This window comes from Amycolatopsis azurea DSM 43854 (assembly GCF_001995215.1).
GTDB classification, from domain to species: domain Bacteria; phylum Actinomycetota; class Actinomycetes; order Mycobacteriales; family Pseudonocardiaceae; genus Amycolatopsis; species Amycolatopsis azurea.
Window position 1 is genome coordinate 371,048 of sequence record NZ_MUXN01000016.1, and the last position, 57,671, is coordinate 428,718.

Sequence of the window (57,671 nt, forward strand, 5' to 3'; positions counted from 1 at the left end):
CGAACTCGCCGACAGGCTGCCCTTCCACGACGAGGCCCGCGTGACCCCGCAGGAGTGGGCGGCCCGGATCTCGGCCCGCCAGGCGGCTGTCGCGGGGAGGATGCTGGGATGACGGATCTCTTGCGGGACAAGGTGATCGTCGTCTCCGGTGTCGGACCGGGACTCGGCCGGTCCATCGCCGTGCGCGGTGCCGCGGCGGGCGCGGACGTCGTTCTCGCCGCGCGCACCGAATCCCGGCTCGCCGAGGTCGCCAAGGAGGTCGACGCGCTCGGGCGCCGCGCGGTCACCGTGCCCACCGACATCACCGACGACGCTTCGGCCGCGAACCTCGCCGAGGCCGCGCTGAAGGCGTTCGGCCGGGTGGACGCCTTGGTGAACAACGCTTTCGCGATCCCGCCGATCATGGACCTCGCCGACGTCGACCTCGCCGACGTCCGGTCGGGCTTCGAGACCAACGTCCTCGCGGCGCTCCGGCTCACACGGCTGTTCACGCCTTCGCTCGAAGAGAGCGGCGGCTCGGTGGTGATGATCAATTCGGCCGTACTCCGGCATTCCAGGCGGACGTTCGGCGCGTACAAGATGGCGAAGGCGAGTCTGCTCGCGCTCGCCCAGAGCCTCGCCTCGGAACTCGGGCCGCGCGGGATCCGGGTCAACTCCGTGGCGCCCGGCTACATCTGGGCGGACTCGCTGAAGTGGTACTTCGCTTACCTGGCCAAGGAACGCGGTGTGCCGCCGGAACAGGTGTACGCCGAGACGGCGGAGACGATCGACCTGCGCCGCCTGCCCGAACCGGACGAGATCGCCGACACCGTCGTGTTCCTGACCTCGTCGCTCGCCCGGTGCGTCACCGGGCAGTGTCTCGACGTCAACGCCGGCGAGTACCACCACTGAAGGGGAGAACATGCTGCCAGGGCGGGAAAACGTCGGCACCGTGGAGGATCTGCACGCGTCGGCGGCAAAACTCACCGGGCTGGACGACTTCGGTGGAGACGACCACCTCGAAGGGCTGCGGGTCCTACTGGATTCCTACGCCGGTGAGGCGGGTTTGACGCCGTACGGCAACAAGATCCATCGCGCTTTCCTGCGCGGTGCCCTCGTGGCGAGGTCGTTGAGCGAGGCGTCCTGGAAGCAGAACCCGCAGTATGCCGAGGTTCCCGTCGAGCGGCCCATCTTCGTCACCGGTCTGCCGCGCACCGGGACCACGGCGCTGCACCGGCTGCTCACCGAGGACCCGGCGCACCAAGGGCTGGAAGTGTGGCTGACCGAGGTGCCGCAGCCGCGGCCGCCACGCGAGACCTGGGCGGAAAATCCGGTCTTCCAAGGGATCCAGGCGGGTTACGAGAAGCACCACGTCGAACATCCCGAGTTCATGGGCCTGCACCACATGTCCGCCGACCAGGTCGAGGAATGCTGGCAGCTCCTGCGGCAGTCCCTGAAATCGGTGTCCTACGAATGCCTCGCGCACGTGCCGTCGTACTCGCGCTGGCTGGACGGGCAGAGCTGGGCCGACGCCTATCGCAGGCACCGGCGGAATCTCCAGCTGATCGGCCTGCCAGACGCCGGGCGCCGCTGGGTGCTCAAGAACCCGAGCCACATCTTCGCCCTCGACGCGCTGCTGGAGGTGTACCCGGACGCGCTGATCGTCCAGACCCACCGCGCGCCGAGCACGATCATCGCGTCGGTGTGCAGCCTGAACGAACAGGCTTCGGAAGGCTGGTCCGACGTCTTCCGCGGTGACGTGATCGGCCGTGGCCAGCTGGATCTGTGGGCGCGAGGCGCGGAAAGGTCGCTGGAGGCGAGGAAGCGGCACGATCCGGCGCAGTTCTGCGACGTCCGGTACGAGGATTTCGTCGCCGACCCGATCGCGACCGTCGAGGGTGTCTACAAGCACTTCGGGCTGTCGCTGAGCGATGAGGCACGGGACGCGATGACCGCCGTCCACGCCGAAAGCCGTTCCGGCGAGAGGAAACCCGTGCACCGATACGACCTCGCCGACTTCGGGCTCACCGCGGGCGAGGTCGACGAACGCTTCTCCGCCTACCGCGCTGCCCACTCGCTCTGAAACGCGGGGGTCAGAAGCCGACGGCGGCGCGTTGCGCGGGCAGGCCGCGGGTCGTGATGCCGCGCAGGACCTCGACCCGGTCCGAGCCCGGACGGCCGAGCACCCAGCTCGACCCGGGAACCTCCTTGGCCTGCTTCTTCAGCGGTGCCAGGAGCCGGGAAGCGTCCTTGTAGGACCGGATCGCGCCGTTCCCGCACACCAGGGTCGCCAGTGAGACCGTCACCGGCAGCCCGTCGGCCGACCACGGCGTGTCCAGCAGCGCGGCGGCGACCGTGCCGATCTCGTCGACGTCGCAGGCGATCAGGAAGTCGTCCCCGCCGACGTGGCTGACCCGCATCCGGCGCAGCCTGCCCTCCAGATCGGTGAGCGTCCGGCCGAGCGTGCGGATGAGATCGTCGCCCGCGGCGAATCCGGCGGTGTCGTTGACCGTCTTGAACGCGTCGACGTCCAGCCAGGCCGCGACGAACGGCTCCCGCGCGTTGATCCGGCGGTCGACGTCCCTGGCGACGGCGTCGCTGCCGGGCAGGCGGGTCAGCGGGCTCAGCGAGACGGCTTCCTCGACCTTCGCCTCGGCGACCCCGCGGAGCACCTCGTTCACCAGCACCACACCCACGCACCGGCCGCGGTCGTCGACCACCACGACGTCGTCGCCGGTGCGGCTCCAGTCCGCGTCGGTGACCAGTTCCAGGAATTCGAGCGCGCTCGCGTCGGTGTGGATCGTGTGCGGCCGGTCGGCGAGCCGCGACGCGGGCCGCTTGGCGTGCAACGCGTGGCCGTACAACCCGGTGACCGCGACCAGGAACCGGGTCCGGTCGATCGACCACTGTGGACGGTGCCGGTCGTCGATGCCGACGATGCCGCTCGGCCCGTCGGAGGCGGCCAGCACCTCGCGCACGTCGTCACAGGTCGCGTCTTCGGGCAGGGTGGTCGCGGGGCGCAGGAAATCGCCGACCCGGCGGGCCCGCGCGGTGCCGGGGACGAACGGGCCGGGCGCGTCCGGCGCGGGTAGCGGCGCGTGGTCGCCGTCCGGTGGGGCGAGCAGGTTGCCCTGCGCGATCCGCACCCCGAGCCGCCGCGCGGATTCGAGCTGTTCGGTGGTTTCGAGTCCGGTCGCGACCAGCCGGTTGTCGGTGCGGGACGCGAAGTGCAGCACCGCCTCGACGACCGCGACGGCGGCCGGATCGTGTGGCAGGCCGCGCAGCACGGTGCGGTCCAGTTTCACCAGGTCGATCGGCGCGGAGGCGAGCAGCGTGAGCGGCAGGTCACCGCGGCCGAGGCCGTCGAGCGCGAGCCGGAACCCGAGTTCGGTGAGCCGTCGCATGCCGGTGAGCAGCAGATCGGCGGGGATCTGCGTGAACGGCGGCCCGATCTCCAGCACGACGTCCCTGGTCCGGCGGCCGGACAGGCCGAGCGCCTCGGTCAGCGGTTCGAACCGGGCCGGTGGTGCCGCCACCGTCCGCGCGGACAGGTTCAAATGGAGGGGGAGGGCCGCCTGCGCCTCGTTCTGCTGCCGTACCGCTTCGGCGGCCAGTCCGATGTCGACCTCGGTCAGGTTGCCGCCGCGACGGGCGTCGGCGAGAAGTTCGCGGGCGGTGCCGCGGCCTGGCCGTGCCAGGGCTTCGAACGCGACGACGCCACCGGTGTGCAGGCTGTACAACGGTTGATAAGCGAAGCGGATCGCGATCTGCAACGTCACAACCGCATGGTCGTCGGTGCCGGTGCGAAACGAAACACGTGTCAACTGATGTTCATCGTGAGGGCACCTGGGTTACCTAGAACGGCGTAACCCAGGCCACCCGATCAGGTGTTTTCTCACTTTCCACGGCGCCAATCGGAAAAGTGCCGACATCGCCTCGGTGGTACCCGAAACGTCTTCGCGACCCGAAGTGAAGGCCCGCTGGAGAGGGACCGGCAGCGTGAAGAAGTGGTCGAAGAACACCGGCACCAGCTCGGGCGGCATTCCGCACAGAGCTCGCAGCCCGTGGCGCCGCAACCCGTGCACGGTCCGGGCCGAAGACGGCCACAGCGCACCGTGAGCAGCCGACGCGGCCGCGGCCGGCCCCCGGTCCCAGGCCAGGGCGATCGAGTCGGCGACAGGCTCGGCGAGCCGCACCGACGTCGCGAGGCTGTACCCGGTCGCCGGATGCACCAGACCGGCGGCGGCCCCGAACGGCACCGTCCGGCCACGCCGGGGGACCGGCACGTCGAGCACGATCCGCACGCGTTCCTCGCGCCCGCGTGACGCCAGCCCGGCCGCCTTCAGCCGGGCGCGCAGCCGCGCCGCCAGCAGCTCCAGCGGCAGACCGGGCTTGCGGGCCAGCGACGTCTCCTCGACCAGGACGGTGCCGTCGCCGAGGGGCAGTACGTACAGGAACCCGGATTCGGTCCCGCGCCAGTCCATGAACACCGCGGTGTCCGGTTCGTCCACCAGCCGGAGCGCGTCCTCGGCGGGGAGGACGGCGCCGAAGGCCGTCTGTTCGTAGCGGTCCCCTCGTGGCCGGGCACCGGAGGCGTCGACGTACAGGCCGGCCGCGAGGACCCGCCCGTCTTCGAGGCGTACCGACGTGCCCTGCCCGCCGTGGTCCACGGCGGACACCGTCCCGGCGACGACGTCGTGACCGCCGTCCAGCCACGTGCGCAGGCCGGCGTTGTCCACCACCAGGTACTGCCGGTCGAGGACGTGCGGCGCGGTGCCGAACGCGAGTGCCGACGAGGGCGCGCAGGCGACGGCGCTTTCGGGCAGCGACGGGAGTTCGTCGGCCCACAGCCCGTAGGTCGCCCGCCAGCGCCTGCCCGGCGCGGGGTCGATCAGGACGGTCGCCAGTCCGCGCCGGGCGCAGGCACGCGCGAGCGCCCGCCCGGCCGGGCCACCGCCCGCGATCACCACGTCCGCCACCTGGGCAGTGTCTCAAAGCGCCCCGACGGATACGGTGTGACGCATGGGACAGACGGATCCAAGGGCGTGGCGGCGCGATCCGGAGAGCGAGAGCGCCGGGTTCACCGACCTCGCCACGAGCCCGTTCCGCATCGACCGGGACCGGATCGCCGCGTCGCCGTTCTTCGCCCGCCTCGGCGGGGTGACCCAGGTGGTCAGCGCCGGTGGTTCGGGGCTGCTGCACAACCGGCTCACACACAGCCTGAAGGTCGCGCAGGTCGCGCGCGCCATCGCGGAGCGGATCAACTCGACGAGCGATTCCGCCGAACTCGCCGCGAAACTGGGCGGCTGCGACCCGGACGTCGCCGAGGCCGCCTCGCTCGCGCACGACCTCGGGCATCCGCCGTTCGGGCATCTGGGGGAGCAGACCCTCGACCGGATCGCCCGGCACCGGTTCGGCCTCGCCGACGGTTTCGAGGGCAACGCGCAGTCGTTCCGGATCATCACCACGACCGACGTCCGCGGGCCGTCCGCGTCCGGGCTCGACCTCACCACGGCGGTGCGCGCCGCGGTGCTGAAATACCCGTGGGCGCGGCTGCACGTGCCCGATCCGCATCCGACGTCGATGGACGTCCAGCCGCGCGGCGCGGCCGAACCGGCCGACGCCCCCGGTACCGGCGCGAGCAAGTTCTCCGCCTACAGCACCGAACTCGACGACTTCGCCCAGGCGCGGGCACCCTTCACCGGCCGGATCGAACCCTGGCAGCAGACAGTCGAAGCGTCCGTGATGGACACCGCCGACGACATCGCCTACGCCATCCACGACCTCCAGGACTTCCACCGGATCGGCGTCCTGCAGCACGCGCCGGTCGCCGCCGAGTTCACCGGCTGGGTGGACCACGCGGTGGAACTGGCCGGGCTGGACGACGCGACCTTGACCGCCGAACGGCGGCTGCCGGGCCGTTCGCTGGAACGGCTGCGCCGCCGGATGCACGTCAAGGACGGCTGGATCGTCGACGACGACGCGTTCACCAGCGCTGTCGCCCGTGTCCGCGCCGAACTCGTCGACGGCCTGCTCGCCACCGGATTCGACGGTTCGATCGAGGCCGAGCAGGCGACCGCCGCCTTCTCCGCGAAATGGACCGCGCGGCTCGTCGACGGCGTGCAAGTGGTGTCTTCGCCGTCGACCCGAACGGGGCATCTCACGCTGCGTCCCGCGCAGTGGCACGAGGTGCAGGTCCTGAAGTTCGTGCACCGGCGGTTCGTGTTGCTGCGCCCGGAACTCGCGCTGCACCAACGTGGACAGGCGAGCCTGGTGACCACGCTCGTCGACGCGCTCGACGCGTGGCTGCTCGACCGTGACGAGTTCTACCGGCTCCCGCGCCGGCTGCACGACCTGGTCGAACTGGCACAGGCGGAATTCACCGGACTCGCGCGGACGTCGCCGGAACTGCTCATCGGAGCGACCGGGGAACCGGTCACCGGTGCCGACGCGGTGCGTGGTCTGGCCCGGGGGCGGGCCGTGGTCGACTTCGTGGCGTCCTTGACCGACAAGCAGGCGGTGACCCTTTTGGACGGCTTGTCGGGTCGCGCTTCGCAACCCTGGTCGGACTCGTTCGTCCTTTGAGGCCGGTCGTCATCACGCCGTGACCATACGATTACGCTGAACAGACTACGACGTGCCGCCGGAACCGGAAAATTCCCATCCGATGTCACTCGAACGGCGCCTGCCGCCGACGCACGCCCGGTACTTAGCTTGATCCAGCCGGTGATCGCCGGCGTCGGTCTGCGTGAGTCGGGGCACGCGCCTAGGAATCGGAGGCGCACGTGCGTCCAACCCGTTCTGGTAAAAGAAGAAGATCGATCCTGACCGCGGGAACCGCCGCCCTCGTCGCGGCGCTCGGTTTGGTCAGCCCGCCCGTCTCGGCCGCGGAAACCGCCCAGTCCCCGGACGCGTTCTCGGAGAACACCGTCCGGCAGATCGAGGCCCTGCAGTCGATCAAGAAGAGCCAGAGCCCCGCTGAGTCCAAAGTGGACAGCAGGCTGCTCGTCGAACAGAAACTCCGTGCTCAACGCATGTCGGCCTCTGCGGTTCCCGCACTGGGGTCTGGGGCGAATGTCTCCGCGGCCGGCACCGTACTCGTGGATATCCGGGGCCAGGTCTCGGAAGAACTCCTGAAAAGCCTGCGTGAATCCGGTGCGGGGATTCGCGCGGTCTCGCAGCGGTATGGCAGCGTCCGCGCCGAAGTGCCGCTGAACGCGGTCCCGGCGATCGCCGGCCGCGAAGACGTCAAACGGGTCGAGACCGCCAATGAGGCGTTCACCGCCCGGCAATTGGCCGAGCCCGCCTCCGCCGGCAAGGCGAAGACGGAGAGCAAGGAGGAGAAGGCCGCCCGGATCGCGGACGAGCTGAAGAAGGCCGTCGAGGCCAAGGGGCAGGTCGGCATCGCCGCCGGGCCGGTCAACAGTGAAGGCGACCGCGCGCACAACGCCGACACCGCGCGCCAGCAGTTCGGTGTCACCGGTGTGGGCACCAAGATCTGCGCGCTGTCCGACGGCGTCGATTCGCTCGCGACCTCGCAGGCGCGCGGCGAACTCCCGCCGGGCGTCGACGTGATCCCCGGCCAGGAGGGCAGCGGCGACGAGGGCACCGCGATGCTCGAGATCATCCACGATCTCGCGCCGAACGCGTCGCTCGGTTTCGCCAGCGCGTTCAACTCCGACGCCAGCTTCGCCGACAACATCCGCAAGCTGCGCTTCGACGCGCACTGCGACGTCATCGTGGACGACGTCCTGTACTTCAAGGAATCGCCGTTCCAGGACTGGATCATCGCCCAGGCCGTGAACGACGTGACCGCCAACGGCGCGCTGTACTTCTCCTCGGCCGGTAACGAGGGCAACGTCGCCGACGGCACCTCGGGCCACTGGGAAGGCGACTTCGTCGACTCCGGCAAGAGCGTCGGCAAGTTCGCGGGCGCCGCGCACAACTTCGCCGGAGCCGCGGGCAACCAGATCTTCCAGCCGATCTCGACCGCGTCCTCGGCGGGCGTGCCGGTCACGTTGTTCTGGTCGGACCCGCTGGGCCGGGCGACCAACGACTACGACCTGTACCTGCTGAACGCGGCGGGCAACGTCGTCGACCTGAGCCAGGACGTCCAGACCGGAACCCAGGACGCCTACGAGCGGGTCGACACTCCCGCTGCCGGTGGTGCCGGGCTGCGGCTGGCCATCGTCAAGTTCTCCGGTGAGGGCCGCTACCTGTCGCTGTCCGCGCTGCGCGGCCGGTTCGCCGACTCGGCGGACGGCCTCAAGGCCTACACCAAACCCGGTGTGACCGTGGGCCACTCGGCCGCGCGGGACGCGTTCAGCGTCGCGGCGGCCCCGGCGGCCAAGGCGTTCCCCCGTGCCCTCGAACCGGGCGACCCGGCCAACCCGGCCGGCCCGTTCCCGGCCGCCTTCGGCGCGACCACGAAGGTCGAACGGTTCACTTCGGACGGTCCGCGGCGCGTGTTCTACCAGGCCGACGGCACGCCGATCACCCCGGGCAACGTGTCCGGCACCGGTGGTGAGGTCCGCGCCAAGCCGGACATCACCGCGGCCGACGGCGTCTCCACCAGCGTCACCGGGTTCACCACGTTCTACGGCACTTCGGCCGCCGCGCCGCACGCCGCCGCGATCGCGGGCCTGGTGCTCTCGGGCAACCCGGGGCTGCCCCCGGCCGAGGTGCGCGCGGCACTGATCAACACCGCCGTCGACATCCTGACCCCGGGCCGCGACAACTCCAGCGGCGCGGGCGTCATCCTCGCCGACAAGGTGCTCGCGTACACCGGTGCCAGCCCGCAGCCGCTCGTGACCGCGGGCCAGCCGACGGTCACCCCGGCCGACGGCGGTCCCGCGCTCGACCCGGGCGACACCGCCAAGGTGACCTTGCCGGTGACCAACCGCGGTGACGGCACCGCGTCGTCGACCAGCGTCGTGCTCTCCAGCCCGACCCCCGGTGTCACGGTGGCGCCGCGGTCGAAGTCGTACGGCACGATCAGCCCCGGGCAGACCGGCGTGAACGACTTCACCATCACCGTTCCCACCACGCAGGAACTCGGTGTGCCGGTGGTGCTCAACGCCAGGGTGACGTTCGCGGGTTCGTACTCGCCGACCACGTCGACGTTCTCACTGCCGGTCGGCACCCCGTCGCCGGTGACGCAGAACTTCGCCTACGCCGGTGCCCCGGTGGCGATCCCGGACAGCGACCCGACCGGCGTGACCGTGCCGATCACGGTCAGCGGTGTCGGGCGCGCGTCGAAGCTGACGTTCTCGGTGGACGGGGCGACCTGCAACACCGACCAGACCTCGACGACCGTGGGCATCAACCACTCGTACGTCGGTGACCTGATCGGCACGCTGACCTCGCCCTCGGGCGCCAAGGCGACCGTGTTCCAGCGCAACGGCGGCTCGGGCAACAACCTGTGCCAGGTCGTCTTCGCCGACAACGCGGCCACCCCGTTCAGCTCGGTCACCGCGGCGAACAACCCGTTCACCGGGACCTACCGGCCGGCGCAGGTGATCGGCGGCCTGACCACCGGTACGGCGGCCGACGGCACCTGGAAGTTCACCGCGGTGGATGTCGCCGGTGGCGACACCGGATCGATCCGCGCGATCTCCTTGCACCTCAACGGTTTCGTGCAGCCTGGTGCGGCTGAGCGGCCGGCGAGTGTCGGGAAGTCGGTCGGGACCGGGCCGGTGAAGCCGGTCTAGTCCTTTCGTCTGTCCGTGAAGGCCTCCTTGAGGGACTCTGGGTCCCTCAAGGAGGCCTTCACGGACTTCAGGTCGGGTCGTGAGCGGCGGAGGCTCGGAGGTGTTGCGAAAGCCACTTTCGCAACCTTCAACGTCTCGAAAGTGGCTTTCGCGACACGCTCGCTGGAGGTGCGAGAGACAGTCCCCGAGAGTTGTGGTCGTCGCGGATCCGCAAGTACGTGAAGGCCCCCTTCCTTGCGCCTAGGTACATGAAGGGGGCCTTCACGTACCTTGGGACCATGGCGAGGGAGCGGCAGGTGGCGGGCGGAGGACGCGCCGTCGAGGTCGCCCCGGACCGTCTCGAAGGCTGGTACGCCCGCTTCGCCGTCCGCAACGAAGGCGTCCGCGAGACACACTTCGAGCCGGACGCCGTCACGGTCACCGCGGAAAACGGCGTCGTCGCCGTCGCGACCGTCCCTTTCGGACCGTTGATCACCGAAGGAACCGTGACCGGACTCGCCGTCGGTCCCCTCGTCGACCACGCGCTGATCTCACGGAGGATCGCGCTCATTCTGGTCCGTCGCGGCGGGCACAGCGTCGGGATCGCGCGCGGGGGAGTGATCGTCCAGTCCAGGACGGACCGACACCTCGTCCAGGGCCGGTCCGCGGCGGGCGGCTGGTCGCAACAGCGGTTCGCGCGGCGGCGGGAAGGGCAAGCGCGCGTGGCGCTTCGTTCCGCCGCCGAAGACGCGTTCGAAGTCCTCCTGCCGCAACTGTCCGAAGTGGACGCCGTCGTGCTCGGCGGCGACCGCCGGGCACTGGAATCACTGCGCGAGGACAGGCGGCTGACGCCGTTGTTCGAGCGGGCCGAACCCCGGATCCTCGACATCGCCGAACCGCGTCGCACGGTGCTGGACGACGCGGCCGAGCGGGCGGTCGCGGTCGAAATCACCCTGTCCGGGCCGTGACGTCGGGCACGGTCGGATAAAACCGCTCGACAGCGGCCCGTACACTGATCGCGTGGACATCCTCTTGGAGTAGCTCCTCGCCGGCCTCGTCCGGCGAGTCGAAGCTGTCCGCTCATCCACCCCTTGTACCGGGAGTTCCCGTGATCACGGCCTCTGGCCTTCAGCTGCGCGCCGGCTCGCGCATTCTGCTCGACGACACCAACGTCCGCATCCAGCAGGGCGACCGCATCGGCCTGGTCGGCCGCAACGGCGCGGGCAAGACCACCTCGCTCAAGGTGCTGGCGGGGGAGGGTGAGCCGTACGCGGGCGAGGTCCGCCGCAGCGGTGAACTCGGGTACCTGCCGCAGGACCCGCGCGAGGGCGATCTGTCCGTCACCGCGAAGGACCGCGTGCTCTCCGCGCGCGGCCTCGACTCCTTGCTGCGCAACATGGAAAAAGCGCAGAACGCGATGTCGGAGCTGGTGGACGAGAAGGAGCGCGACAAGGCGGTCAACCGCTACAGCCGTCTCGAGGAGCGTTTCGCCTCTCTCGGTGGGTACGCCGCCGAAAGCGAGGCCGCGCGGATCTGCTCCAACCTCGGTCTCGCCGACAGGGTGCTCGCGCAGACGTTGCAGACGCTCTCGGGTGGTCAGCGCCGCCGCGTGGAGCTGGCCCGGATCCTGTTCGCCGCCGCCGAAGCGGGCGCGGGCGGCAAGTCCGAGACGATCCTGCTCCTCGACGAGCCCACCAACCACCTCGACGCCGACTCCATCAACTGGCTCCGCGGGTTCCTGAAGCAGCACGACGGCGGTCTCGTGGTCATCAGCCACGACGTCGAACTGCTCGCCGACGTGGTCAACAAGGTGTGGTTCCTCGACGCGACCCGCGGCGAGCTCGACCTGTACAACATGGGCTGGCAGCGCTACCTCGACGCGCGCGCCACCGACGAGAAGCGCCGCCGCCGCGAGCGCGCGAACGCCGAGAAGAAGGCGTCCGCGCTGCAGCAGCAGGCCGCGAAACTCGGTGCCAAGGCGACGAAGGCGGTGGCCGCCAAGAACATGGCCCGCCGCGCCGAGCAGATGCTCTCCGCGCTCGACGAGACCCGCCAGGCCGACAAGGTCGCCCGGATCAAGTTCCCCGAGCCCGCCCCGTGCGGCCGGACCCCGCTCACCGCGGAGGGGCTCTCGAAGTCCTACGGTTCGCTCGAGATCTTCACCGGGGTCGACCTCGCCATCGACCGCGGTTCGAAAGTTGTCGTACTCGGATTGAACGGTGCCGGAAAGACGACTTTGCTCCGCCTGCTCGGCGGAATGGAAACTCCGGATACCGGCGAGACCATTCCAGGTCACGGATTGCGTCTGGGCTATTACGCACAGGAACATGAAACGCTCGACCACGACGCGTCCGTGTGGGAAAATATCCGTCACCTCGCGCCGGACACCGGCGCACAGGAGCTCCGGAACCTTCTCGGGTCGTTCCTCTTCACCGGCGAGCAGCTCGATCAGCCCGCCGGCACGCTCTCCGGCGGCGAGAAGACGCGGCTCGCGCTCGCCGGTCTGGTGTCCAGCGCTGCCAACGTTTTGCTGCTCGACGAGCCCACGAACAACCTGGATCCGGCCAGCCGTGCGCAGGTCCTGGACGCTTTGCGGAGCTTCTCCGGAGCCGTCGTACTGGTGACGCACGACCCGGGCGCCGTCGAGGCCCTGGAGCCGGAACGCGTCATCCTGTTGCCGGACGGAACCGAAGACCATTGGTCTGCGGATTATCTGGAACTTGTCCAACTTGCGTGAGGCCTGCGTCCGTTCGGGTGCTTGATCGATGCCATCCGGCCACTGAAATGGCCCAATGTGATCGCGGTTTCAGCAGTTTTGCGCTCGTCGTCTGGCATTCCGGCGCTCAGTGTTCGATCATTGCGGCGACAGGGGCCGTTATGTGGCCCAGAACACTCTCGGCGGGAAGGCGATCGACGTGGCTGATCTCAAGAAAGGCGCGCGGATCACCGGCAACACGCGTGACAAGCTGGCCGCTGACCTGAAGAAGAAATACGAGAAGGGCTCGAGCATCCGCGCTCTCGCGGAGTCCACGGGTCGCTCGTACGGATTCGTGCACCGGGTCCTCTCGGAGTCCGGCGTCCAGCTCCGTGGGCGTGGCGGTGCCACCAGGGTCAAGAAGAAGTAGTCACGAAGAAGTAGCGGACTGCTGCGCGGGGGGCGCAGTTCCCTTTCCGGGGACCGCTGTTTCACGGCTTTCAGCAGACAGGAAGACCAGTCTGGCGCCGAGCAGGACCAGCGGGTACACCAGGTATCCGTACCTCGTCGCCGGAGTGAGCAGGATCAGCGCGACGAGCCCGACAGCCATGCGCGTCAGCGCGTCCGATCCGGTCGCGGGAGGGCGGCGCACCAGCCAGACGAGGATGACCACGGCCGCGATGCCGAGCAGGGCGAAGGAAACCGCCGTGCCCACCGGGCCGAGCGAAGCGATGAGGCGACCCGGCAACGGGCTCGCCGCCGGTGACTTGATCACGCCGATTCCCATCGGGAACCGGAAGACGTGCTCGACGAACGCCTTCGGGTCCACGAGGTAGACGGGTACGTGCAGGACGAGGGTCGTCACCACGAGTGCCGCGGCGAATCCGCCCAGTGCGCGAGGACCACGTCGCGTGATCAACAGGACACCCAGTACCGCCACCGCGGGCGCGACGATGAGTTTCGCGCTGATCACCAGGGCCAGCACCAGCCCCGACAGCACGGCGCGGCCCGTCGTGGCCAGTGCGAACGACAGCACCAGCAGGCCGACGATGGCCAGATCCGGGCCCGCCACCGCCCAGGTCAGCGCGGTCAGCGGGCAGGCGAGGGCGAGCTGGGCCGCGCTGACCGGGATTTTCGGCCACTTCAGCAGCCGCAGCGTCAGCAGTACACATGCGACGGCCGCCAGGGCGAACATCCAGCGCGCGTCGGTGAGGGCGTTCGCGACCGGTCCACCGCCGAAGAGGGCCCGCGGCAGGCCGAAGACGGTCATGACCGGACCGTATGGGGTGTAATCGTTTACTTCCGCCGCGCGACCGAGCGCGGTGACGTCGACGTACGGGGTTCCGTTCTCCAGCAGGAGTTTCGCCGACCGTTCGATCACCCAGACCTCGGGCTGGGCGGCCCACGAGTTCGGCGTGACGAGCCAGTCCACTCCGGTCAGTCGGCGAATGACGAGCATTCCCAACGGAAGGATCATGGCGAACAGGCCGATGGCGCCGATACCGACCCACCGCGAGCCGAGCGCGCCGGACGGCCGCTTGCCGCGCCGGGCGGCGATCGTCAGCCACCCGGTATGGACCACGGCGAGGCCGTAACCCGCTACGGCGAAGTTCGCCCACACGCGATAGCCGTAGAACTCCGCGACGGCGGTGTTCGCGACGGCGAAGATCAGGCAGCCCGTGTAGAAGACCAGGTCGATGGTCAGTCGTCGCCGGTCCGGGTCCTTGGTCACCGGCTCAGGCTACCGACGCCGTCACTGCCACCATGAAGAGGACGCGGAAACCGGGAAGCATCTGGTGTGCTCCGGTGTTGGTCATGCTTATATCCGGGAAAAATCTCGACTAATATCGAGGTTTTTGGGGGCGAGGAGAGGTTCTCATGGACAACACGTGGTCGCTGATGAACTCGGCGATGAAGTCGGCCGACGTTCCGAAGGGGCTGCACAAGGGCACCCTCCGCCGCGTCGCGCAGTTCGCCAGACCGCACTGGCGAAGGTTGCTGATATTCCTGGTGCTCACCGTCGTGTCGGCGGTGCTGGCGGTGAGCACGCCGGTGCTGGCCGGGAAGGTGGTCGACGCGATCGTCGGCGGGCACGACGTCTCGCTGGTGGTGTGGCTGGCCGTGGTGATCGGGGCGCTGGCGCTGATCGACGCCGGGCTCGGGCTGGCCGAACGGGCCCAATCGTCGAGGATCGGGGAGGGGATCATCCTCGACCTGCGGCTCGCGGTGTACCGGCACGTGCAGCGGATGCCGGTCGCGTTCTTCACCCGCACCCGCACCGGCGCGCTGGTGAGCAGGCTCAACAACGACGTCATCGGCGCGCAGCGCACCTTCACCGCGACACTGTCCGGTTTGGTCACCAACGTGATCCAGCTGGCGCTGTCGCTCGTGGTCATGGTGACCCTGTCCTGGCAGGTCACCCTGCTCGCGCTGGTGCTGCTGCCGGTGTTCGTCCTGCCGACGCGGCGGCTCGGGCGGCGGATGGCCGGGTTGCAGCGGGAGGCGGGACAGCTCAACGCGGCGATGACCACGCAGATGACCGAACGGTTCTCCGCGCCGGGCGCCACCCTGGTGAAGCTCTTCGGCGACCCTGATCGGGAAACCGGCGAATTCGGCGCACGGGCCGGGCGGGTGCGCGACATCGGGGTGCGGACGGCGATGCTGACGCGCTGGTTCATGACCAGCCTGACCACGGTCTCCGCACTCGCGCAGGCCCTGGTCTACGGCCTCGGCGGGTACCTCGCGCTGACCGGGGCGCTCGCGCCGGGCACCGTCGTGGCGCTGGCGTTGCTGCTGACCAGGCTGTACTCGCCGCTGACCGCGCTGGCCAACGTCCGGGTGGACGTGATGACCGCACTGGTGTCGTTCGAGCGGGTCTTCGAGGTGCTCGACCTCAAGCCGATGATCGAAGAGAAGCCGGATCCGGGCCGCGTTCCCGAAGGCCCGGTTTCGGTGGAGTTCTCCGACGTCCGCTTCGGCTACCCCGCGGCGGACCGGTACTCGCTGGCATCGCTGGAGGATGTGTCCACTTTGGATCACCGAGGTGGGGAAGAGGTGTTGCACGGCATCAGTTTCCGGGCCGAACCCGGGCAGATGGTCGCCCTCGTCGGGTCTTCCGGCGCGGGCAAGTCGACGATCGCCTCGCTGCTGCCGCGCCTCTACGACGTCGACGCCGGGTCGGTCAAGCTGTCCGATGTGGACGTCCGCGAGCTGGGTTTCGCCTCGCTGAGGGAAACCGTCGGCGTCGTCACCCAGGACGGGCACCTCTTCCACGACACGATCCGGGCGAACCTCGAGTACGCGCGGCCCGGTGTCACCGACGACGAGATCTGGTCGGCACTGGAAAAGGCGCGGCTGGCCGAGCTGATCCAGGACCTGCCGGACGGGCTGGAGACCGTCGTGGGGGAGCGGGGCTACCGGCTCTCCGGCGGGGAGCGGCAGCGGCTCACCATCGCCCGGCTCCTGCTCGCGCAGCCGCGGGTGGTCGTCCTCGACGAGGCGACCGCGCATCTGGACTCGCAGTCCGAGGCGGCCGTGGGCGAGGCGCTGACCGACGCGCTGGACGGGCGGACCGCGCTGGTCATCGCGCACCGGTTGTCGACGGTCCGGGCGGCGGATCAGATCCTGGTGATCGAGCACGGGGAGATCGTCGAGCGAGGGACGCACGATGAGCTTCTCGCACGGGAAGGGCGCTACGCGACGCTGTACCTGACGCAGTTCTCGGAGGAGCCCGCGGCCGCGTGACCCTCAGGTGGGTCGTGAGTGGCGCCCGAGGTCGGCGCGCGGGTGAGCGACTGGACACGCCACCTTTGCCTTACCCCGATAACCCGAATCGCCACTCACGACCGGAGGGCGGGGGCGGCGAAGGTCGCGTTCACCAGCGCCATCTTCCGCGGATCGTCCCGCAGCAGAGAACCCATCCGGTTCATCGTGTAGCCGAAAGCGATCCCGCTTTCGGGATCGGCGCCGCCGGACGAGCCGCCGAACCCGTCGTGCCCGAACGCCCGCGGGTTCGGCCCGAAACCGTGTTCCTCACCGCCGAGGTAGAACCCCAGCGCCCATTCGGTGCCCAGCCCGCCGACGACGTCGACCGCGCGGCCCTGTCCTTCGCGGGCGGTCGCGAGCGCGGCGTCCGACAGCAGCCGTCCCGAGGCGAGCGCGCCGTAGATCGTCGCGATGGCCCGGGCGGTGCCGTGCCCGTTGAGGGCGGGCAGGATCGCGCGCCGCCACGCGGGATCGTTGGAGTCCCGGCCTTGGACGCGGGGGTTCCCCAGTGCCGCGAGGGCGGGCGGGCCGGCACTGGCGAACGCCTGTGCCAGCGCGCTCGCCGTCTCGGCGCTGAGCACCGGTTCGACGAGGGTGGAGCAGCGCGCCAGGTCGACGTCGGTGTCCAGGCCGATCCGGAAGTCGGCGTCCAGCGGCCCGGCGACGTGCTTCGCGAAGTACGCGCGGACATCGAGCCCGCCGGCCCGGCGGATCACCTCGCCGACGAGGAAGCCGAACGACAGCGCGTGGTAGCCGCTGACCGTGCCGGGTTCGAAGAGCGGCGCCTGCGCGGCGAGCAGGCCGGTTATGTGGTCCCAGTCGTAGAGTTCCTCGACCGTCACCGGCCGCTCCGGGCCGATCCCGGTCACCCCGGAGCGGTGCGAGAGCAGCCAGCGCACCGGGATGTCCTGTTTGCCCGCCGCCGCGAACTCCGGCCAGTACCGGGCGACAGGCGCTTCGAGGTCGAGCAGACCGGCGTCGGCGAGGTGGTGCGCGCAGATCGCGGTCATGCCCTTGGTGGTCGACCAGACGTTGGTGAGCGTGTCCGCCCGCCACGGGGTCGTCCGGTCCGGATCCGCCCACCCCGCCCAGAGATCGACCACGGTCTCGCCGTGCCGGGTCACCGAGAACGCGGCGCCGATCTCGTCGCGCTCGGCGAAGTTCTCCTCGAAGGCGGCGCGCACGGGTTCGAAGCCCGTCGCGCATTCGCCGTGGATCTCGGTCATGGGCACGGACCTCCCGCGAGACACCGACCAGTCGGTATGTGACCGTAGGAGTGCCGCGCGGACGAGTCAAGAGGCTCGTCCGCGCGGCGACGGCTACCGGAGAGCGGGAACCCGCGCGCCGTACTTGGCCAGCAGCGCGGCGTTGGCCTCGTCGCCACCGTCCACGTTGGAACTGCGCCACAGCGGGATGTCGACACCCTGCGCCGCACCGAGGTCCACGACCTCGGCGAGCACGAGGTTCCACAGGAACGCGTTGATCACCGTGGACAGTGGCGCGGTCCGCGGCGCGTCCGGCGGGTAGCTCGAATCGCCGGGACGGACGTGGGAGTCGAGCACGATGCTCGCTTCCTCGATCAACGTCGTCGCCGCGCGTTTCGGCGCCGCGGCGACGGACGCGGCCGAACTCACCGCGATGACCGACGCCCCGCGCGCCCGCGCCCCGGCGGCCAGTTCGACCGGATACGGGTTGACGCCCGAGGTCGAGAACACCACCAGCAGGTCGTCCGGCCCCGGCGCGCGTTCGGCCAGGACCTCTTCGGCGAGCCCGGAGCGTCGCTCGGTCTTGGTGCTGTGCTGCGCGCCGTGCAGGGGCAGCAGTTCGGGGTGGTACACCGGGTACACGCAAGCGAGGCCGCCCGCGCGGTAGAAGGTCTCGGCGACCGCGGCCAGCGAGTGCCCCGCCCCGGCGGTGAACACCAGGGCGTCGGCCCGGATGACCCCCAGGATCAGCTCGGCCGACTTCCGGATCTGCTCCGCGTTACCCCGTTCGGCCTCCGCGAGCCGTTCGGCGACGTCTGCATAACGTTCGGTGGTGCTCACCACATCCGCCCTTCCGTCTGGAGATCAGCGACGAATGTATCGCGTGGACCAATGGCAGAAGTGGAATACATCGGGTCATGATCGAGGTTGACCCGATCGCTGCGACCGGGGTGGCGGAGACTGGAGGACCCAGGGTGAGCGGAGCTGATCCCGCGGTGCGGACCTGGCGAGTGCGCGGCCAGGTGAAAGCCGTGGTGCTGGTGCTGCACGGCGGCGCCGAGCACAGTCATGCCCGCGTGGCGCCGTGGCGGCTGGCGTACCAGCGGATGGTGCCGCTGGCGAAAGAGGTCCACCGGGCGGGCCGGGCGCACGGCGTCGAGGTGCGGCTCCTGCGCAACCGGATCTACGGCTGGAACGACCACGGTACCGACGCGCTCGCCGACGCGCGCTGGGCCCTGGAACGCATCCGTGAGGACCACCCTGGAGTCCCGGTCATCCTCGTCGGTCATTCGATGGGCGGCCGGGTCGCCTTGCGCGTCGCCGACGATCCGGCTGTCATCGGGGTCTGCGCCCTGGCACCGTGGACACCACCGGGTGAACCCATCGGTGCCGTCGACGGCCGCGTCGTGCTCATCGCGCACGGGACCAAGGACCGGATGACCGATCCGGTGGCGTCACACGCTTTCGCGGAACGCGCCGAAAAGGTGACAGCGCGGTCCGCGCGGTTTGAAATCGGCGGCGAAGGGCACGCGATGCTACGAAGGTCTCGCGTCTGGAACCGTCTCGTACGGGCTTTCACCCTCGAGCTGATCGAAGCCGGGGGTACTGACGAAACGGTGAGCGCGGCCTGGGACCGGCCGAGCTCCGAGCGGCTGCGGATCCCGGTCTAGACCGGGTGGGAGGGAGCACCTATGTCCACGTCGAGCGTTGATCGGACGGCAGGTCCGGCCGACCTGCCCGCCCCTGACGAAACCCGGTGGCCGGGACTGGCCACCCCGCCGCATTCCCCGTTCCGGGCGCGGATCGCCGAGCAGTTGTTCCGGCAGGCGGTGCGCCCGCTGAACGTCCGTGTGCGCATGCCCGACGGTTCACACCTGGGCGCCGGCGGCCCGGACGCGCCCGAAATGCGGCTCAACCGGCCCGCCGCCTTCTTCCACCGCCTCGGCGTGGACGCGAAGATCGGGTTCGGCGAGGCCTACATGGTCGGCGACTGGACGAGCGACGCGCTCGCCGAGGTGCTGACCCCGTTCGCGGAGCGGATGGCGACGCTCATTCCGCCGCTGCTGCAACGGTTCCGCCGGTTCGTCGACCGCGGCCACCCCGCGGACGAGGAGAACACCATCGAGGGGTCGCGGGCGAACATCCACCGCCACTACGACCTGTCCAACGATCTGTTCGGCGCCTTCCTCGACCCGTCGATGATGTACTCGTCGGCGTTGTTCGGCCCGGACGACGATCTCACCACCGCCCAGCACCGCAAGATCGACAGCGTCCTCGACTACGCCGGGGTGCGCGAAGGCAGCACGGTGCTCGAGATCGGCACCGGCTGGGGCGAACTCGCGATCCGCGCCGCCGCGCGCGGGGCCACGGTCACGTCACTGACCATCTCCGGGGAACAGGCGAAGCTGGCGACCGAGCGCATCGCGGCGGCGGGCTTCGCCGACCGGGTCGACGTCCGGCTGTGCGACTACCGCGACTCCACCGGCCAGTACGACGCCGTGGTCAGCGTCGAGATGATCGAGGCCGTCGGCGAGTCCTACTGGCCCACGTTCTACGAGACCATCGGGAAACGGCTGAAGCCGGGCGGCAGGCTCGGGCTCCAGGCCATCACCATGGACCACGAACGCATGCTCGCCGCGGCCCGGTCGTACACCTGGGTGCACAAGTACATCTTCCCCGGCGGGCTCATCCCGTCGACCACGTCGGTGGAGCAGGGGCTGCTGGAGCACGCGCGGCTGAGACTGCAAGGGGTGCGGGAGTTCGGCCTGGACTACGCCCGCACGCTGCGGTTATGGCGGGAGCGGTTCACCCAGCGGTGGGACGAAATCACCGAACTGGGCTTCGACGACGTCTTCAAACGGATGTGGGAGTTCTACCTGGCGTACTCCGAAGCGGGGTTCCGCTCGGGGTATCTCAAGGTCCACCAGTTCGGATTCGCCGAAAACGGACAGTGAACGCCACCCAACCGATGCGGGGTGCCGCACGTCCTTCACCTAGGGTCTGCGATTGACTGGGCCCTACACGCGAAATCGGGACGGGTGATTCGGCATGACGTATGGAGGCGACGACCGAGGGCGACCGATGCCGCCACAACGGCCGCCGTCCGGCCGCCCCCGGCGGCATCAGCCCGCGCAGATGATGCCGCTGCCGGGCCGGGGGAGCAGCCCGTACGACGAGCGGACGCGGCCGATGGGTCCCCGGGGCGACGAACGCCCCGCGGGCCCGCCGCCGCGCCGTCCGGGGCCTCCTCCCGGCCGCCCGATGGACGACGCGCGGCCACCTCGTCGACGTAAGCGGTGGGGCTTCGGCAAGGTGCTGCTCACGTTGCTGACCGTGTTCGTGGTCTTCCTCGCCGGTGTGTGGGTGTACCTGGAGTTCTCCATCAACCGCGTCGACGCGCTGGCCGACTACTCCGGCCGTCCCGTCGCCGCCGAGGGCACCAACTGGCTGATCGTGGGCTCCGACAGCCGGGACGGGCTGACCCCCGAGGAGCAGGAGAAACTGGTCACCGGTTCCGGCAACGAGGCCGGTGGCAAACGGACCGACACCATCATGGTCGCGCACGTCCCGGCCAACAGCACCAAGCCGACGCTGCTGAGCCTGCCCCGCGACTCGCAGGTGGCCATCCCGGGCCACGGCAAGAACAAGATCAACTCCGCGTTCGCGATCGGGGGCCCGACACTGCTCGCGCAGACCGTCGAGGGTGCCACCGGCCTGCGGATCGACCACTACGCCGAGATCGGCTTCGGCGGGTTCGCCAAGATCGTCGACGCGATCGGCGGGGTCCACATGTGCGTGGAGAAGCCGATGGAGGACACCATGACCGGGATCAAGATCGAACCCGGTTGCCAGGACCTCCAGGGCCCGCAGGCGCTCGGGTTCGTCCGCATGCGGCACAGCGCGGCCACCCCGCGGTCGGACCTCGACCGCGTCGCCAACCAGCGGAAGTTCATCGGCGCGCTGGTCAGCGAGATCGGCAGCCCCGGCACGCTGCTGAACCCGTTCTCGCTCTTCCCACTGCTGTCGACCGCGCCCGACGCGCTGACCATGGACACCGGCGACCACGTGCACAACCTGGTGGGGCTCGCGCTGGCGATGCGCGGGATCTCGTCGGGCGGCGTCGTCACCACGACGGTGCCGGTGACCAACGGTTCGGCGGAGAACTGGGACAAGACGAAGTCGAAGCTGCTCTTCGACGCGCTGAAGAACGACACGGAGGTCCCGGACAGCGTCATCCTGTCCTGATCCCAGCCGGCGGTGAGGCGGTGGTCGGGTGGGTCGTGAGTGGTAAGTGACGTTCTAACGTCACTTACCACTCACGACCACCTGTACCGAGCTCGCACTTCCGCGTGGCTGGCCGGCCGCCCCGAAAACCGGAGGCGTTCCGCCTGGCCGTCCGTCACCATGGGCCGATGGAAGCACCTGCCGAAACCCTCGCCGACGACGTCGTCGTGCTGCGCCGCTGGAAGCCGGAGCAGCTCGAAACCCTGGCCGCCGTCGCGGGGGATTCCGCGGCGCATCTCGGCGCCTGGATGATCTGGGCCACCGACGGCTACGGCCGCCAAGAGGCGATCGAATTCCTCGAGCACACCGCGAAGAACTGGGTCGACGGCAAGACCTACGACTTCGCGATCTTCGCCGACGGCGAGGTCGTGGGCGGCACGGGCATGATCACCCATCCCGACCGGATCGAGATCGGCTACTGGCTCAGCCGCCACCACACCGGCCGCGGTCTGGTGACGAGGGCCGCCAGGCTGCTGGCCGACGAGGCCTTCCGCCTCGGCGCGCCGGAGGTCGAGATCCGGCACGACGAGAACAACGTCGCGAGCGGCGCCGTGCCCGCGCGGCTGGGGTTCACGGTGACCGGCGACGAGGCCGCCGCACCACCGCTCGCCCCGGCCTGCTCGGGCGTCAACCGGATCTGGCGGCTCAAGCGTCCTTAGTCTTGCGCTCGCGCAGGGCCGCGAGTGCCTTGTCGGCGTGCACGGTGAACTTCAGTTCGCTCTTGATCACTTCGAGCACCTTGCGGTCGGTGTCGATGACGAACGTGTGCCGCTTGGCGTGCAGCGGGCTGAATTTGCGCCAGACACCGAACTGTTTGGCCACCACACCGTCCACATCGGACAGCAGGGGGTAGTCGAAGCCGTGTTTGGCCGAGAACTCCTGCTGTTTGGCGACGGCGTCCGGGCTGATGCCGACGCGGTGCGCGCCGACTTCGGCGAATTCCGCGGCCAGGTCGCGGAAATGGCAGCTCTCGGCGGTGCAGCCGCTGGTCATCGCGGCGGGGTAGAAGAACAGCACGACCGGGCCGGACGAGAGGAAGTCCGACAGCGTGCGCTCCTCGCCCTTGTCGTCGGGCAGCGTGAAGTCCGGAGCGAGGTCACCTTGGTCCATGCCGGGATCCTGCCACGTCAGTGGGCGTGCCGTTCGATGAGCTCGTCGACCTCGTCCCCGGTCGCGGAATCGGCGACGAACGAGCCGCGCGCCGCTAGCACGCCGTGCCGCCGCAGCCGCTCGGCCTGTTCGTGGCTGCGGACGCCTTCCGCGCCGATGCGCAGCTTCAGCTCCTTGGCCCTGGAGACGAGCTGGCACAGGTGGCGGACGTCGGCGTCGTCCTCGCCGTCGGCCAGCGCGTCGATCACCGCGCCGGAGAGGATCACGTGGCGGACCGGCAGACGGTGCTGGGGGATCAGCTCCAGATCTGCCGAACCGGAGATGGTCAGCACGAGCTGGGCGCCCAGCTCGGCCAGTACGGCGAAGGAGTCCAGCACCTCGCCGCGGGGGTCGAGCACGGACTCGCGGTCGGTGCACAGCCGAAGCGCGTGCGCGGGCAGGCTGTGCCGGTCGAGCTGTTCCTTGACCAGCAGCACCAGATCGGGGTCGATGGCCAGCCGATTCGGCAGCCGCACGCAGACGTCCGGGGCCGCGTCGCCGAACCGGCTCCGCCAGCGCGCGGTGGCGGCGAGCGATTCCGCCAGCAGCCACCGGCCGAGCGGGATGGTCATCCCGGTGATCTGCGCCAGCGGATAGAACTCGTCGGAGTCCAGTTCGCCCTTCTCCGGATGGGTCCAGCGCAGCCCGGCGTTGACCGCGGCCAGCTGGTCCGGATTCGCGAGCTTCACCGTCGGCTGGTAGATCAGCGAGAACTCACCGTTCTCCAGCGCGCCCGCGATGACCGCGCCGAGCTGGTAGCGGCCGCGGTCACGCGCGTCGAGTTCCGGGTCGAACAGCATCCACTGCGCCTTGCCCGCCTCCTTGGCGCGGTGCAGGGCGATCTCCGCGGCCCGGAGCAGGTCTTCGGATCCGCCGTCGGCGACCGGACGGACGACGATGCCGGCGCTCGCGCTGACTCCGATGCCGTGCCCGCCGAGGTAGATCGGCTCGACCAGTTCCTCCAGGGCCTGCTCGACCAAGGCGATCACCTGGAGCGACGTGAACTCGCCGCGCAGCAGGACGGCGAACCCGTCGCCGGACAGCCGGGCGACGGAACCGTTGTGCCTGCCGGTGAACACGGACTTGAGCTTGTTCGCGACCCCGCGCAGCACCTGATCGCCGACGCCGGCGCCGAGGCCGTCGTTGATCACCTTGAAACCGTCGACGTCGAGGTAGACGAGCGCGACCTGCTCGCCGCCGGTCCCGGCCAGCGCGGTCTCCAGCGCGTTGCCGAACGCGGTGGCGTTCGGCAGGCCGGTCAGCGCGTCGTGCACGTTCTGGTGCAGCAACTGCTCCTGGAGCAGGTGGATCTCGTTGGCGTCGGCGACCATCAGCACCGGGTAGGTCGACCCGGGCCGGTCGCCGGGAAGGTCGGTGAGGGTCGCGTCGACCCAGATCGTGCCTTCCTCGCTGTGGTCCAGCAGCAGGCGTTCCTGCTGGGTCGGCTGGCCGAGCGTCATGAGCTGGGAGAGTCCGTTCCGCAGCCGGGTGACGTCGTGGTCGGAGGAGCCGAGGTCGGGGATGTGCCGTCCGCGCAGCGCCGAGGGACGGCAGCCGAGGAGTTTGCCGAGCGCGGTGTTCGCCTCGACGATCTTCCCGTCGGTGTCGGCCAGCGCGATCCCGATGGGAGAGGCGGAATAGAGCTTGGAGAAGCGCTCCCGGGCGGACCCGTGGTCGGGCTCGGTCCGGACGGCGTCCTGGGCGACGCCGAGCAGGAACTCTTCGAGTTGCTCCTGGGGAAGCGATACTCCTTTAGTGTCAGCGAGCGTCGCGGCCCATCTCCGAGCGACGTCCACCAACCCTGGCGCGGAACCAGGCTCGGGCACACTTCACCTCTTCATGCGCGGATTATGGCCAGCTCAGACCGGGTGTCCGAGCCCATGGGCCCACACTAGGTATGAGCCGACCGGGTGTAGTGCCACGGCATCATGCGCGATCCGGGGTGTCTACCGGCTGAAAGGGTGATCGCTACTACACGAGTGGTGACCGGAAGTTACCAAGAGTACTCGATAGTGGTTGTTCGTTGACCGAGCGTCAGCGTGCCGTCAACCGGACCGGCAGGCCGTCCGCGGGAACGGGCAAGGAGACGTAGTCCCAGCGCGCGGTGTAGCCCTCCGGGACCGACCATCGATACGCCCGCAGCATCTCGTGGAGCAGCGCTTTCACTTCGAACGTCCCGAAATGCAGGCCGATGCACTTGTGCGCGCCACCGCCGAACGGCATCCACGCGTAGCGGTGCGACTTGTCCTCGCGGCGCTCCTCGCCGAAGCGGTCCGGATCGAAACGCATCGGATCGGTCCAGCACTCCGGCGCGAAATGGTTGACGGTGGGCGAAACCCCGACCAGCGTCCCTTCGGGGACGAAATGCCCGAGGACCTCGGTGTCCTTCACGGTTTTCCTTGCCAGGGAAGGAACCGGGGCCACCAGCCGCAGGGATTCCTTGATCACCAGGTCCAACGTCGTCAGGGACTCCAGCGCTTCGATGTCCGGCACGTCGTCGCCAAGCGCGAGGGATTCCTGGCGCGCGCGTTCCTGCCATTCGGGGTTCTTGGCGAGGTGGTAGACGGCGGCGGCGCTGGTGATCGTCGACGTGTCGTGCGCCGCCATCATCAGGAAGATCATGTGGTTGACGACGTCGGCGTCGGTGAAGCGGTCGCCGTCCTCGGTGGTGGCGTGGCACAGGGCGGTGAAGAGGTCGTCGCCGTCGCTCGCCCGTTTCGCGGGCAGGTTCGCCGAGAAGTAGCGTTCGAGCACCTTGCGGCCGTGCAAACCCGCCGCCCAGCGGCCGCCGGGAACGGGGAGCCGCACGATGGCCGTGCCCGCGCGCACGGAGTTCACGAACGCGCGGTTGATCGCGGCCGCGTCGTCGCCGGACCGCATGCCCATGAACACGCGCGTCGCGACGTCGAGCGTGAGTTGCTTGAGGGACCAGTAGATTCGCGGGTTCGGCCGGTCCGCCCAAGCGGCGATGCCGTCACGCAGGGCGGGTCCCATCTGATCGACGTAACCGGTGAGCCGCTGCCGGGTGAACGCCGCCTGCATGATCCGGCGGTGCAGATGGTGCTCGCCGAAATCGAGCAGCATCAGGCCGCGGTCGAAGAACCGCTCGATGAAGAACTTCCAGCCCTCCTGGGAGAAGGCCTTGTCCTTGTTCACCAACGCGATCTGCGTGGCCTCCGGGCCGGAGAGGGCGACGATGCGGCGGCCGAACGCGCCCATCCACGACACCGGGCCGTAGGTCTCGTAGCGTTTGAGGCCGAACTCGATGCCGAAGCGCATGAAGTCCAGCGCGTGCCCGATGACCGGCGGGCCTTCGTCGCCGAGGACGGGTTTGAGGCCCGGCGGGGCGGGCGCGAGTTCGCGGACCGGCCAGGTCGCGCCGAGCCAGCGCTGGTCGACCGAACGCGGCAGGGGGATCGAGGTGAGCGGCGGAACCCGCTCGCGCAGCGCTCCGGTGACCTTTTCGACGGCGTTCGCCATGGTGACCATCTCCCCGTTGAGACCGGCTACCGCTCCACCATCGCACCCTTGTTGACGTCCTGACAATACCTCGGGCGGAGGTACATGAAGGCCCCCTTCCTGTACCTAGGCGCAAGGAAGGGGGCCTTCATGTACTTGTCAGCCCAGCTCGGCCCGGACCGTCTGAGCGGCCTCGACCAGGTTCCGCAGGGCGGGTTCGACTTCGGCGTAGCCACGGGTCTTCAGACCGCAGTCCGGGTTGACCCAGATCCGCTCGGCGGGCACGGCGCCGACGGCGGTCCGCAGCAGCCCGCTGACCTCGTCGACGCCGGGGACGCGCGGCGAGTGGATGTCGTACACGCCGGGCCCGACACCGCGGCCGAAGCCCGCCGCGCCGAGATCGGTGACGACCTCCATCTTCGACCGCGCGGCCTCGATGCTGGTGACGTCGGCGTCGAGCGCGTCGATCGCCTTGACCACCTCGCCGAACTCCGAATAGCACATGTGCGTGTGGATCTGCGTCGCGTCGGAGATGCCGGACGTCGCCAGGCGGAACGACGAAACCGCCCAGGCGAAGTACGCCTCGTGCGCCGCGGCACGCAGGGGGAGCAGTTCCCGCAGCGCGGGCTCGTCGACCTGGATGACGCGGATGCCCGCCTCCTGCAGGTCGTGCACCTCGTCGCGGATGGCCAGCGCCACCTGGCGGGCGGTCTCGCCCAGCGGCTGGTCGTCGCGGACGAACGACCACGCCAGGATCGTCACCGGACCGGTCAGCATTCCCTTGACGGGCTTGCCGGTCAGGCTCTGCGCGTAGCGCGCCCACTCGACGGTCATCGGCTCCGGACGCGAGACGTCGCCGTACAGGATCGGCGGCCGCACGCACCGCGAACCGTAGGACTGCACCCAGCCGAAGTCGGTCGCGGCGAATCCGGCGAGCCGTTCGGCGAAGTACTGCACCATGTCGTTGCGCTCGGGTTCACCGTGCACCAGCACGTCCAGGCCGAGGTCCTCCTGCAACCGGACGACGTGCTCGATCTCCGCCTTCATCGCGGCCTCGTAGCCCGCGTCGTCCAGCGAACCCGCCTTGTGCGCGGCCCGCGCCTTGCGGACCTCGGTGGTCTGCGGGAACGAGCCGATCGTCGTGCTCGGCAGCGGCGGCAGGTTCAGCGCGGCCTGTTGCGCCGCCGCGCGCCGGGCGTAGGGGGAGCGGACGGTGTCCTCCGGCCGCAGCGCTTCCAACCGGGCACGCACGCTCGCGTCGGCCAGGTCGGCGGCCGTGGCACGGTCGCCGGCCGCGGCGCGGGCGACGGACAGGTCGACGCCGTCCTCCTTCAACGCGCGCCCGAGCAGGACGACCTCGTCGACCTTCTGTTTGGCGAAGGCGAGCCAGCCCTTCAGCCGCGGGTGGAGCCCGTCCTCCCGCTCGACGTCATAGGGCACGTGCAGCAGCGAGCAGGACGTCGAGACGCTGACCGACTTCGCGGTGCCGAGCAGCGTCGCCGCCCGGCCGAGCGCGCGGGCCGGGTCGGTGCGCCAGACGTTGCGCCCGTCCACGATCCCGGCCAGGACCTCTTTGTCGCGCAAGGCGGGCTCGGCCACGACAGCGTCCACAAAGGACTCGTCGGTGACGAGGTCGACGGCGACCGCGTCGATCGGGGAGCGGGCGAGCACGCCCAGGCCACGACCGAGACCGCCGAAGTACCCGGCGACCAGGATCTTCGGCCGCGCGGTCGCTTTCGCGAGGCGGTGGTAGGCGCGGATGAGTGCGTTCAGTTCCTGCTCGGTGCGGTCTCCCGCGAACGCGGGCTCGTCGAACTGGACCCATTCGACGCCTTCGTCGTGCAGGCGCCGCAGCAGTTCGACGTAGCCGTCGAGGAGGTTGTCGAGCAGGTCCAGCGGTCGGAAGCCTTCTGGGGCGCCCTCGGCCGCCTTCGCGAGCAGCAGGAACGTCACCGGGCCCACGAGCACCGGCCGGGTCTCGACGCCGATCGCGCGGGCCTCGCGGTACTCGTCCAGCGGTTTGGTGCCGGTGAGCGAGAACGCCGTGTCCGGGCCCAGTTCGGGGACGATGTAGTGGTAGTTCGTGTCGAACCACTTCGTCATCTCCATCGCCGGCGCGTCCTGCACCCCGCGTGCGGCGGCGAAGTAGGTGTCGAGCGGCGAAAGACCGAGCGTCGTGAAGCGCTCCGGCAGCGCGCCGAACAGCTCGGTGGTGTCGAGCACCTGGTCGTAGTGGGAGAACGTGTTGGACGGGACGGAATCCAGCCCCGCCTCCTTGAGGTCCCGCCAGGTTCGGGTCCGCAGCGCGCGGCCGGTGTCCAGCAGTTCGGCCTCGTCGATCTTGCCCGCCCAGTAGCGTTCGAGCGAACGCTTGAGTTCCCGGTCCGGTCCGATCCGGGGATAGCCCAGCACTGTCGTGCCGATTTCGGTCACAGCTCTCTCCTCGCGAGCTTGTCGTCGGAGCCCGGAGCGCGCGCAGGAGTGACCGTCGTTCGGTCGTGCCCATCCCACGAGGCCCGGACTCACGCACGCCGTCGGCGCGCGTACCACGGGCAGGTCTTCGGACTCGTGGGCGACGCGCTCGCTCCTACCGGCCGTCGCTTCCCGGGTGCCATACCCAGTGCTTTACCGTGTCTCGCACGGTGACGGCTTTCGTTCCCACATACCGCTGCGGGGCAGTCCCGGATTCTCACCGGGTTCCCTGTTACCTCGACCGGCCTGGAGGGCCGGGCGAACCAGTAGCACTCCGGAGCGTACTCAGGCCCGCTACAGGGGCGCCCGAATGTGAGAAAAGTCTGTCACCGCTGGCGGCGCAGCCCGTCCAGCAGGAGGGTGACGACACCGTCGGCCTCGGTCCGCCAACCGGGGCGGTCATGGGCCGCGCCGATGCCGTGCAGCGCCATCATCACGGCGCCGGCGTCCACGTCGTCGCGAACGGCGCCGTCCCGTACGGCGGCGGCCACCAGGGCGGTGACGGCCTCTTCCAGCGCTCGGCTGCCCTCGGCGAGGGTGCTCGAACGATCGGCCATGATCGTGGCCAGCGTCCGGGCCAGGCCCGCATGGGCGGCTATGTGGTCGACCATGTCGCGAAGGAAGGTCGACAGAGCCTCCGCCGCGGGCAGCGTCGCCTCCAGATGCCGGGCGCGGTCGCACAGCGCGGCGACTTCCCCGTGGTAGACCGCCTCGGCCAGCGCCTCCCGGGTGGGGAAGTGGCGGTACAGCGTGCCGGTGCCCACGCCCGCCAGCCGGGCGAAGTCATCGAAACGCAGGTCGAAGAAGCATCCGGCGTCGAAGAACTCCCTGGCCTTGGCGAGGAGGGCGTCGCGCTTGCGCCGGGCGTCGGCCCGTAACGGCTTGTCGGCGGTCATGCGCTCCCTCGCGTTGACAAGTGGAGATCATCTCCATATTTTCGAAAGTGGAGATAATCTCCAAATCGATCGTACCCCGTGAGGTGCACCTTGAAGATCCTGATGTTCGGCCGCGGCGTGATCGCCACCATCTACGGCTGGGCCCTGCGACGAGCGGGACATGACGTCGAGTTCTACGTCCGGCCGGGCCGCGCGGCGGAGTACGGGGACGCGGTGGACCTCGACCTGCTCGACACGCGGCGCCGGGTGTGGGGGCAGCGCGTCGTCGAGAAATGGCCGGTGCGCCTTCGCGAGACGCTGGAGCCGGACCACGATTTCGACTTGATCGTGCTCAGCGTGTCGCACCACCGCCTCGCGGAGGCGGCGGACTTCCTGGCCCCGCGTGTCGGCGAGGCGACGGTGCTGGTCTTCGGCAACATCTGGACCGAGCCGACGGACGCGGTCGACCCACTGCCTCTCGACCGGGTCGCCTGGGGTTTTCCTCAGGCCGGTGGCGGTTTCGGCGCGGACGGCGTGCTCCGCGGGATGCTGATGCCGTCGGTCATCTTCGGCACTCTCGACCGGCCCCCGAATGATCGGGAGCGGGCCGTGCGGCAGGCGTTTCGCGAGGCCGGGCTCCGGATCAAGGAGCGGCCCGACTTCCGCGGCTGGTTGTGGGTCCATTTCGCGTCGGACGCCGGCCTCCTCTCGCAGGGCCTGCGGCTGGGCTCCCTGTCCAAGCTGGCCGGGTCGGCGGGCGGCCTGCGCGAGGGGTTGCTGACCGCCCGCGAGCTGCTGCCGCTTCTCGAGGCACGCGGCCTCGACCTGCGACGTCACCGGGTCGGAGTGCTGCCGTTCCGGGCGCCCACCTGGCTGACGGCCGGCGTGCTCGCATGGCTGACCGCTCATGTCGCCGTGGCGCGCGTGAGTGTCACGGCGCACTCCGACCCCGACGCCGAGGAGCCACGTGAGGTCTGCCGGGACACCCTGGCCGAAGCGCGGCGGTTGGGCGTCTCGGTACCGCGCCTGGAGGCGGCGGAACCGTACTTCGCCCGGGCCTGAAGTACATGAAGGCCCCCTTCCTGTACCTAGGCGCAAGGAAGGGGGCCTTCATGTACTGCTGCGGACTGTCAGTCCCAGTCGAGGGCGCCACCGGACTGGTACTCGATGACGCGGGTCTCGAAGAAGTTCTTCTCCTTCTTGAGGTCCATCGCCTCCGACATCCACGGGAACGGGTTCTCCGTCTCGCCGAAGATCGGCTGGAGACCGATCTGCTGCGCCCGCCGGTCGGTGATGAAGTGCATGTACTGCTCGATCAGCTCGGCCGACAGCCCGAGCATGCCGCGCGGCATGGTGTCGCGGGCGTAGGCGACCTCGAGCTCACAGGCCTCGGTCAGCATGCCGCGGATCTCCGCCTGGAACTCTTCGGTCCACAGGTGCGGGTTCTCGATCTTGATCTGGTTGATGCAGTCGATGCCGAAGTTCAGGTGGATCGACTCGTCGCGCAGGATGTACTGGTACTGCTCGGCGATACCGATCATCTTGTTCCGGCGGCCGAGCGAGAGGATCTGCGCGAAGCCGGTGTAGAACCACATGCCCTCGAAGATCACGTAGAACGCGACCAGGTCACGCAGGAAGTTCTGGTCGGCTTCGGGGGTGCCGGTCTCGAAGTCCGGGTTCTCCAGGTTCTGCGTGTACTTCAGCGCCCACGCGTCCTTCTCCGAGATGGAGGGGACTTCGCGGTACATGTTGAACAGCTCGCCCTCGACCAGGCCGAGGCTCTCGCAGATGTACTGGAAGGTGTGCGTGTGCACGGCCTCCTCGAACGCCTGGCGCAGCAGGTACTGGCGGCATTCGGGGTTGGTGATCTGGCGGTACACCGCGAGCACGATGTTGTTGGCCACCAGCGATTCCGCGGTGGCGAAGAAGCCGAGGTTGCGCTTGAGCATGGTGCGCTCGTCCTCGGTGAGACCGTCGGGCGACTTCCACAGCGCGATGTCGGCCTGCATGGCGACCTCGGTCGGCATCCAGTGGTTGTTGCAGCCGGCGAGGTACTTCTCCCACGCCCAGGTGTACTTCATCGGCAGCAGCTGGTTGACGTCGGCGCGGGCGTTGATCATCCGCTTGTCGTCGACGTTGATGCGGGCGGCGCCGACTTCGATCTCACCGAGGCCGGTGGCGTCGGTGGAAGCGTCAAAGGTGGTCATAGAGCGGCTCACTTTGAGAGTTGGGGTGGTCGTGAGTGGCGATTCGGGTCAGAACCCGAATCGCCACTCACGACCGGAGGTCACTGGCAGGCTTCGCAGTCGGGGTCGTCGATCCGGCAGGCGGCACCGTCGGTGGCGACGAAGTCGACGTCCGAGACCTGCGGCATCTCCTTGGGCTCCGGCTTGGCGGCCGGGGCGGTCACCGGCACGGCCGGGACGGCGGCGGACGGAGACGGCGAGACCGCGGCGGTGGCCGACGGCGCGGGCGACGCGGCAGGAGCCGGGGCCGGGGTGGCCGAGACCGCGTTCAGCTTGCCGTCGGTGCCGCGCAGGGTGCTCTTCTCCACGTGCGTCGCGGACCGCGCCCGCAGGTAGTACGTGGTCTTGAGGCCCTTGTGCCAGGCGTAGCGGTACAGCTCGTCGAGCTTGCGGCCGCTGGGCGCCGCGATGTACAGGTTCAGCGACTGCGCCTGGTCGATCCACTTCTGACGACGTGAACCTGCGTCCACGAGCCACTTCGACTCGATTTCGAACGCGGTCGCGTACAGCGCCTTCAGGTCGTCCGGCACGCGGTCGATCTGGCCGAGGCTGCCGTCGAAGTACTTCAGGTCCGAGACCATGACCTCGTCCCACAGCCCGCGCTCCTTGAGCGAGCGGACCAGGTGCGGGTTCACCACGGTGAAGTCACCGGACATGTTCGACTTGACGAACAGGTTCTGGAACAGCGGCTCGATCGACTGCCCGACGCCCACGATGTTGGAGATCGTCGCGGTCGGCGCGATCGCCATCACGTTGGAGTTGCGCATGCCGACGGTCTTGACCCGCTCGCGCAGCGGCGCCCAGTCCAAAGTGGACGAGGTGTCGACGTCGAGCGCGTCGCCCTGGCGGGCGTCGATCAGCAGCTGCATCGAGTCGATCGGCAGGATTCCCTTGCTCCACAAGGAACCCTCGAACGTCTGGTACTGGCCGCGTTCCTCGGCGAGGTCGGTCGACGCCGAGATCGCGTAGTAGCTGATGTGCTCCATGCTGGTGTCCGCGAACTGGACGGCCTCTTCCGAGGACAGCGGGACACCGATCTCGAACAGCGCGTCCTGGAAGCCCATCAGGCCCAGCCCGATCGGGCGGTGCCGCAGGTTGGAGCGGCGTGCTTCCGGGATGGTGTAGAAGTTGATGTCGATCACGTTGTCGAGCATGCGGACAGCGGTGCGCACGGTCTTCTCGAGGCGCTTCGCGTCGATGCCCTCGGGGGTGACGTGCTTGAGCAGGTTCACCGAGCCGAGGTTGCAGACCGCGACCTCGTCGGTGGTGGTGTTCAGGGTGATCTCGGTGCACAGGTTGGACGAGTGCACGACACCCACGTGCTGCTGCGGCGAGCGCAGGTTGCACGGGTCCTTGAAGGTGATCCACGGGTGGCCGGTCTCGAACAGCATGGTCAGCATGCGGCGCCACAGGTCGATCGCGCGGACCTTGCGGAACACCTTCAGCTCACCGCGTTCGGCGGCGGCCTCGTACTCGCGGTAGCGCTCGGCGAACGCGGTGCCGTAGAGGTCGTGCAGGTCCGGGGTCTCGTTCGGCGAGAACAGCGTCCACTGCGCGTCTGCCTCGACCCGGCGGAGGAACTCGTCCGGCACCCAGTTCGCGGTGTTCATGTCGTGCGTACGACGACGGTCGTCACCGGTGTTCTTGCGCAGGTCGAGGAATTCCTCGATGTCCACGTGCCAGGTCTCGAGGTACGCGCAGGCCGCGCCCTTGCGCTTGCCGCCCTGGTTCACCGCGACGGCGGTGTCGTTGGCGATCTTGAGGAACGGCACGACACCCTGCGACTGGCCGTTGGTGCCCTTGATGTGCGCGCCGAGGCCGCGGACCGGGGTCCAGTCGTTGCCGAGACCGCCCGAGTACTTCGCCAGCAGCGCGTTGTTCTTGTACGCCTGGAAGATCGAGTCCAGGTCGTCGTCGACGGTGGTCAGGAAGCAGGACGACAGCTGCGGGCGCGTGGTGCCCGAGTTGAACAGCGTCGGGGTGGACGCCATGAAGTGGAACGACGAGAGCAGCTCGTAGAACTCGATCGCGCGGGCCTCACGGTCGTCCTCGCGGATCGCCAGACCCATCGCGACGCGCATGAAGAACGCCTGCGGCAGCTCGAAGCGGACGCCGTTGTGGTGCTGGAAGTACCGGTCGTACAGGGTCTGCAGGCCCAGGAAGCCGAAGTCGAGGTCACGCTCGGCGTGGATGGCCGCGGTGATCTTGTCCAGGTCGAAGGTCTGCAGCTCCGGGTTGACCAGCTCCAGCTCGATGGCGCGCTTGAGGTAGTCCCGGAAGTACTGCGGGTACCGGGTGGTCATCTCGTCCTGGCTGGCCTGCTGCGGCACGCCCGCGAGGTAGCTGAGCGCCTCGCCGCGGAGCTTGTCCGCCAGCAGCCGGGCGCTGACGTAGGAGTAGTTCGGCTCCTGCTCGACGAGCACGCGCGCGGCCATGATCTGGGCGAGGGCGAGCTCGTCGGCGCTGATGCCGTCGTAGAGGTTGCGCTTGGCCTCGGCCAGCACCGGCTCGGCCGAGACGTCGTCGAGTCCGGCGACGGCCTCGCCGACCACGTGCGAGACGCGGGCCCAGTCGAGCGGGCGGAGCGAACCGTCTGCCGCCTTGACGCTGATGGCGACGTCGGACGACGCGGGCTTCTCGGACTCGCGGGCCTTCGCGCGCTCGTCGCGGTAGAGGACGTACGCGCGGGCGACCTTGTGGTGCTCGCCGCGCATCAGCGCGAGCTCGACGATGTCCTGGATCTGCTCGATGTGCAGCGCGGTCTCGGGGCCGGCGTGGCGGAGCAGGGTGGTCTCGATCTGCTCGGTCAATTCCTTGACCAGGTGGTGGATCCGCGACGAGGCGGCCGCGTCACCGCCCTCGACGGCGAGGAAGGCCTTGGTCACGGCGACCGAGATCTTGTTCGCGTCGAAGGGGGACACGCTGCCGTCCCGCCGGATGACTCGCACGGTCGCGGGCGTGGTGTCCGAAGACGAAGGTGGCCGCTGACCGGTATCGACTGACATGCATGTCTCCAAAAGGGCGCGTCGAAGCACCACAAGGCCTCACAAGGCCGTGCGCTGCACGTTCACAAAGCTGTCCGACAACCGCTCCCGAGCGGTCTCCCCGTCGCTGGGCGGTGCCGGTTCCCAGAGACTACATGTAGGGGTCGGAGGCTGCACGTGCCCCAATGGGTGGCGTGTCGTGGTCTCACCCTGGCGGGTTAGACGATCACGCTGGGCTGCTGGTCAGCCGCCGAAAACGATCGTGAAATCGCGCAGGCGGGCGCTCAGGACGGGCCGCTGACCGGCCAGGAAGCCCAGCGGTCCGTGCTCGTTGAGCCGCCAATCCGCGGCCGCCGGGCACGGCCGCGCCTTCGCCCGGACGGGGCTTCTTTTGAGACGGCCGTCCAACATCTGGACGACGTCGAAGGCCGCGGGCATCCGGATCGGAAGGCTCGGGCGGGTGGTGAAGGCGGCCGTCGCGATCCAGTCCTCCTGGGTGGCCGCCGAGGCGGTGAACGTCCGCCCGTGGGTGAAGTCGAGCGCGGCGAGGTCCTTGGGGATGCCCCACAGCGCGCGGCCGCCGGCGAGCGAGACCTCGCTGTCGACCCAGATGTCCGTGATGGAGCTGGAGAGGCGTTCGCCGCGGACCGCGACCGTCGCCAGCAGCTCGTGATACTGGAGCTGTCCGGGTTCCTGGTAGTCGATCCAGGCGGTGAACACCTGCGCGCGGCCGGCCGCCACGACCGGTTCGACGCCGTCGGGCAGCGCGGGCAGGTCGCTCACCGGGACACGCCAGACCGACAGATAGGCCTGGCCCGCCAGGTTCCACGGCTCCGGGGGATAGGCGGTCACGCGTTCCGCCACGGCAGGTAGTCGGGCTGGTCGGTGTCGACGCGCATGGAGAACTCCGGTGGTCGTTTCTGGAGGAAGGACACGACTCCTTCGACGGCGTCCGGGCTCGAGCCCAGGCCGCCGATCAGCCGCGAGTCCAGTTCGTGCACGGGGAACGGTGATTCGGCGCTCGCCATCCGGTACAGCAGCTGGCGGGTCACCGCGACCGAAACCGGTGACGTGGTCTTGGCGATCTCCAGCGCCAGTTCGCGGGCCTTGCCGAGCACTTCCCCTGGCTCGTGGACACTGTGGACCAGACCGGCGCTTTTCGCTTCCTCGACGCCGAAAACGCGGCCGCTGATCATCCAGTCGAGTGCCGTGCCCATCCCGACGAGCCGGGGGAGGAACCACGCCGACGCGCCTTCGGGGTAGATGCCGCGGCGGACGAACACGAAGCCGAACCGGGAGTCGGTGGACGCCAGGCGGTAGTCGCACGACAGCGTGATCGTGACGCCGCCGCCGACGGCCGCGCCCCGCAGGGCGGCGATCACCGGCTTGTTCATCGTGAAGATCCGTTTCGAGCAGCGTCCCGCCGGCTCCTGCCACGCCGCGTCCGGCCCGGTCTCCGGGTCGAAGTCGAAACCGCCCTGCGTGAGGTCCGCGCCCACCGAGAAGTCCTTGCCGTTGCCGGTCAGGATCACCACCCGGACGTCTTCGTCGCGGTCGGCCCGGTCCATCGCGTCGCCGAGCTCGTCGGCCATGCGGATGGTGTAGCCGTTGCGGGCTTCCGGCCGGTTGAGCGTGACAGTCGCGATGCGGTCGGCGACCTCGTAGGTGATTTCGGCGTACGCGCTCATGACGTGAAAGTAAGGCTCCGTTGACAAGGTGTCAATAAGGCTCAGGCGAAGAGCTCGTAGGTCTTCTTTCCGGTTTGTTCGGCCGCTTCGATGTACCCGGCGAGCGCGTCGCGGGATCGCGCGATCCTGGCGAGCTGTTCGTCGAGCCTGGTGAGCCGCACGCGCATCGCGGCGAGCAACTCGGGGCAGCCGATCAGCTCGGGCTCCTCGCCGATCGCGCAGGGCAGCAGGTACGCGATGTCCTCGGACGACAGGCCCGCGGCGAGCAGATGCCGGATCTGCTTCACCCGTAGGACGGCGTTCTCGTCGTACTCGCGGTAGCCGTTCGTGCCGCGCTCCGCTTCCAGGAGTCCTTGCGCTTCGTAGTAACGCAACTGATGGGTGTTGACGCCCGTGCGGCGGCCCAGTTCCCCGATTTTCATGCTTTCCCCTTGACCTTCATACCGGTCTCAACGTCGACGATGCTGCCATGAACAGCGAAACCACCGCACCTGTGACAGTTCTCGGCCTCGGCCTGATGGGGACCGCGCTCGCCCGCGCGTTCCTCGCGGCCGGACATCCCACGACCGTGTGGAACCGGACGGCCACGAAGGCCGAATCCCTCGTCGCCGACGGCGCCCGGCTCGCCCCGACCGTGGGCGACGCGCTCGAGGCCGGCGGCGTGACGATCGTGTGCCTCACCGACTATCCCGCCGTCCTTGACCTGCTCGACGACGCCGCGCTGGAGGGCGCGACCCTGGTCAACCTGACCTCCGGCGACTCCGCTCAAGCGCGGGAAACCGCCGCCTGGGCCGAAAAACGCGGCGCCCGCTACCTGGACGGCGCGATCATGGCCATCCCGTCGTCGATCGGGACCGCCGAGGCGGTGATCCTGCTGAGCGGGCCGCGGCCGGACTTCGACCTCGGCGCGCTCGGCACGGTCAGCCACCTCGGCGAGGACCCCGGGCTCGCGTCCCTGTACGACGTCGCGGGCCTGACGATGATGTGGAGCGTCCTGAACGCGTGGCTCCAGGGCACCGCGATGCTCAAGACCGCCGGTGTCGACGCCGCGACGTACGCGCCGTTCGCGCAACAGATCGCCGCCGGGGTGGCCGGTTGGCTGCCCGGATACGCGGAGCAGGTCGACAAGGGCGCCTTCCCCGCGGAGGTGTCGGCGTTGGAGACCGACGCGCGGGCGATGGCGCACATGGTGGAGGAGAGCGAGGCGCTGGGGGTGAACGCCGAACTCCCGAAGCTGATCAAGGCGATGGCCGACCGCGCGATCGCGGCCGGGCACGGCGGGGAGCAGTACCCGGTGCTGATCCGGGAGTTCGAGCGGCCCTGACGAGCGGTGGGTCGGGTTGGTCGTGAGTGGCGATTCGGGCAAGCGTGCGGTGTCACTCATGGTGAGAGGTGTGTGGAAGTAGGGACGTTCGACGTCCCTACTTCCACACACCCCTTCGCGACCGGACCGGTCACGCGGACCGTGTGGATTTCTGTGCGTCCAACGCACCAAAATCCACACAGTCAGTGACACCCTGGCCTGGGGGCCGACGGCGGCAGCGTGCTGAAGCCTCTTCACGCGCGAGCAAAACAATCAGGCGTGCTTGATTTTTCTTGCGGAGGGTGCCAGCCTGGGACGAGACGCGAGGAGGCGGGCATGGCTGACCTGGGCGTGATCCTTGGGGATCTCGCGGCGGAATCGCAGGCCATCGACGACGTGGTGGCGGATCTGCCCGCGTCGGACTGGGCGCGGCAGACCCCGGCCGAAGGCTGGACGATCGCCCATCAGATCGCTCATCTGGCCTGGACGGACGACAAGGCGCTGATCGCGGCGCGCGGCTCCGAGGCCGAGTGGCAGGCCGAGATCGAGGGGCTCCTCGCGACCGGGGAGAGCTACGTCGATGACGGCGCGGCGGAGGGCGCGGAAACGCCGCCGCGGCAGCTGCTGGCCGCATGGCGCGCCGGCCGCGCGGAACTCGCCGAAGCGCTCGCCGCGGTGCCCAGCGGGCAGAAGATCCCCTGGTACGGGCCGCCGATGAGCGCCGCGTCCATGGTGACCGCGCGCCTCATGGAGACCTGGGCGCACGGCCAGGACATCTTCGACGCGCTCGGCCTCACGCGTGAGAACTCGGCCAGGATCTGGCACATCGCCCGGTTCGGGACCCGCACCCGCGACTTCGCCTACAAGCTCAACTCGCTCGCCCCGCCCGCCGAGGAATTCCGCGTCGAGCTGGCCGCGCCGGACGGCACCACCTGGGCCTTCGGGCCCGAGGACGCCGGGCAGCGGCTCACCGGGAGCGCGGTCGACTTCTGTCTCGTCATCACGCAGCGCCGTCATCCCGACGACACCGACCTGGTCGCCACCGGCGCCGACGTCGAAGAATGGCTCGGGATCGCGCAGGCCTTCGCCGGGCCTCCCGGCGCCGGACGGCAGCCGGGGCAGTTCGCATGACGGGGCTCATCAGGATCGGCAACGCGTCCGGGTTCTACGGCGACCGCTTCTCCGCCGTGCACGAGATGCTCACCGACGGCCCGCTCGACGTGCTGACCGGCGACTACCTGGCCGAGCTGACCATGCTCATCCTCGGGCGCGACCGGATGAAGGACCCGAACCGCGGCTACGCCAAGACGTTCCTCCGCCAGATGGAGGCCAACCTCGCGCTGGCCAAGGAAAAGGGCGTCAAGATCGTCGCCAACGCCGGCGGGCTGAACCCCGCCGGACTCGCGGACGCGCTTCGCGAACTGGCCGCGAAACTCGGCGTCGACGTCGCGATCGCGCACGTCGAGGGCGACGACCTGATCCAGCGCGCGGAAGAGTTCGGCTTCGGCAAGACGTTGACCGCCAACGCCTACCTCGGCGCGTGGGGGATCGCGGAATGCCTGAACGCGGGCGCCGACATCGTGGTGACCGGGCGCGTCACCGACGCCTCGGTGATCGTCGGCCCCGCGGCCGCGCACTTCGGCTGGGCGCGCGACGACTACGACGCGCTGGCGGGCGCGGTCGCGGCCGGGCACGTGATCGAATGCGGCACGCAGGCCACCGGCGGCAACTACGCCTTCTTCACCGAACACGAGATCGGCGTCCCGGGCTTCCCGATCGCCGAGATCTCCGCCGACGGCTCCAGCGTGATCACCAAGCACCCCGGCACCGGCGGCATCGTGAACGCCGGAACCGTTACCGCGCAACTGCTCTACGAGATCACCGGCGCTCGTTACGCCGGGCCGGACGTCACGACGCGGTTCGACACCCTGACGCTCGCCGACGACGGCCAGGACCGGGTCCGGATCAGCGGCGTCACCGGCGAACCGCCGCCGCCGACGCTCAAGGTCTGCCTGAACGGTCTCGGCGGCTTCCGCAACGAGACGACGTTCGTCCTCACCGGACTCGACGTCGAAGCGAAAGCCGCGCTGGTCAAGGAACAACTCGAAGGCGCGCTCAAGGCACGGCCGCCCGCCGACGTCCGGTGGACGCTGGCCCGCACCGACCGGCCCGACGCCGAAACCGAGCAGCAGGCGAGCGCGTTGCTGCACGTCGCGGTGAAGGACTCGGACCCGGAGGTCGCCGGACGTGCCTTCAGCGGAGCGGCGATCGAGCTGGCCTTGGCCAGCTATCCCGGTTTCCATGTCACCGCACCGCCGTCGGCGGCGTCGCCCTACGGCGTCTACCGGGCCGCTTTCGTCGACGCGCGAGAGGTTCCGCACGTCGCCGTGCTGCCGGACGGAACACGTCGCGACATCGCGCCCGCCGCCGAAACGCTGCCTCTTTCCGAAGTGGACAATGAGCAGCTGCCCGCCCCGTTCACGCAGGCCGAGGTCCGGCGGGCACCGCTGGGCAAGGTGATCGGCGCCCGCAGCGGTGACAAGGGCGGCAACGCGAACGTCGGCGTCTGGGCTCGTTCGGACGAGGCGTGGCGCTGGCTCGCGCACCGGCTCACCGTCACCGAGTTCAAACTGCTGCTCCCGGAGACCGCGGACCTCGAGGTCCGGCGGCATCTCCTGCCGAACCTGCGGGCGCTCAACTTCGTCGTCGAAGGCATCCTCGGCGAGGGCGTCGCGTCGCAGGCGCGGTTCGACCCGCAGGCGAAGGCACTCGGGGAATGGCTGCGCTCCCGCGAGATCGACATCCCGGAGGCTCTCCTGTGACCGACCCCTTCTCCACGCCGGAACGCGCCGAGCTGCGCAAGACCGTCCGGCGGTTCGCCGAAGCCGAGATCCTGCCGCATCTCGACGACTGGGAGCGCGAGGGCGAACTGCCGCGCGACCTGCATCGCAAGGCGGGCGAACTCGGGCTGCTCGGCGTCGGTTTCCCCGAAGAGGTCGGCGGCGGGGGCGGCGAATACCTCGACGCCGTCGTCATCGCCGAGGAACTGCATTACGCCGGCGGTTCCGGTGGACTCTTCGCGTCGCTGTTCACCTGCGGAATCGCCGTCCCGCACATCGCGGCGGCCGGGGATCCGGTGCAGATCGAACGCTGGGTCCGGCCGACGCTGGAAGGCGCCAAGATCGGCTCGCTCGCGGTCACCGAACCCGACGGCGGTTCGGACGTCGCCGGGATCCGCACCACGGCCGTCCGTGAAGGCGATGAATACGTCATCAACGGCGCCAAGACCTTCATCACCTCGGGCTGCCGCGCCGACTTCGTGACCACCGTCGTCCGCACCGGGGAATCCGGCGCCCACGGCCTCTCGCTCATCGTGGTCGAACGCGGTACGCCGGGCTTCACCATCTCCCGCAAGCTGGAGAAGATGGGCTGGCTCTGCTCGGACACCGCCGAGCTGTCCTATGTGGACGTCCGGGTGCCCGCGGAGAACCTGATCGGCGCCGAGAACAGCGGATTCGCGCAGGTCGCCACGCAGTTCGTCACCGAGCGGGTCTCGCTGGCGGTGCAGGGTTACGCGCACGCGCAGCGGGCGCTCGACCTGACCCTGGACTGGTGCCGTCTGCGGGAGACGTTCGGCCGCCCGCTGATCTCCCGGCAGCTGGTGCAGCACAAGCTCACCGAGATGGCCCGCAAGATCGACGTCGCCCGCGCCTACACCCGGCAGGTCGCCCAGCGGCACGTCGCGGGCGAAGAGGTCATCGCCGAAGCCTGTTTCGCGAAGAACACCGCCGTCGAGACCGCCGAATGGGTGGTCAACGAGGCCGTGCAACTGCACGGCGGACTCGGCTACATGCGGGAGTCCGAAGTGGAGCGTCACTACCGTGACGTGCGCATCCTCGGCATCGGTGGCGGGACCAACGAGATCCTCACCGGCTTGGCCGCGAAGCGATTGGGATACACCGCATGAGCACGATCAGGTCCACAGTGGACAGCCGGAGCGAGGAGTTCGCGGCCAACCGCGAGTCCATGCTCGGCAAGCTCGCCGAGATCGACGGCGAGCAGGCGAAGGCGATCGCGGGTGGCGGCGAGAAGTACGTCACCCGGCATCGCAAACGAGGCAAGCTGCTCGCCCGTGAGCGGATCGAACTCCTCCTCGACGAGGACTCGCCGTTCCTGGAACTGTCACCGCTGGCGGCCTGGGGTTCGGACTACCAGGTCGGCGCCAGCGTGATCACCGGCATCGGCGTCGTCGAAGGCGTCGAATGCATGATCTCGGCGAGCGACCCCACGGTCAAAGGCGGGGCGAGCAATCCGTGGACGGCCAAGAAGAGTTATCGCGCCGCGGACATCGCCGCGCAGAACCGCCTGCCGGTGATCAACCTCGTCGAGTCCGGCGGTGCGGATCTGCCGACGCAGAAGGAGATCTTCATCCCCGGCGGCCGGATCTTCCGCGACATCACGCGGTCTTCGGCGGCGAAGGTGCCCACGATCGCGCTGGTGTTCGGCAACTCGACCGCGGGCGGCGCGTACCTGCCCGGCATGTCGGACTACGTCGTGATGGTCAAGGAACGCGCGAAGGTGTTCCTCGGCGGGCCGCCGCTGGTCAAGATGGCCACCGGTGAGGAGTCCGACGACGAATCGCTCGGCGGCGCCGAAATGCACGCCCGCACCTCGGGTCTCGCCGACTACCTCGCGGCGGACGAAGAGGACGCGATCCGGCTCGGGCGCAGCATCGTCAAACGGCTCAACTGGACCAAGCAGGGGCCGACGCCGAAGCCGGACTACGCCGAGCCGCTGTACTCCGCCGAAGACCTGCTCGGCATCGTGCCCACCGACCTCAAGGTGCCGTTCGACCCGCGCGAGGTGATCGCCAGGGTCGCCGACGGTTCGGACTTCGACGAGTTCAAACCCTTGTACGGCAGCAGTCTCGCCACCGGCTGGGCGAGCATCCACGGCTACCCGGTCGGCGTCCTCGCCAACGCCCAAGGCGTGCTCTTCGGCGAGGAGTCGCAGAAGGCGGCGCAGTTCATCCAGCTGGCCAACCAGATCGACACGCCGCTGGTCTTCCTGCACAACACCACCGGCTACATGGTCGGCAAGGAATACGAGCAGAGCGGCATCATCAAGCACGGCGCGATGATGATCAACGCCGTGTCGAACTCGAAGGTCCCGCATCTGTCGGTGCTCATGGGCGCTTCCTACGGAGCCGGGCATTACGGCATGTGCGGCCGCGCCTACGATCCCCGGTTCCTCTTCGCCTGGCCCAGCGCGAAATCCGCGGTCATGGGGCCGCAACAGCTGGCAGGCGTGCTGTCCATCGTGGCCCGCGCCGCCGCCGCGTCGCGCGGCCAGGACTACAACGAGGAGCACGACGCCGCCATGCGCGCCATGGTCGAGGGGCAGATCGAGGCCGAGTCGATGCCGATGTTCCTCTCCGGAATGCTCTACGACGACGGGATCATCGATCCTCGCGACACCCGCACGGTGCTCGGGCTCAGCCTGTCCGTGATCCACAATGGACCAGTGAAGGGCGCCGAAGGCTTCGGCGTCTTCAGGATGTGAGCGGCATGATCGAGAAGCTTCTGGTCGCCAACCGCGGCGAGATCGCCCGCCGCGTGTTCCGCACCTGCCGTGACGCCGGGATCGGCACGGTCGCGGTGTTCTCCGACGCGGATGCCGACGCGCCGCACACCGCCGAGGCGGACGTCGCCGTCCGGCTGCCGGGCAACGCGCCGTCCGACACCTATCTGCGCGCCGAACTGCTGATCAAGGCGGCCGTCGAGACCGGCGCCGACGCGATCCACCCCGGTTACGGCTTCCTGTCCGAGAACGCCGCGTTCGCGCGAGCCGTGATCGACGCCGGACTGACCTGGGTCGGCCCGCCGCCGGAGGCCATCGAGAGCATGGGCTCCAAGGTCGAGTCCAAGCGGATGATGGCCGGCGCTGGTGTCCCGATCCTGTCCGAACTGGACCCGGCAGAGGTCACCGAGGCCGACCTTCCCTTGCTGGTCAAGGCTTCCGCCGGTGGTGGCGGACGGGGTATGCGTGTCGTGCGCTCGCTCGGCGAACTCGCCGAGGCCGTCGAAGGAGCGAGCGCGGAAGCCGCGTCGGCGTTCGGCGACCCGACCGTGTTCTGCGAGCGGTATCTGGAGACCGGACGGCATATCGAGGTCCAGGTGCTCGCCGACACCCACGGCACGGTGTGGGCGGTGGGGGAGCGGGAATGCTCGATCCAGCGCCGCCATCAGAAGGTCGTCGAGGAGGCGCCGTCGCCGTTCGTCGACGAAGCCATGCGGGAGGCGCTGTTCGACGCCGCGCGCAAGGCCGCGCAGGCGATCGACTACGTCGGCGCCGGAACGGTCGAGTTCCTGGCCGGCCCGGACGGGCGGTTCTACTTCCTGGAGATGAACACCCGGCTCCAGGTGGAACACCCGGTCACCGAGGCCACGACCGGACTCGACCTCGTGTCGCTGCAACTGCGCATCGCCGAGGGCGAGCACCTGCCGATCGACGAGCCGGAGACGCGGGGCCACGCGATCGAGGTCCGGCTCTACGCGGAAGACCCGGCCGCGGGCTGGCAGCCGCAGAGCGGCACCCTGCACCGCTTCGAGCTTCCCGCCGCGCAGCGGGAATTCGAAGTCGGCCCGGGTGTCCGGCTCGACTCCGGTTTCGTCAGCGGCCAGGCCGTCGGCGTGCACTACGACCCGATGCTCGCCAAGGTCATCGCGTTCGCCCCGGACCGCCGGAGCGCGGCACGGGCCTTGGCCGGAGCACTGGCGGGCGCGGAGATCCACGGCGTGGTGACCAACCGCGACCTGCTGGTGAACGTCCTGCGGCACGAGGCTTTCCTCGCGGGCGAGACCGATACGGCGTTCTTCGACCGGCACGGGCTCGAAACCCTGGCCCGGCCACTGGCCACTGTGGACACCGTACGGATTTCCGCGCTCGCCGCGGCTTTGACCGGTGCCGCCGTGAACCGGGCGGGCGCGCAGGTGCAGGGACGACTGCCGAGCGGCTGGCGCAACGTCCGCTCGCAAGGGCAGCGCAAACGTTTTCGTCAGGGAGAGGACGAGATCGAGGTCGTCTACACCCTCGGTCGCGACGGGCTGCGTGCGGACGGATTCGAAGGCGTCGAACTGGTTTCGGCCGAGTCCGGCAGCGTGGTCCTGGAAGTCTCCGGGGTGCGGCGGAAGTTCGGTGTCGCCCGGTACGGCGACGCCGTGTACGTCGATTCGCCCGACGGCGCCGTCGAACTGAACGTGGTGCCGCGGTACCCCGATCCCGACGCGGCGCTCGCCGCCGGTTCGCTCGTGGCGCCGATGCCGGGCACCGTCGTCCGGCTCGCGGTCGAGGCCGGCGACACCGTCAAGACCGGCGATCCGCTGCTGTGGCTGGAAGCGATGAAGATGGAACACCGGATCGCGGCGCCCGCCGACGGCGTCGTGACCGAACTCCCGGTGGTGGTCGGACAACAGGTCGAAGTGGGCACGATCCTCGCGGTGGTAGGAGACGACGAATGAACGCGATGAACTTCACCGAGCCCGAGGAGCGCGTCGCGCTGCGGGCCGCGGTCGCCGAACTGGGCAAGAAGTACGGGCACGAGTACTACTCGAAGCAGGCCCGCGCCGGGCTCAAGACCGAGGAACTGTGGGCCGAGGCCGGACGGCTGGGCTACCTCGGCGTGAACCTGCCCGAGGAGTACGGCGGCGGGGGAGCGGGCATCGCGGATCTCGCTGCGGTGCTGGAAGAACTCGCCGCGGCGGGCTGCCCGCTGCTGCTCATGGTCGTCTCGCCGGCGATCTGCGGCACGGTCATCTCGCGGTTCGGCACCGACGAGCAGAAGAAGCGCTGGCTGCCGGGCATCGCCGACGGCAGCAGGCGGATGGTCTTCGCGATCACCGAACCGGACGCCGGGTCGAACTCGCACAAGATCACCACCACCGCGAAACGCGACGGCGGCGATTGGGTCCTCAGTGGACGGAAGGTCTACATCTCCGGTGTCGACGAGGCGGACGCCGTCCTGGTCGTCGGCCGTACCGAGGATTCCAAGACCGGCAAGCTGAAGCCCGCGCTGTTCATCGTCCCGACCGACGCGCCAGGCTTCGAGTACAAGCAGATCGACATGGACATCGTCTCGCCGGAGAAGCAGTTCGGCCTTTTCCTCGACGACGTCCACCTGCCCGCCGACGCGCTGGTGGGCGAGGAGGACGCGGCGATCGCGCAGTTGTTCGCCGGGCTCAACCCCGAACGCATCATGGGCGCGTCGTTCTCGCTCGGCATCGCGCGGTACGCGCTGGCCAAGGGCGTCGCCTACGCCAACGAGCGCAAGGTGTGGGGCGCGCCGATCGGCACCCACCAGGGTCTCGCGCATCCGCTGGCCGAGATCAAGATCGAGCTGGAACTGGCCAAACTCATGACGCAGAAGGCGGCGTCGCTCTACGACTCCGGCGACGACTTCGGCGCGGGCGAATCGGCGAACATGGCGAAGTACGCCGCCGCCGAGGTCGCGATCCGCGCGGTCGACCAGGCCGTGCAGACCCACGGTGGCAACGGGCTCGCCAGTGAATACGGGCTGGGCACGCTGGTCACCGCCGTCCGGCTGGGCCGGATCGCGCCGGTGAGCCGTGAGATGGTGCTCAACTTCGTCGGCCAGCACAGCCTCGGCCTGCCGCGGTCCTACTGAGGAGGCGTCCATGAGCACGCTGCACGGCAAGACCATCATCATCTCCGGCGGCAGCCGCGGGATCGGCGAGGCCATCGCGGTCCGCGCCGCCCGCGACGGGGCGAACATCGCCCTGCTGGCCAAAACCGCCGAGCCGCACCCGAAACTGCCGGGGACGCTCTACACGGCGGCCAAGGCGATCGAGGACGCCGGCGGGCAGGCGCTGCCGATCGTCGGCGACGTCCGCGACGACACGTCGGTCGAGGCCGCGATCGCGCGGACCGCGGAGCAGTTCGGCGGCATCGACATCGTGCTCAACAACGCCAGCGCGATCGACCTGACGCCGACCGAAGCGGTCAGCATGAAGCGCTACGACCTGATGCAGGACATCAACGCGCGCGGGTCGTTCCTGCTGTCGAAACTCGCCATCCCGCACCTGAAACTGGCGGAGAACGCGCACATCCTGACGCTGTCGCCGCCGATCAGCCTCGACGAGAAGTGGTTCACGGCCGGGCACCTCGCGTACAGCATCGCGAAGTACTCGATGAGCCTGGTGACCGTCGGGCTCGCTGCGGAACTGCGGCAGTACGGGATCGCGGCGAACTCGCTGTGGCCGCGGACCACGATCGACACCGCCGCCATCCGCAACGTCGTCGGCGCAGAACTCGCCGCGAAGTCGCGGACGCCGGAGATCATGGCGGACGCGGCGCACGCGATCCTCACCAAACCGAGCACCGAGACGACGGGGAACTTCTACCTCGACGACGAGGTGCTGGCCGCCGAGGGCGTCACGGACTTCTCGAAGTACCGCGTCGGCGGGAGCGAGGAAGACCTGCAGCTCGATTTCTGGGTCGAAGAACGGTCATGATCCGCGAACCGCAGCAGGAGCGCAGCCGCACGACCCGGCGGCGGCTGGTCGAGGCCGCCGTCGAGACGATCGGGGAGCTGGGCTGGAACGGGACCACGGTCGCGGTGATCGCCGAACGCGCCGGGGTCTCGCGCGGTGCCGCCCAGCACCACTTCCCGACCAGGGAGGACCTGGTCGCGGCCGCGGTCGAGCACGTCGGCGAGATCCAGATCGTGGAGCTGCGCGCCCGCGCCGCCGAGCTGCCGTCGGGGCGGTCCAGGATCGAACGGGCCGTCGACATGGTGCTCAACCTTTACAGCGGGCCGATGTTCCGCGCCGCGCTCCACCTGTGGGTCGCGGCGTCGACCGACGAAGCCCTGCGCGCGACCCTCGTGCCGCTGGAAGCCAGGGTCGGCAGGGAAGCACACCGAGTGACCGTGGAACTGCTCGGCGTCGACGAGTCCCACACCGGCGTCCGCGAGCTGGTCCAGGCCACTCTCGATCTTGCCCGCGGCCTGGGCCTGGCGAATCTGCTGACCGACGACACGAAGCGCCGCAAGCAGATCGTGGCCCAGTGGGCGCGCGTCCTGGAGCCCACGCTGGCAGTGGCAAAAAGCCAGAAGATCGAACGGAACCTGGATAATCCCGAGAACGTCTGAGATCTTGTTAACACTGATGGAGCAGCGACCGATAACACGGTGTAAGTGCTGCTGATTCGGGTAGCTGATCGAGAGAGGTCCAGTCCGGTGTCCGGTTCAGAGGTCGAACTGTCCCATCGAGCGATGGCGATGCTGCGAGCGGTCGCGGCCCGCCGTGCCGAGATGTCGTGCAGCTGCGAGCCGGACCTCTTCATCGACGGATTCGCCTGTTGCGACCAGATGACCGCGCACGCCCTGGCCCACGGCGGCTACATCCGCCCCGCCGAGTCCACCGGGCTCTCCGCGGTGACCGGCCGGGTGCCCGCCGAACTGACCGAGGCGGGCGAGGCCGCGATCGCGGTCACCGCGGCTGCCTGACCTGCCCGCGAGTCTTCCGACCGGTCACTTGTCGGCCGTCGAGTCACGAGTGTCGTCCACCTGATCACGTGTGTCGTCCGTCTGATCACGGGTATCGGCCGTTCAGTCACGCCCATGCGCCGTCCGAGCACGTGCGCAGCATGGCGAACACCCGTGACCGAAGGGACGACACGTGTGATCAGGTGGACGACACTCGTGATCGGATGGACGACACGCGATCGCGGTCACCGCAGCTGCCTGACCTTTCGTCGCACCATGTGTCCGCTGTGGACGACTTCCGTTTACAAGCGCCTCCCGCGTTCCTAATATCCACCCCGGGTTGAGGCCGCCGCGTCGATCGGCGGACCGGGGTTTGGAGGTGCCGATGGCACGCACGGCTCGCCGCGAGGCCGGTGGGGACGCCCTGAGCGAGTTGATGCGGGCGGCCGGTGCCGCGCCCCGTCGCCGGGGACCGCGCGGGCCGAAGCACCGGGCGCCGATCGCCGTCGCTCCCGGGAGCGGGAAGTTCTGGCGGATTTCGGCGCTTTCGGCCGGTGGCGTCGTTGTCGTCGGCCTGCTGGCCGTCCTGCTCACCCCCGCCGATCCGGCCGAGGTCATCCCGGGCGTGCCGCTCCCGCCGCCGTCGCTGACCATCGCCCCGCAGGCCATCCATGTCCCGGACGACGCGGTGTCCTCGCCCGTCCCGTCGGGGCCGTCGGGCGGCAGTGTCGCACCCCCGCCGCCGATGACCGCGTCGATGCACGGCTCGGAAACGCCGTCCCCGACGCCGGCGCCCACGCCCGAAGAACAGCCTGATCCGCGTGCCGGTCACCATGATCACGAGTACTACGAGGACTGGTACCGCGGCTACTACGGCGGCGGATATCCCGGCGCCTATCGAGGCGGCGGCAGGCAGCCGCAATAAGGCGGATAGCGCCGATCGGGTGATCGACGGTATCGCTCGCCGTCGATCGATAATTACGATTCCTACCGGATTTCGTCCTTTCGTGTCTGGGTGGCGGTATTCCTGTGCCCTCGGCGCGGCCGGGTACCTACGATGGTTCGCACTCTCCATTCCCTTCCCGGAGCACAGCTAGGGGTTGAACAGGAAAATGAGTGTGGACCGACATTCTCCCGCGGTGCAGTTCGCCCGGAGAATGCTGATCAACCGCGAGGCGGGCAAGCCGTCCCGCCAGCAGCCGGTGACGCTGTTGCTCGGGCCGGTCGGTTCGGGGAAGACCACGGCATTGGAAGCGATCCGTCACGACCTCGGCTGGGGTGTCGTGCACGCCGGATTCGATTTCGGGCACGGCGGCAGAGCGGGCACGATCGACGTGCTCACAAAACTCGCCTACGGGTTGTCGGGAAAATGGCGGAATCGGCCGAAACCGCAGTTCGTTCGATTCACCATCGCGCTGATCGCGGTTCAGGCGGAACTTTCCGGTCGAAATCGTGACGAAGACCTGGCGCAACTGAAGTCGTTGATCAGCAGTTTTCACGGAATCATCTGGACACCGGCGCTCGACAGAGCGCTCGACACACTGTCCGAAACGGCCAAGGCGACCGGTCTCGTCGAACCTCCGTACGCGGATCTGTTCCGTCAGACCTTCCCGCATCTGGTCCGGAACATCCGGCCGAGGCTCGGGAAGGCGCTGCGGTCCCTGGCCGACTTCCCCAACGCGGAGGGAAGATCGCCGTTCGACGCGCTGCTCGAACTCAACCGGCTCGCGCACGGCAGCGCCCGTGACGCCGAGGCGGTCACCGAATGGCTGATGGCCGCGTTCCTCGGCGACGTCCGGGAGAACCATCCGCGGATGGCCAAACCGGAGGAGAAGAGCCCCTGCGCCTGCGACCTCTCGCAGCAGCGCAGGCACTGGCACAACTGGGTGGTGGTACTCGACGACGTCGACCACGCCGGCGGGACCGAGTTCCTCGCCGACCTGGTCACCGCGCGGGAACGGTACGCCGTCCAGCATCCGAACGACCGCGACGCCCATGACGCGCTGCTGGTCATCGCGACGAGCGGGCGTTGGCACGACGACTGGGGGACGGCTTGGCTGGCACCGTGGAAACCCGCGTCCGGTGCCCCGCCCGCCGTCCGGCCGATGACGGACTGCGAGGAGGCCTCGTACGACGACTGGGCGAACCCGGGCAACGGTGTGCTCGACTCGCCCTACTATCCCGTCCGGATCTCGCCCCAGCCGATCGGGCGGATCGCGCGCGTGCTCGATTCCGGAGTGCGGACCCCGAAGGTCACGCTCGCGCACCGGGCGACCGGTGGGCTGCCGTCGGCGGTCGCACAGCTCACGGAGCGGTTGCGGCCGAGCGAAGTGCGCGAAGGTGACCGCGATCTGCTCACCACCGATCCCCGCGGTGGGCAGGATCCCTGCTACCGCAGACTGACCGGACTCGGGCTGACCGAGCACCTCGATGGCGTCCACCTCGACGACTTCGTGACCGCGGCCCCGTTCGCGACCGCGCCCTGGCTGATCCCGGACGCCGCGCAGAGCCGGATCGACCAGCCGCACGTCGGGCGGATCCTGACCGAACTGCGCACCGCGTTGTGGGTGACGGCGAAGAACTCGGCCGGCCCGACCGAGGACCAGGCGACCCTGCACCCGTGGATCGCCGCGAACCTGGTGTCCGCGCTGGCCCGGCGCGGCGACGGGGACGGCCCGACCTACACCGACCAGTTCAAGGCTCTGCGCGACGATCCGGACACCGCGCAGGACCCGGTGCGCCTGGCCTACTGCAACCTCGCCCTGGGAGACATCGGCGAAGTGGTCACCTTCTTCGAGCGGGAGTTCAACCGGATCCCGCACGCGGAATGGGTCGCGAAGCTCGAACTGGTCCTGAACGCGCCGGACGATCTGCCGCCCGAGCGGGACCACGCGGAGCTGTACGACGAACTGGTGAACCTGGACAACGCGCGCTGTCCCGCCGATCGTTCCGAGATCCGGAACAACGTCACCCGGCTCATCGCGGCCGGCTGGCTGACCGCCAGTCCCTTCGCCGTCCGTGGGCAGGCTCAGCACCAGGTGATCGCGAACGCCTTCGCCGCGCTGGCCACCACTTCGCACCAGCCCGACGTCGGCGCTCTCGTGTCGGCCAAGGAAGCCGCCCGCCGCGGCGAATTCCCCTGAACCTGAACGGAACCCCGTCATGTCCTGGCTCGATTCGTTGAGAACACGTATGTCCGAGACCCGTGAACACGCGGAGACGGGCCCACCGGTGCGACCCCGCGGCTGGGCGCGCCGTCATCGGGCGCTGCTGATCGCGGTCGTCGTCCTGCTGGCCGGTGCCGCGCTGGTAGGACTCAGACCGTGGGAGTCCTGTGGTGCGGGGCTGCACACCGTGGGCGCCGACGAGGAGTCGGTCGGCTCGTCGTACGTCTGTGTCGGGTTGAACCTCGACTCCGGTCCGGTGCGGGACGACGATCCGCTCGATCCGCTGGAAAAGCTCATCAAGGGCCGCAACGACACGGTGGGCGACAACTTCAAGACCATCGTGGTGCTGGAGAACCTGGCCCCCGATCCGAAAGTCGACAGCCAGCCGTTCTCGTTCGTGCGGCGTGAGGTCCAGGGTGCGATCACCGCCGCCTGGCCGAAGAAGGGGCCGCCGGGGTTCAAGCTGCTGCTGGCCAACTACGGGAGCAACGCCGACCACTGGCGGGTCGTCGCCGACGAGATCATCGCCGCGGCGGCCGCCCAGCGCATCGTGGCGGTCACCGACGTCGGCATCAGCTCGGAGAACGGCCGGGCCCTGGTGGCGGAGCTGTCCCGGCACGGCATCGCCACGATCGGCGCGACCGTCACCGCGGACAACATGAACACCGACCCGAGGGGCGCGCGGATCGAGAACTTCTTCCGCGTGGGCCCGACCAACACCGACGAGGCCCGCGCCGCCGCCGCGTACATCGCCGAGCACGGTTTCCAGCGCGTGATGATGATCCAGGGAGTCAGCAAGGAAGACACCTACGCGACCACGCTCGCCGAGGCTTTCAAGAACTCGTCGAAGATCCCGGTCATCTTCACGAAGACCTACGACGTCAAGCCGCTCGCCGACACCTCGCGTGAGGCTTATCTGCGCGGCCTGTTCAGCAGGTGGCACAACGACATCTGCGGCGCGAGACCCGATCTGATCTACTTCGCCGGCCGTGGCCTCGATCTCGGCGCCCTCGTGGCGGCGCTGGCGGGTGACGGTGCTTGCGAAGGGCTCGATTCGGTGACCGTGATGACCGGCGACGACGCGAGCACGCTCGCCGGGAATCCTTTGGAGCTGAACAAGGACATCGGCGTCCGGATCCGCTACACGGCACTCGCCTATCCCGACCAGTGGGAGATGTTCACCGCCGATCCGGCGTATCCGACGTACAAGAAGAACCACGACAACTTCGTCGCCGAATTCACCGGCACCCACGGTTTTCCCAAGGGGGAGTTGTGGGACGGCGCCGCGATGATCGCACACGACGCCGTCGCGGCGGCGGTCGAGGCCGCGCTGCGGAACGTGTCGTCGGATCCGGTCTCGGTGGCGGACATGGTGCGCAGCATCGACTGCAACTCGCCGGTGCCCGGCGCCACCGGGTTCGTCGCTTTCGACCAGACGACGGGGAACCAGCTCGACAAGGCTCTGCCGATCCTGTCCATCGACGCGGACGGTTCGGTGCATCCGGTCGACCTCGTGTGGTCGCGGGGGCGGCCGCTGAACACCGAGCCGGACTGCGGCCGCTGAGGCTCGCCTGAAGTACATGAAGGCCCCCTTCCTTGCGCCAGGCGCAAGGAAGGGGGCCTTCATGTACTTCGCGAAAGGAGGATTCGCGAAGTGCTGACACCGGTGGGGAACGGAAGTCAGCCGGTGTAACCCGCCACGATCTTCGTGTAGTCGTACTTGCCCTGCGAGATCCCCGCGCAGTTGTTGCAGTCGCGGTTCACCGCCCAGAACGACAGCCGGGCGAGATGTTTGCTCGCCGCGTAGTCGCGGATCGCGCGGAAGTCGGCGACGCTGACGGTCTCGCCCGCCACATCGGTCTTCCCGTTCATCGACGAGAGCCCGCTGCGCCGGTAGGCCGCGTCGTCGCTCAGGCCGAAGGTGGACTTCACGACGTTCTTCAGCCCGTCCACGGCGCTGCGGGTCTTGCCCGCCATGTCACCGCCGCTGGAGAAGTCGAATGGCATGACCGACCACGCGTCGACGCCCGCGCCGAGCACCTTCGACTGGTTGATCAGCCGCTTTCCGGTCGCGTTGGGGCCGCCGACCTCGGTCGGGATGGTGATGACCACGCGCAGACCCGGGTTCTTCTGCTTCGTGATCTTGATGGCGTTCAGGATCCGGTCCTGGACGGTGTTGTTCTCGAACTCGTCGGTGTTCTCGATGTCGAGGTCGATCGCCTTGAGTTTGTAGGCGTCGATCACCTTCTGGTACGCGCCGGCGAGTGCGGCGGGGGTGGTGCACTTCGTGCCGAGCTTCGTGCCGGACCAGCCACCGAACGACGGGATGACGTCGCCGCCCTTGGCCCGGATGTTGTTGATCATCGTGGCGTCGGAGCCGGTGAGCGAACGGCTGCCGTCCCATTTCGGGTTGCAACCGCCGTCGGAGAGGATGAACGCGAGGGTGAAGGCCTTGACCCCGGTGGCGTTCATCGCGGCGATCGGGTCCGTCTGTCCCGACCACTGGTACAGATACGGCGAGGCGAGCACCGCGTCCGGTGCCGCCGAGGCGACGGGGGCGAGGCCGACGGCCGTGGCGAGAGCGGCGCCGACGGTGGTGGCCAGTGTTGCCCAGCGTCGTAGGGATTTCATAGGTCCTCCAACTGGTACGCGCGCGGTGAGGCGCGCAGGTGTGGAGCACCTCCGTCTTGACGCGGCGTATCAACCGGGAGGGTGCGCTCCCTCACAGTGGACTAGACCATTGAGGACTGTCAAGAATTCACCGGGTTTCCGGGCGGAAACGACCGACCTTAGTAGGGGGGTCATGACCCGGAAAGAGGATCGACACCACCGCCGGAACCGGCTACTTTGCCGAAATGGTGGGGGACTCCCTGATGGCGACCGGAAGCCGCGGCCGGAGAGACCGGCTCGCCGCGCCGCGCCGGCTGTTGGGGTCCTGGAGCCTGTGGGAACTACCCAGGCGGGGCCTGATCGGGTACCTGCTCCTCGTCGACGCCGCCGCCTTCGCCGCCACCGCCTACCTCTTCGTGCTGCGGCCGCCCGCGCCGTCGTCACTGCTCCCGTTTTCCGCTCTGCTGGCGGGAATGATCCTCAGCTCTGAGCTTTCGCGTACCGTCGAGCGATCCCGGGCCGACACCCGGCTCGGTGCCGGGCTGGACGCCGCCTGGATCTTCGCGGGCGCGTTGCTGGTGCCGCCCGCGCTGGCCGCCCTGCTCGTCGTCGCTTCGGCGGGGTACCGCTGGTTCCGGATCCGGCGCGGAATCCCGCACCGCCAGGTGTTCGCGGCGTCCGCGACCATGCTGTCGGCGCTGGGGGCCTCGATCATCCCGGTGCTCTTGGGTGCGCCCCCGTTCGCCGACGCGACAAGGGATTTCGAAAGTTTCGCCCTGGTTTTCGCGACCGGGCTGGTGTTCCTGTCCGTCGACGCCGCGCTTGCCGCGCCCGCGGCGGAATTCGGCGCGGAGCCGTCGGGATTCGCCTTCGACGCGGCGATGGTCGCGTTCGGATTGCTGCTCGCGTGGTCGGCGGTGGACTGGCCGCTCGTCACCGTGGTACTCGCCGGTGCGCTCGTGGTGTTGCACCGGGCCGGGACGATGCGCGCGCTGCGCGGCCACGCGGGTACGGACACCGGAACCGGGCTGCTGACCGCGTCGTCCTGGATGGACGGTGCGCGTACCCAGTTCGACCTGATTCGCGGCCGTGGCGCCGATCTTTCGCTGGTGATGCTCGACCTCGACCATTTCGCCCGGCTCAACGATCGGCACGGCAGGCACGTCGGTGACGACGTCCTCCGCGCCGTGGCGGACACTTTGCGCGCGGAGGTCCGGGCGGCGGACCTGGTCGGCCGGTTCGGCGGCGAGGAGTTCGTCGTCCTGCTGCCCGGTACGAGCAGATTCGACGCGCACGCGATCGCCGAACGGATCCGGCTGCGGATCGCCTCGACCTTCGTCTCATTGGGTGGGACGTTCGCCGGGGCGACCGTCTCGATCGGGGTCGCGTCGCATCCCGCCGGCGGCGAGACGCTCGACAGGCTCGTCGGCGCGGCGGATCAGGCGCTGCGCGCGGCCAAGGCGGCCGGGCGCAACCGGACCGTCGTGTTCGACGCCGAGGAATCGCTCGACTAGTTCTCGGTCGGGACCCCGATGTCCTCGAACCACAGTTCCGGATGATCCCGGATGAACTCGGTCATCAGCGCGATGCACGCCGGGTCGTCGAGCAGGGTGATCTCGACGCCGTGCTCCTCGAGCCAGCCGTGCCCGCCCTCGAACGTGGCCGCCTCGCCGATGATCACCCGGCCGATGCCGAACTGGCGCACCAGCCCGCTGCAATACCAGCAAGGGGAGAGGGTGGTGACCATGATGGTGTCCCGGTAGTGCGGTCGCCTGCCCGCGTTCCGGAACGCGGAGGTCTCGGCGTGCATCGACGGGTCGCCGTCCTGGACCCGGCGGTTGTGGCCGCGGCCGAGCAGGACGCCGTCGGTGTCGAAGAGCGCGGCGCCGATCGGGACCCCGCCCTCGGCCTTGCCGAGCTCGGCCTCTTCGCGGGCGACGGACAGCAGATGAGCGGGATCGATCACCCGGATCACCTTACGGCCTCGTGAGCGTCGGTCGGGTGGGTCGTGAGTGGTAAGTGACGTTCTAACGTCACTTACCACTCACGACCCACCGGGCCCAATGCGGACCGGATCTGTCCTCGATCTCTGCCACACTCGTTCCCATGAAGCGAGCGAACCGATGACCACGGGCACGTCGGCACGGCTGCTGAGGCTGCTCTCCCTGCTCCAGGCGCGGCGCGACTGGCCGGGCGCCGACCTGGCCGACCGGCTGCGGGTGGACGTCCGCACGGTCCGGCGTGACGTCGAGCGGCTGCGGGAGCTGGGCTACCCGGTGCACGCGACCCCCGGTGTCGCGGGCGGCTACCGGCTCGGCGCGGGGGCCGCGTTGCCGCCGCTGCTGCTGGACGACGACGAGGCCGTCGCGGTCGCCGTCGGGCTCCGCACGGCCGCGAACGGGACGGTCTCGGGGATCGAGGAGACCTCGGTGCGCGCGCTCACGAAACTGGAGCAGGTGCTGCCCGCCCGGCTGCGGCACCGGGTGGCCGCGCTGAACACCGCGATGATCCCGCTCGGCGGCGCCGGTCCGATCATCGACGCGGAGGCGCTGACGGTCATCGCGTCCGCGTGCCGCGACCATCAGCGGCTCCGGTTCGGCTACCGCGGCTACAACGGCGACGTCAGCGAGCGCCGCGTCGAGCCGCTGCGCATGGTGCACACCGGGCGCCGCTGGTATCTCGTCGCGTTCGACCTCGACCGCGACGACTGGCGGACCTTCCGCGTGGACCGGATCGACGGCGTCCCGGACACCAGTTTCCGCTTCACGCCGAGGGAACCGCCCGCCGAGGACCTCGCGGCCTACGTCTCGCGCGGGATCTCGTCGTCGCCGTATCCGCATCAGATGGTGCTGCGGGTGAACGCCTCGGCGGACGCGCTCGCCGAGTGGGTGCCGGCGACCGTCGGGACGATCGAGGCCATCGACGAGCGCACCAGCCGGGTCCGCGTCGGATCCAACAACCTTTCCACGGTGCCGTACTACTTCGCCCAATGGGACGTCGACTTCGTCGTCGAGGAAGCGCCGGACGAGGTCAAGGAGCGGCTACGGCTGGTCGCCGACCGCTTCACGCGCGCGGTCGAATGAGCCCGAACTGGGCTGTGCGGCACGTTTGGCGCGCCTCGCCAGCAGGCCGATGGAGCCGAGCGAGATCAACGCCAGCACGATGATGTAGAGCGAGACCGACATCGAGGTCCCGGTGGTTTCCAGCAGCAGCACCATGATGAACGGCGCGAGCCCGCCGCCGACGACCGCGCTGATCTGATAGCCGAGCGAAGCGCCGGTGTAGCGCATCTCGGCGGTGAACAGTTCGGCGAACAGCGCGGCCTGTGGGCCGTACATGATGCCGAGGAACATCGACCCGACGAACGAGGCGACCACGAGCAGCGGCAGCGAAGCCGTGTCGATCAGCAGGAACATCGGTATCGCCCAGAGCGCGATACCGGCGGCGCCGAAGGTGTAGATCTTGAGCCTGCCGATCCGGTCGGACAGTTTCGCCGACAACGGGATGATCGCCAGTTGCAGCGTGCTGATCAGCAGGGTCGCGACGAGCACGGTGGTCCGCGACATGCCCAGATGGCGGGTGGTGTAGTCGAGGACG

At 69.2% G+C, this 57,671-nt stretch carries 47 protein-coding genes and 1 riboswitch (2 of these 48 running past the window's edge); of the genes, 29 read left to right on the forward strand and 18 right to left on the reverse strand.

Going from position 1 to position 57,671, the window contains the following annotated elements; all coding sequences use genetic code 11:
- The 3 genes in view from B0293_RS22820 to B0293_RS22830 are tightly spaced (at most 10 nt apart) and all read left to right on the forward strand, a layout consistent with a single transcriptional unit that may run on beyond the window.
- Positions 1 to 112: the end of a hypothetical protein gene (locus B0293_RS22820; protein WP_005152192.1), read on the forward strand. The gene continues 1,058 nt to the left of window position 1, outside the view; only the last 112 of its 1,170 coding nucleotides appear in the window; the start codon falls outside the window, past its left edge; the stop codon is at positions 110 to 112.
- Complete coding sequence (locus tag B0293_RS22825; protein WP_005152190.1) at positions 109 to 891, forward strand: SDR family oxidoreductase; 783 nt, start codon at positions 109 to 111, stop codon at positions 889 to 891. Before B0293_RS22820 ends, B0293_RS22825 begins: the two co-directional genes overlap by 4 nt.
- A 10-nt stretch (positions 892 to 901) precedes the next feature.
- Positions 902 to 2,062 (forward strand): sulfotransferase family protein, encoded by a 1,161-nt coding sequence (locus tag B0293_RS22830; protein WP_005152187.1) that lies wholly within the window; start codon positions 902 to 904, stop codon positions 2,060 to 2,062.
- A gap of 10 nt (positions 2,063 to 2,072) precedes the next feature.
- Here the strand turns inward: B0293_RS22830 and B0293_RS22835 are convergent, their stop codons facing one another.
- Together B0293_RS22835 and B0293_RS22840 are read right to left on the reverse strand one after the other, a co-directional pair.
- Positions 2,073 to 3,758 (reverse strand): GGDEF domain-containing protein, encoded by a 1,686-nt coding sequence (locus B0293_RS22835; RefSeq protein WP_005152185.1) that lies wholly within the window; start codon positions 3,756 to 3,758, stop codon positions 2,073 to 2,075.
- A 72-nt stretch (positions 3,759 to 3,830) separates the two neighbouring features.
- Positions 3,831 to 4,958 (reverse strand): lycopene cyclase family protein, encoded by a 1,128-nt coding sequence (locus B0293_RS22840; protein WP_005152183.1) that lies wholly within the window; start codon positions 4,956 to 4,958, stop codon positions 3,831 to 3,833.
- A gap of 43 nt (positions 4,959 to 5,001) precedes the next feature.
- Between B0293_RS22840 and B0293_RS22845 the strand changes: the two genes are divergently transcribed.
- The 5 genes from B0293_RS22845 to B0293_RS22865 all read left to right on the forward strand — a co-directional run bounded on the left by B0293_RS22845 (position 5,002) and on the right by B0293_RS22865 (position 12,793).
- Entirely contained in the window at positions 5,002 to 6,564 is a 1,563-nt protein-coding gene (locus B0293_RS22845) for a deoxyguanosinetriphosphate triphosphohydrolase family protein (RefSeq protein ID WP_005152182.1), read from the forward strand.
- A gap of 236 nt (positions 6,565 to 6,800) precedes the next feature.
- The gene (locus B0293_RS22850; RefSeq protein ID WP_039915888.1) at positions 6,801 to 9,689 is read left to right on the forward strand and encodes a S8 family serine peptidase; all 2,889 of its coding nucleotides are present in this window, start codon (positions 6,801 to 6,803) and stop codon (positions 9,687 to 9,689) included.
- A 278-nt stretch (positions 9,690 to 9,967) separates the two neighbouring features.
- Complete coding sequence (locus B0293_RS22855; RefSeq protein ID WP_039915822.1) at positions 9,968 to 10,636, forward strand: acVLRF1 family peptidyl-tRNA hydrolase; 669 nt, start codon at positions 9,968 to 9,970, stop codon at positions 10,634 to 10,636.
- 140 nt (positions 10,637 to 10,776) lie between these two features.
- Positions 10,777 to 12,405 carry an ABC-F family ATP-binding cassette domain-containing protein gene (locus tag B0293_RS22860; RefSeq protein ID WP_005152174.1) on the forward strand — a complete coding sequence of 543 codons (1,629 nt, stop codon included), beginning with the start codon at positions 10,777 to 10,779 and terminating at the stop codon, positions 12,403 to 12,405.
- A gap of 178 nt (positions 12,406 to 12,583) precedes the next feature.
- Positions 12,584 to 12,793, forward strand: a complete 210-nt coding sequence (locus B0293_RS22865; protein ID WP_003071237.1) for a helix-turn-helix domain-containing protein — start codon at positions 12,584 to 12,586, stop codon at positions 12,791 to 12,793.
- Here the strand turns inward: B0293_RS22865 and B0293_RS22870 are convergent, their stop codons facing one another.
- Complete coding sequence (locus tag B0293_RS22870) at positions 12,794 to 14,095, reverse strand: glycosyltransferase family 87 protein (RefSeq protein WP_005152170.1); 1,302 nt, start codon at positions 14,093 to 14,095, stop codon at positions 12,794 to 12,796.
- 146 nt (positions 14,096 to 14,241) lie between these two features.
- Between B0293_RS22870 and B0293_RS22875 the strand changes: the two genes are divergently transcribed.
- Positions 14,242 to 16,107, forward strand: a complete 1,866-nt coding sequence (locus B0293_RS22875) for an ABC transporter ATP-binding protein (protein ID WP_005152169.1) — start codon at positions 14,242 to 14,244, stop codon at positions 16,105 to 16,107.
- 95 nt (positions 16,108 to 16,202) lie between these two features.
- On the opposite strand, the gene B0293_RS22880 is transcribed toward B0293_RS22875, so the two are convergent.
- Together B0293_RS22880 and B0293_RS22885 are read right to left on the reverse strand one after the other, a co-directional pair.
- Positions 16,203 to 17,354, reverse strand: a complete 1,152-nt coding sequence (locus tag B0293_RS22880) for a serine hydrolase domain-containing protein (protein ID WP_005152168.1) — start codon at positions 17,352 to 17,354, stop codon at positions 16,203 to 16,205.
- A 93-nt stretch (positions 17,355 to 17,447) separates the two neighbouring features.
- Positions 17,448 to 18,176: a sugar isomerase domain-containing protein gene (locus tag B0293_RS22885; protein ID WP_005152167.1), complete on the reverse strand. Its 729-nt coding sequence runs from the start codon at positions 18,174 to 18,176 to the stop codon at positions 17,448 to 17,450.
- Positions 18,177 to 18,307: 131 nt separating this feature from the next.
- Here B0293_RS22885 and B0293_RS22890 point away from each other — a divergent pair, with 131 nt between their 5' ends.
- From B0293_RS22890 to B0293_RS22905, 4 genes are all read left to right on the forward strand, one after another.
- Positions 18,308 to 19,003: an alpha/beta hydrolase gene (locus B0293_RS22890; protein ID WP_005152166.1), complete on the forward strand. Its 696-nt coding sequence runs from the start codon at positions 18,308 to 18,310 to the stop codon at positions 19,001 to 19,003.
- A 21-nt stretch (positions 19,004 to 19,024) separates the two neighbouring features.
- Complete coding sequence (locus B0293_RS22895) at positions 19,025 to 20,287, forward strand: SAM-dependent methyltransferase (RefSeq protein WP_005152164.1); 1,263 nt, start codon at positions 19,025 to 19,027, stop codon at positions 20,285 to 20,287.
- A 127-nt stretch (positions 20,288 to 20,414) separates the two neighbouring features.
- On the forward strand, positions 20,415 to 21,578 hold the full coding sequence (locus B0293_RS22900; protein WP_005152163.1) for an LCP family protein: 1,164 nt from the start codon (positions 20,415 to 20,417) through the stop codon (positions 21,576 to 21,578).
- Positions 21,579 to 21,745: 167 nt separating this feature from the next.
- Entirely contained in the window at positions 21,746 to 22,276 is a 531-nt protein-coding gene (locus B0293_RS22905; protein ID WP_005152161.1) for a GNAT family N-acetyltransferase, read from the forward strand.
- Here the strand turns inward: B0293_RS22905 and B0293_RS22910 are convergent.
- From B0293_RS22910 to B0293_RS22930, 5 genes are all read right to left on the reverse strand, one after another.
- The gene (locus B0293_RS22910) at positions 22,263 to 22,727 is read right to left on the reverse strand and encodes a peroxiredoxin (RefSeq protein WP_005152159.1); all 465 of its coding nucleotides are present in this window, start codon (positions 22,725 to 22,727) and stop codon (positions 22,263 to 22,265) included. The genes B0293_RS22905 and B0293_RS22910 overlap by 14 nt on opposite strands.
- Before the next feature lie 17 nt (positions 22,728 to 22,744).
- On the reverse strand, positions 22,745 to 24,592 hold the full coding sequence (locus B0293_RS22915; RefSeq protein ID WP_245191855.1) for a putative bifunctional diguanylate cyclase/phosphodiesterase: 1,848 nt from the start codon (positions 24,590 to 24,592) through the stop codon (positions 22,745 to 22,747).
- Positions 24,593 to 24,800: 208 nt separating this feature from the next.
- Positions 24,801 to 26,246: a cytochrome P450 gene (locus tag B0293_RS22920; RefSeq protein ID WP_005152154.1), complete on the reverse strand. Its 1,446-nt coding sequence runs from the start codon at positions 26,244 to 26,246 to the stop codon at positions 24,801 to 24,803.
- Positions 26,247 to 26,384: 138 nt separating this feature from the next.
- Positions 26,385 to 28,658 (reverse strand): 5-methyltetrahydropteroyltriglutamate--homocysteine S-methyltransferase, encoded by a 2,274-nt coding sequence (gene metE / locus B0293_RS22925; protein ID WP_005152152.1) that lies wholly within the window; start codon positions 28,656 to 28,658, stop codon positions 26,385 to 26,387.
- Positions 28,659 to 28,759: 101 nt separating this feature from the next.
- Positions 28,760 to 28,980: riboswitch (cobalamin riboswitch) on the reverse strand.
- Positions 28,981 to 29,023: 43 nt separating this feature from the next.
- Positions 29,024 to 29,593, reverse strand: coding sequence for a TetR/AcrR family transcriptional regulator (locus B0293_RS22930; protein WP_005152148.1), 570 nt, complete (start codon positions 29,591 to 29,593; stop codon positions 29,024 to 29,026).
- A 90-nt stretch (positions 29,594 to 29,683) separates the two neighbouring features.
- Here B0293_RS22930 and B0293_RS22935 point away from each other — a divergent pair, with 90 nt between their 5' ends.
- Complete coding sequence (locus B0293_RS22935) at positions 29,684 to 30,634, forward strand: ketopantoate reductase family protein (protein WP_005152144.1); 951 nt, start codon at positions 29,684 to 29,686, stop codon at positions 30,632 to 30,634.
- Positions 30,635 to 30,702: 68 nt separating this feature from the next.
- Here B0293_RS22935 and B0293_RS22940 read toward each other — a convergent pair whose 3' ends face one another.
- From B0293_RS22940 to B0293_RS22960, 5 genes are all read right to left on the reverse strand, one after another.
- Entirely contained in the window at positions 30,703 to 31,791 is a 1,089-nt protein-coding gene (locus B0293_RS22940) for a ribonucleotide-diphosphate reductase subunit beta (protein WP_280617719.1), read from the reverse strand.
- Between the two features lie 68 nt (positions 31,792 to 31,859).
- The gene (locus B0293_RS22945; RefSeq protein WP_005152141.1) at positions 31,860 to 34,823 is read right to left on the reverse strand and encodes a ribonucleoside-diphosphate reductase subunit alpha; all 2,964 of its coding nucleotides are present in this window, start codon (positions 34,821 to 34,823) and stop codon (positions 31,860 to 31,862) included.
- A gap of 222 nt (positions 34,824 to 35,045) precedes the next feature.
- Positions 35,046 to 35,654: an acetoacetate decarboxylase family protein gene (locus B0293_RS22950; RefSeq protein WP_005152139.1), complete on the reverse strand. Its 609-nt coding sequence runs from the start codon at positions 35,652 to 35,654 to the stop codon at positions 35,046 to 35,048.
- Positions 35,651 to 36,490, reverse strand: a complete 840-nt coding sequence (locus B0293_RS22955; protein ID WP_005152138.1) for an enoyl-CoA hydratase-related protein — start codon at positions 36,488 to 36,490, stop codon at positions 35,651 to 35,653. The genes B0293_RS22950 and B0293_RS22955 overlap by 4 nt, the downstream gene beginning before the upstream one ends.
- 41 nt (positions 36,491 to 36,531) lie before the next feature.
- On the reverse strand, positions 36,532 to 36,912 hold the full coding sequence (locus tag B0293_RS22960; protein WP_005152130.1) for a MerR family transcriptional regulator: 381 nt from the start codon (positions 36,910 to 36,912) through the stop codon (positions 36,532 to 36,534).
- A gap of 47 nt (positions 36,913 to 36,959) precedes the next feature.
- On the opposite strand from B0293_RS22960, the gene B0293_RS22965 reads away from it, so the two are divergent.
- From B0293_RS22965 to B0293_RS23025, 13 genes are all read left to right on the forward strand, one after another.
- Positions 36,960 to 37,814: an NAD(P)-dependent oxidoreductase gene (locus B0293_RS22965; protein ID WP_005152129.1), complete on the forward strand. Its 855-nt coding sequence runs from the start codon at positions 36,960 to 36,962 to the stop codon at positions 37,812 to 37,814.
- A gap of 315 nt (positions 37,815 to 38,129) precedes the next feature.
- On the forward strand, positions 38,130 to 38,924 hold the full coding sequence (locus B0293_RS22970; RefSeq protein ID WP_005152128.1) for a TIGR03084 family metal-binding protein: 795 nt from the start codon (positions 38,130 to 38,132) through the stop codon (positions 38,922 to 38,924).
- Positions 38,921 to 40,615 (forward strand): acyclic terpene utilization AtuA family protein, encoded by a 1,695-nt coding sequence (locus B0293_RS22975; protein WP_005152122.1) that lies wholly within the window; start codon positions 38,921 to 38,923, stop codon positions 40,613 to 40,615. Before B0293_RS22970 ends, B0293_RS22975 begins: the two co-directional genes overlap by 4 nt.
- Positions 40,612 to 41,760 (forward strand): acyl-CoA dehydrogenase family protein, encoded by a 1,149-nt coding sequence (locus tag B0293_RS22980; RefSeq protein WP_005152120.1) that lies wholly within the window; start codon positions 40,612 to 40,614, stop codon positions 41,758 to 41,760. The genes B0293_RS22975 and B0293_RS22980 overlap by 4 nt, the downstream gene beginning before the upstream one ends.
- On the forward strand, positions 41,757 to 43,355 hold the full coding sequence (locus B0293_RS22985; protein ID WP_005152118.1) for an acyl-CoA carboxylase subunit beta: 1,599 nt from the start codon (positions 41,757 to 41,759) through the stop codon (positions 43,353 to 43,355). The genes B0293_RS22980 and B0293_RS22985 overlap by 4 nt, the downstream gene beginning before the upstream one ends.
- Positions 43,356 to 43,360: 5 nt before the next feature.
- Positions 43,361 to 45,313 (forward strand): ATP-binding protein, encoded by a 1,953-nt coding sequence (locus tag B0293_RS22990; RefSeq protein WP_005152116.1) that lies wholly within the window; start codon positions 43,361 to 43,363, stop codon positions 45,311 to 45,313.
- On the forward strand, positions 45,310 to 46,476 hold the full coding sequence (locus B0293_RS22995; RefSeq protein WP_005152114.1) for an acyl-CoA dehydrogenase family protein: 1,167 nt from the start codon (positions 45,310 to 45,312) through the stop codon (positions 46,474 to 46,476). The genes B0293_RS22990 and B0293_RS22995 overlap by 4 nt, the downstream gene beginning before the upstream one ends.
- A 10-nt stretch (positions 46,477 to 46,486) precedes the next feature.
- Entirely contained in the window at positions 46,487 to 47,323 is an 837-nt protein-coding gene (locus tag B0293_RS23000) for an SDR family oxidoreductase (RefSeq protein ID WP_005152112.1), read from the forward strand.
- A complete protein-coding gene (locus B0293_RS23005) occupies positions 47,320 to 47,961 on the forward strand; it encodes a TetR/AcrR family transcriptional regulator (RefSeq protein ID WP_005152110.1) in 642 nt (213 codons plus the stop codon). Before B0293_RS23000 ends, B0293_RS23005 begins: the two co-directional genes overlap by 4 nt.
- Positions 47,962 to 48,048: 87 nt before the next feature.
- A complete protein-coding gene (locus B0293_RS23010) occupies positions 48,049 to 48,318 on the forward strand; it encodes a hypothetical protein (protein ID WP_005152108.1) in 270 nt (89 codons plus the stop codon).
- A gap of 364 nt (positions 48,319 to 48,682) precedes the next feature.
- Positions 48,683 to 49,222: a hypothetical protein gene (locus B0293_RS23015; protein ID WP_143254621.1), complete on the forward strand. Its 540-nt coding sequence runs from the start codon at positions 48,683 to 48,685 to the stop codon at positions 49,220 to 49,222.
- 187 nt (positions 49,223 to 49,409) lie between these two features.
- Positions 49,410 to 51,440, forward strand: a complete 2,031-nt coding sequence (locus tag B0293_RS23020) for a CobW-like GTP-binding protein (protein ID WP_245820133.1) — start codon at positions 49,410 to 49,412, stop codon at positions 51,438 to 51,440.
- Positions 51,441 to 51,489: 49 nt separating this feature from the next.
- Positions 51,490 to 53,028: an ABC transporter substrate-binding protein gene (locus tag B0293_RS23025; protein WP_005152103.1), complete on the forward strand. Its 1,539-nt coding sequence runs from the start codon at positions 51,490 to 51,492 to the stop codon at positions 53,026 to 53,028.
- Positions 53,029 to 53,144: 116 nt separating this feature from the next.
- Here the strand turns inward: B0293_RS23025 and B0293_RS23030 are convergent, their stop codons facing one another.
- Positions 53,145 to 54,095 (reverse strand): chitinase, encoded by a 951-nt coding sequence (locus B0293_RS23030; protein WP_005152102.1) that lies wholly within the window; start codon positions 54,093 to 54,095, stop codon positions 53,145 to 53,147.
- A gap of 224 nt (positions 54,096 to 54,319) precedes the next feature.
- Here B0293_RS23030 and B0293_RS23035 point away from each other — a divergent pair, with 224 nt between their 5' ends.
- The gene (locus B0293_RS23035; RefSeq protein WP_052014300.1) at positions 54,320 to 55,588 is read left to right on the forward strand and encodes a GGDEF domain-containing protein; all 1,269 of its coding nucleotides are present in this window, start codon (positions 54,320 to 54,322) and stop codon (positions 55,586 to 55,588) included.
- Here the strand turns inward: B0293_RS23035 and B0293_RS23040 are convergent.
- Complete coding sequence (locus B0293_RS23040) at positions 55,585 to 56,049, reverse strand: nucleoside deaminase (protein ID WP_005152092.1); 465 nt, start codon at positions 56,047 to 56,049, stop codon at positions 55,585 to 55,587. The two genes, B0293_RS23035 and B0293_RS23040, sit on opposite strands and share 4 nt — an antisense overlap.
- A gap of 148 nt (positions 56,050 to 56,197) precedes the next feature.
- On the opposite strand from B0293_RS23040, the gene B0293_RS23045 reads away from it, so the two are divergent.
- Positions 56,198 to 57,157, forward strand: coding sequence for a helix-turn-helix transcriptional regulator (locus tag B0293_RS23045; protein ID WP_039919435.1), 960 nt, complete (start codon positions 56,198 to 56,200; stop codon positions 57,155 to 57,157).
- Here B0293_RS23045 and B0293_RS23050 read toward each other — a convergent pair.
- Positions 57,116 to 57,671, reverse strand: the end of a protein-coding gene (locus B0293_RS23050; protein WP_005165568.1) for an MFS transporter. The gene runs 827 nt beyond the window's last position; the window shows 556 of its 1,383 coding nt (coding positions 828-1,383); its start codon lies beyond the right edge, outside the window; it ends in the stop codon at positions 57,116 to 57,118. The two genes, B0293_RS23045 and B0293_RS23050, sit on opposite strands and share 42 nt — an antisense overlap.

Excerpts from the sequence above, each read along its gene's own strand:
- B0293_RS22900 (WP_005152163.1), top strand. The coding sequence starts at position 20,415 with ATGCCGCCACAACGGCCGCCGTCCGGCCGCCCCCGGCGGCATCAGCCC.
- B0293_RS22920 (WP_005152154.1), bottom strand. The coding sequence starts at position 26,246 with ATGGCGAACGCCGTCGAAAAGGTCACCGGAGCGCTGCGCGAGCGGGTT.
- B0293_RS23030 (WP_005152102.1), bottom strand. The coding sequence starts at position 54,095 with ATGAAATCCCTACGACGCTGGGCAACACTGGCCACCACCGTCGGCGCC.
- B0293_RS22985 (WP_005152118.1), top strand. The coding sequence starts at position 41,757 with ATGAGCACGATCAGGTCCACAGTGGACAGCCGGAGCGAGGAGTTCGCG.
- B0293_RS22990 (WP_005152116.1), top strand. The coding sequence starts at position 43,361 with ATGATCGAGAAGCTTCTGGTCGCCAACCGCGGCGAGATCGCCCGCCGC.
- B0293_RS23015 (WP_143254621.1), top strand. The coding sequence starts at position 48,683 with ATGGCACGCACGGCTCGCCGCGAGGCCGGTGGGGACGCCCTGAGCGAG.
- B0293_RS22905 (WP_005152161.1), top strand. The coding sequence starts at position 21,746 with ATGGAAGCACCTGCCGAAACCCTCGCCGACGACGTCGTCGTGCTGCGC.
- B0293_RS22995 (WP_005152114.1), top strand. The coding sequence starts at position 45,310 with ATGAACGCGATGAACTTCACCGAGCCCGAGGAGCGCGTCGCGCTGCGG.
- B0293_RS22825 (WP_005152190.1), top strand. The coding sequence starts at position 109 with ATGACGGATCTCTTGCGGGACAAGGTGATCGTCGTCTCCGGTGTCGGA.
- B0293_RS22855 (WP_039915822.1), top strand. The coding sequence starts at position 9,968 with ATGGCGAGGGAGCGGCAGGTGGCGGGCGGAGGACGCGCCGTCGAGGTC.
- B0293_RS22945 (WP_005152141.1), bottom strand. The coding sequence starts at position 34,823 with ATGTCAGTCGATACCGGTCAGCGGCCACCTTCGTCTTCGGACACCACG.
- B0293_RS22970 (WP_005152128.1), top strand. The coding sequence starts at position 38,130 with ATGGCTGACCTGGGCGTGATCCTTGGGGATCTCGCGGCGGAATCGCAG.
- B0293_RS22975 (WP_005152122.1), top strand. The coding sequence starts at position 38,921 with ATGACGGGGCTCATCAGGATCGGCAACGCGTCCGGGTTCTACGGCGAC.
- B0293_RS22875 (WP_005152169.1), top strand. The coding sequence starts at position 14,242 with ATGGACAACACGTGGTCGCTGATGAACTCGGCGATGAAGTCGGCCGAC.
- B0293_RS22845 (WP_005152182.1), top strand. The coding sequence starts at position 5,002 with ATGGGACAGACGGATCCAAGGGCGTGGCGGCGCGATCCGGAGAGCGAG.
- B0293_RS23025 (WP_005152103.1), top strand. The coding sequence starts at position 51,490 with ATGTCCGAGACCCGTGAACACGCGGAGACGGGCCCACCGGTGCGACCC.
- B0293_RS22930 (WP_005152148.1), bottom strand. The coding sequence starts at position 29,593 with ATGACCGCCGACAAGCCGTTACGGGCCGACGCCCGGCGCAAGCGCGAC.
- B0293_RS23035 (WP_052014300.1), top strand. The coding sequence starts at position 54,320 with ATGGTGGGGGACTCCCTGATGGCGACCGGAAGCCGCGGCCGGAGAGAC.
- B0293_RS22910 (WP_005152159.1), bottom strand. The coding sequence starts at position 22,727 with ATGGACCAAGGTGACCTCGCTCCGGACTTCACGCTGCCCGACGACAAG.
- B0293_RS22830 (WP_005152187.1), top strand. The coding sequence starts at position 902 with ATGCTGCCAGGGCGGGAAAACGTCGGCACCGTGGAGGATCTGCACGCG.
- B0293_RS22965 (WP_005152129.1), top strand. The coding sequence starts at position 36,960 with ATGAACAGCGAAACCACCGCACCTGTGACAGTTCTCGGCCTCGGCCTG.
- B0293_RS22895 (WP_005152164.1), top strand. The coding sequence starts at position 19,025 with ATGTCCACGTCGAGCGTTGATCGGACGGCAGGTCCGGCCGACCTGCCC.
- B0293_RS23045 (WP_039919435.1), top strand. The coding sequence starts at position 56,198 with ATGACCACGGGCACGTCGGCACGGCTGCTGAGGCTGCTCTCCCTGCTC.
- B0293_RS22880 (WP_005152168.1), bottom strand. The coding sequence starts at position 17,354 with ATGACCGAGATCCACGGCGAATGCGCGACGGGCTTCGAACCCGTGCGC.
- B0293_RS23005 (WP_005152110.1), top strand. The coding sequence starts at position 47,320 with ATGATCCGCGAACCGCAGCAGGAGCGCAGCCGCACGACCCGGCGGCGG.
- B0293_RS23020 (WP_245820133.1), top strand. The coding sequence starts at position 49,410 with ATGAGTGTGGACCGACATTCTCCCGCGGTGCAGTTCGCCCGGAGAATG.
- B0293_RS23000 (WP_005152112.1), top strand. The coding sequence starts at position 46,487 with ATGAGCACGCTGCACGGCAAGACCATCATCATCTCCGGCGGCAGCCGC.
- B0293_RS22960 (WP_005152130.1), bottom strand. The coding sequence starts at position 36,912 with ATGAAAATCGGGGAACTGGGCCGCCGCACGGGCGTCAACACCCATCAG.
- B0293_RS22955 (WP_005152138.1), bottom strand. The coding sequence starts at position 36,490 with ATGAGCGCGTACGCCGAAATCACCTACGAGGTCGCCGACCGCATCGCG.